Genomic DNA, 41,019 nt, shown 5'->3' with positions numbered 1-41,019 from the left:
GCGGGGCCCGGCTTGGGTGCGCCGCCCGGCTTCGGGGCAGCGGGACGGGCCGCCTGCGCCGGGGAGGGCGCGGACGGCTTCGCGGGGGCCGACTTGCGCGGCGCCGCGGGCTTGCCGGCGGCGCGGCCGTTGCCGCTGCCTGCCTGGAAAGCGTCGGTCAGCTTGCGAACAACCGGCGCCTCGATCGTCGAGGACGCCGAACGGACGAATTCACCAAGCTCTTGGAGCTTGGCCATGACGACCTTGCTCTCAACGCCGAACTCCTTGGCGAGTTCGTATACCCGGACCTTAGCCACTTCGCTCCTTCTAGGTCCGGGTTGTCCACCGGACCGTCGCTACTTCATGGGCGTACTCATCGCGTACTCATCGAGTGCTCATCGCAATCTCGACCTACTTCCGACTCGCGAGGTACCTGACCGCACGGTTTTCCGTGCGCTGTGCGTTTCTTGCTGCTGTGCCTTTAGTGCAACGGCGGCTGCTCGACGGGCGTCCGCTCGATGAACCGACGAAGCTCCGTGGTGTCGAACGGTCCCCGGGCCCGGTAGGCCCGGTTGAACGCCCGGCGGCGAACCGCCAGGTCGAGGCAGACCGGTGTCGGGTGCACGTACGCACCCCGGCCGGGCAGCGTACCGCGAGGATCGGGGGCACACTGACCCTCGATCTCCACGATGCGCAGCAAATCGCCCTTGGCCGCTCGCTCCCGGCATCCCAGACACGTGCGCTCAGGGCATGCGCGGGCATGCGTCCGGCCAGACACTGCTTAAGTCTACCTCCCCGTGCCGGCCCGACCCCGCTGGGGTAATGGCCGAACGGCTGCTCAGAATTCCCTGCGGGGCTCCGCGGCACCACCGATTTTCGGGGGCCGCGGCGCCCGCCGGCTACACCGCGTGTGCTCAGTCCTGCTCGGTGTGCTCGGTGTCGGGGCGGATGTCGATCCGCCAGCCCGTGAGGCGGGCGGCGAGCCGGGCGTTCTGCCCTTCCTTCCCGATGGCCAGCGACAGCTGGTAGTCGGGGACGGTGACCCGGGCGGAGCGCGCCGCCAGGTCCACGACCTCGACCTTGCTGACCCGGGCCGGCGACAGCGCGTTCGCCACCAGCTCGGCCGGGTCGTCCGACCAGTCCACGATGTCGATCTTCTCGCCGTGCAGCTCGGCCATCACCGCGCGCACCCGGCCGCCCATCGGGCCGATGCAGGCGCCCTTGGCGTTCAGGCCGGAGCGGGTGGACCGGACGGCGATCTTGGTGCGGTGGCCGGCCTCGCGGGCGATGGCGGAGATCTCCACCGAGCCGTCCGCGATCTCCGGCACCTCCATGGCGAACAGCTTCTTCACCAGATTGGGGTGGGTGCGCGACAGCGTCACCGAGGGGCCGCGGACGCCCTTGGCCACCCGTACGACGTACGAGCGCAGCCGGGTGCCGTGCGCGTAGTCCTCGCCGGGGACCTGCTCCTGCACCGGCAGCATGGCCTCCATCGGGCCGATGTCCACCAGCACGTTCTTGGGGTCCTTGCCCTGCTGGACGACGCCGGTGATGACGTCGCCCTCGCGCCCGGCGAACTCGCCGAAGGTGATCTCCTCCTCGGCGTCCCGCAGCCGCTGGAGGATGACCTGCTTGGCGGTGGTCGCCGCGATCCGCCCGAACCCGGAGGGGGTGTCGTCGAAGTCGCGGGGCTCGGCGCCTTCCTCCAGGTCGTCCGGGTCCTCCTTCGCCCACACCGTCACATGGCCGGTGTTGCGGTCCAGCTCCACCCGCGCCCGGCGGCGGCTGCCCTCGGTGCGGTGGTACGCGATGAGGAGGGCCGACTCGATCGCCTCGACCAGCAGGTCGAACGAGATCTCCTTCTCCCGCACCAGACCCCGCAGGGCACTCATGTCGATATCCACGGCTACGCCTCCTCCTTGTTCTCGTCGTTCACGTCGTTCACATCGTTGTCAGCGGCCTCGTCGATCTCGTCGATCGCTTCGGCCTCGTCGGCCTTCTCGCCGCGCTTGGCGGACTTGCGGTTGAACTCCAGCTCGACGCGCGCCTTGGCGATCTCGTCGAAGGAGAGCCGGCGGGCGGTCGGCTTGCGGCCCTTGACGCCCGGCACTTCGAGGTCCAGCCCGGACTCGTCGAGAGCGGTGATCCGGGCCACCAGCTCGCCGCCCCCTGCCGCTTCGGTCAGTTGGGCCTTGATGAGGCGGCCGACGGCGCGGCGGTAGTGCCGCAGCTCGGTCAGCGGCCGGTCGGCGCCCGGGGAGGTCACCTCAAGGGTGTACGGGGCGCCGCCCATCGCGTCGGAGTCGTCCAGGACCTGGGAGGCCTCGCGGCTGAGCTCGGCGCACTCGTCCAGCTGCACGCCCTCGTCGGAATCGACCACGATCCTCAGCACCCGCCGTTTTCCCGCCGGTGTCACCTCGATCTCTTCCAGATCCAGGTCTCGCGCGGCGACGAGCGGTTCAAGCAGTCCGCGCAGCCTCTCGCTCTGGGTGGTGCTCATCCGGGTGACTCCTCGGCCGCGTGTGCTGTTGTGGGTGGGTCGTGTGTCGGATCAAAGCCTATCGGTTCCGGCGGGGTACTGACGATTCGGTGGGTGGTCACGGATACTCTCGCCTGCGGTGATCACGACGAAAGACCCCGGGAAGTGCAACATGCCGAATGCGGCGCTCACACGCAGAAGGACCCTGCTGGCCGGCGCCGCCCTCGGGGGCGCGGCGCTGCTCACCGGCTGCTCCGAGGACGACGGCCCCGGCGGGCCCGAGCATTCCTCCGCCGCCGACCGGCTGCGCAGGAACTCCGCCCGCGACAGCACCGCCCTGCTGGCGCGCTATGACGCGACGCTGCGCGCGCACCCCTCGCTGGAGCCGCGGCTGCGTCCGCTGCGCGCCGAAGTCGCCCGGCACGCCGAGGCGTTCGGCGAGGAGCGCACCGCGCCCGACGGGCCCGCGCACGAGGCCGGCGCGTCCCCGTCCGGGCCGTCGCCGCGCGGCGCCCGGCCGTCCGCTCCCCCGGTCCCCCAGGACGAGCGGGCCGGCCGCAGCGCGCTCGCCGACGCCGAGCGCCGCCTCGCCGGCACCCGCACCGAGGCGCTGGCCGCGGCGCCCCCGGAGCTGGCCCGGCTGCTCGCCTCGGTCGCGGCGGCCGGGGCGGCACACGCGTATCTGCTGGCGGAGCCGGCCCGGTGAAGGGCACCGGGCGAAGCGGCGGAGCCAGGATCGGCGAAGGGACGTGCGGATGAGGGCCACGGCGGTGGACGGCAGAAGCGGACGGCGCGACGACGACGGGCGTGCCGAGCTGACGGCGGTGCAGGCGGCGCTGGCCGCCGAGCACGCGGCGGTGTACGGCTACGGCGTGGTCGGCGGGCGGATCGCCGGTGACCGGCGCAAGGAAGCGCAGGAGGCGTACGACGGACATCGCGCGCGCCGCGATTCGCTGCGCCGGGTGGTGCGCGACCTGGGTGGTACCCCGCAGGCCTCGGCCGCCGCCTATGAGCTGCCCTTCCCGGTCCCGGACGCGGCCGCCGCGGTCCGGCTGGCGGCGGAGCTGGAGGACCGGCTGGCCGCCGTCTACGCCGATCTCGTACGGGCCGGCGGCGGCGTCCGGCGCAAGGAGGCGGCGGCCGCCCTGCGGGAGGCGGCAGTGCGGGCGGTGCGCTGGCGCGGCAGCGGCGTAGCCTTCCCTGGGCTTGCCGAGCGGGCCGCGGCAGCCGCTCCGTCCGGCTCCGCGAGCGCCGCCGCGGGCGCGCTCTGAACGACGGCCGCCGCGCGGTCTTGCCCAGGAAAGGGACAGCTCCAGCATGACAACGGCACCCATCGAACCGCCGCAGCGGTTGGTGAGTTCGCTGAGCGGCGATCCCAGCGGTCCGGCGGGCGAGTGGCTCGCGGCGCTCCCGACGCTGGTTCAGCAGCGGCTGGACGCCTGGCAGCTGACGCTGGAACGGGTGCAGACCCCCGGGGGCCGCAGCAGCCTGCTCGCCCTCGTGCGGCAGCCGGACGGGACGCCCGCGGCGCTGAAGCTGCCCGTGCCGGGGCGGGTCCCGGCGCAGGAGGGCGCGGCGCTGGAGGCGTGGGACGGCTTCGGCGCGGCCCGGCTGCTGCGCACCGACGAGGCGAGCGGTGCGCTGCTGCTGGAGCGGTTGCAGGGCGCGGTGTCGCTGCGGTCGCTGCCGGAGGCGAAGGCGCTGCTGGAGGCGGCCGGTACGGTGCGGCGGCTGTGGGTGCCGGCCGCGGCGGGGCACCCCTTCGAGACGCTGGCCGGGCGCACCGACGAGGCCGTGCGGGCGCTGCGCGCCGCCGGGACCCTGACCCGGTCCGCCGACCCGCTGGTGGAGCAGGCCGCGGAGCTGCGGCGCGCGCTGCCGGACGGGTGCGACGAGCAGTTCCTGCTGCACGGCGCCTTCCGGCAGGGCAAAGTGCTGGCCGGCGAGCGGACGCCCTGGCTGGCGGTGGGCCCGGCGCCGGTGGTCGGCGAGCGGGCGTTCGACCTCGCGGCACTGGTGCTGGACCGGTTCGAGGACCTGATGGCCGGCTCGGGCGCGGGCGCGGCGGCCCGCCGCCGGGTGGCCCGGCTGGCCGACTCCCTGGAGGTGGACCGCGACCGGCTGCGCGACTGGACGCTGTACCGGGCGGTGGACACCGGCGTGCGGGAGGTGGCCGCGGGCGCCCGCCAGCAGGGCGAGCTGCTGCTGGAGTTCGCGGCCTGGCTGTAGCGGACGCACGAGCGGGCCGGCCGGGGATTCGGCCCCGGCCGGCCCGCTGCCGTGCGGTCCTTACGCGCCGAGGCGGGCGACGGCCTCCTCGACCGTCAGCTCCTCGCGCTCGCCGGTGCGGCGGTCCTTGACCTCGACGACGCCCTCGGCAGCGCGGCGGCCAGCGACCACGATGACCGGCACGCCCAGCAGCTCGGCGTCGGTGAACTTCACGCCCGGCGAGACCCCGGCCCGGTCGTCGACCAGGACCCGCAGGCCCGCGGCGCCGAGCTGCTCGCCGACCTCCAGCGCCAGCTCGGTCTGCTTGGCCTTGCCGGCCGCGACCACGTGCACATCGGCCGGCGCGACCTCGCGCGGCCAGCACAGGCCCTTCTCGTCGTGCGTCTGCTCGGCGAGCGCGGCCACCGCACGGGAGACGCCGATGCCGTACGAGCCCATGGTGACCCGGGCGGGCTTGCCGTTCTGGCCGAGCACGTCGAGCTCGAAGGCGTCCGCGTACTTGCGGCCGAGCTGGAAGATGTGGCCGATCTCGATGGCGCGGTCGATCTTCAGGCCGGCGCCGCACTTCGGGCAGGGGTCGCCGGGCTCGACGACGACCACGTCGAGGTACTCGTCGACCTCGAAGTCCCGGCCGGCGACGACGTTGCGGGCGTGCTTGCCGTCCTTGTTGGCGCCGGTGACCCAGGCCGTGCCGGGGGCCACGCGCGGGTCGGCGAGGTAGCGGAACGCCTTGCCGGCCAGGCCCTGCGGGCCGACGTAGCCGCGGACCAGGTCGGGCCGGTCGGTGAAGTCCTCGGCGGTGACCAGCTCGACGGTGGCCGGCGCGAGGTGCTCGCCGAGCTTGCCGAGGTCCACCTCGCGGTTGCCCGGGACGCCGACCGCGACGATCTCGCCGTCGACCTTGACCAGCAGATTCTTCAGGGTCGCGGCCGCCGGTACGCCGAGGAACTCAGCCAGGGTCTCGATGGTCGGGGTGTCGGGGGTGTCCAGCTCCTCGACCGGGCCGTGCGCGGCGCCGTCGACCGGGGCGACCTTGACGGTGACGGCCTCGGTGTTGGCGGCGTAGTCGCACGAGGGGCAGTCCACGAAGGTGTCCTCGCCGGCCGCGGCCGGGGCCAGGAACTCCTCGGAGGCGGAGCCGCCCATCGCGCCGGAGACGGCGGAGACGATGCGGTAGTCCAGGCCCAGCCGCTCGAAGATCTTCTGGTAGGCCGCGCGGTGCAGGGCGTAGGACTGCTCCAGGCCCTCGTCGGTGGTGTCGAAGCTGTACGAGTCCTTCATCTGGAACTCGCGGCCGCGCAGCACACCGGAACGGGGACGGGCCTCGTCGCGGTACTTGGTCTGGATCTGGTAGAGGATCACCGGCAGGTCCTTGTAGGACGTGCACTGGTCCTTGACCGTGAGGGTGAAGATCTCCTCGTGGGTGGGGCCGAGGAGGTAGTCGGCCCCCTTGCGGTCCTGGAGGCGGAAGAGCAGGTCGCCGTACTCCTCCCAGCGGCCGCTGGTCTGGTACGGCTCCTTGGGCAGCAGCGCCGGCAGCAGGACCTCCTGGCCGCCGATGGCGTCCATCTCCTCGCGCACGATGCGGGAGACGTTCTCCAGGACCTTCTTGCCCAGCGGCAGCCACGTCCAGATGCCGGCGGAGGAGCGGCGGACGTACCCGGCGCGGACGAGCAGCTTGTGGCTGGCGGTCTCGGCGTCGGCCGGGTCGTCGCGCAGTGTCTTGACCATCAAGCGGGACATGCGCTGGACCTGTGCGGCGTGGGCCATGGGAGATTCTCCTGCGTAAGAAAGATGACTCCCTGGAGATTAGCCTTTGGGGTCACTGGGGCGAAAATGCGTTGTCGCTGCGCTTGGTTTTTCTTCCCACGTTGTCGGCTGGCCCGCCGTGGTGGTTTCTCGCCGTTGCGCTGCGCGCGGCGGCCTGCACGTTGTCGGCTCCCCCGCCGTTCCGGCTTTTCGCCGTAGCGCCTGCGGCGGGCGTGGGTGGTCGGGTGCGGTGCCGCTCCTCCGGACTCCGTCCTGCGGCGCGGCCCCTCCCGTGAGTGGGTGGGAAAGGCCGGTGGGGGCGGGCCGTTCACGTCCAGTTGCCGTGCCTGCGGTGATCGGACCCACCCACGTGCACCCGACCACTCACGGACACCCCCACGGGTCTCCCCCACCCCCAACGGAAGGGGCCGGACCGCAGGACGGAGTCCGGAGGGGCGGCACCGCAGCCGAACCGCCAGCGCAGCGGCAACAAGCCCGCCGCAGGCGCAACGGCGAGAAACCACCACGGCGGGACAGCCGAAAACGTGGGAAGAAAGGCGACCGCCTAACGCCGACGCAGGGGAAGGGGCGCGCCCATGACCGCGTACGGGGTGGGGGCGCTGGGGAAGAGGACGCGGCGGGCCAGGTCCTGGTAGCCGAGGGAGCGGTAGAGGTGGCGGGCGGGGCTCTCGGTGTCGATGGCGGAGAGGATGGAGCGGGGTTCGCCGGTCTCGTCGGTGATGCGGGTGATCAGGGCGCGGCCGATGCCGCGGTGCTGGTGGGCGGGGTGGACGTGCAGCTCGGTGATGGTGAAGGAGTCGTCGAGCCAGTGGTCGAGGGCCGCGCTGCGGAGGTAGGGCTCGACGACCGTGGACCACCAGTGGGCGCGGTCGTTGGGCATGCCGTAGACGAAGCCGAGCAGCCGGCCGTCGGGGGCGGTGGCGCCGAGGGCGCGGGCGCCGGTGCAGCCGAGGTGGCGCAGCACGATGTGCCGGCGGACGGCGATCTCCTCATCGCTCAGGCCGAAGGCGAGCGCCTGGACGGCCAGCGCGTCATCGACGCGGGCAGCAAGATCGAGCGGGCCGACCGCGACGTCATTCATGCCCGGAGCGTACAAGGCGGCGGGCCCGAACAATACGCCGCGATCAGAAGAGGACACTCATGAAGGCACCGACCTCTTCGAAGCCCACCCGGCGGTAGGAGGCGCGGGCGGCGGTGTTGAAGTCGTTGACGTAGAGGCTGACGACGGGGGCGACATCGCGCAGGGCGTAGCGCAGCACGGCGGCCATGCCGGTCTCGGACAGGCCCTGGCCGCGGTGGGCGGGGTCGACCCAGACGCCCTGGATCTGGCAGGCCCGCTGGGTGGCGGCGCCGATCTCGGCCTTGAAGATGACCTTGCCGTCCTCGATGCGGGCGAACGAGCGCCCGGCGCCGACGAGTTCGGCGACCCGGGCCTGGTAGAGGAGGCCGCCGTCGCCGGCCATCGGGGAGATGCCGACCTCTTCGGTGAACATAGCCACGCAGGCGGGCATGATCAGGTCCATCTCGTTCTTGCGGATCCGCCGGACGTCCGGGTCGGGTGCGATCTCGGCGGAGGGTGCGGTGGTGACCATCAGCGGCTGGCGGGTGCGGATCTCGCGGGCCGGTCCCCAGTACGGCTCCAGGAGCGACCAGAGTTCGGTCGTGGCGGCCGCGGGGCCGACGATGGACGAGCAGCGGCGGCCCTGGCGGCGGGCGCGTTCGGCGAAGCCGCGGACGGCCTCGGAGGTGGCGCAGACCGGGACGAGGTTGGCGCCGGCGTAGCAGAGCGACTCCAGGCGGCCGCCGACATACCAGCCCCACATCTCGCCGCCGAGCCGCCAGGGGTCGAGGCCGGCGATCTGCACCCGGGCGGCGACAAAGGCATTGGCGACCGGATCACGGTCCAGGACCGCGAGGGCGTCGTCGAGCTCCCCGGGCTCGAGGACCTTGATGGCAGTGGTCGTCAGCACGTGTCGGACAGCCTCACCGTTACGGGCCTGGGAGGCCAGGCGATAGCAGGTCCTGGCACTTTACCTCGCGGTCGCGGGGAGCACCCGGCCCCGGCGGGACGGAGCGCCCCGGGCGGCCGGGAGCCCCGCGGCCCGGTGCGGGCGGCGGGGCTCGGCGGCTGCGGGAGGGCGGGGCTCAGCCCGCGGCGGAGACGACCGGGGCGCCGGAGGCGACGCCGTCGGCCTCCATCTGCGCGGCGATCTTCAGCGCCTCTTCGATCAAGGTCTCGACGATCTTCGACTCGGGGACGGTCTTGATGACCTCGCCCTTGACGAAGATCTGGCCCTTGCCGTTGCCGGAGGCGACGCCGAGGTCGGCCTCGCGGGCCTCGCCGGGGCCGTTGACGACGCAGCCCATGACGGCGACGCGCAGCGGCACCTCCATGCCCTCCAGGCCCGCGGTGACCTCGTCGGCGAGCTTGTAGACGTCGACCTGGGCGCGGCCGCAGGACGGGCAGGAGACGATCTCCAGCCGGCGCTGGCGGAGGTTGAGCGACTCCAGGATGGAGATGCCGACCTTGACCTCTTCGGCGGGCGGCGCGGACAGCGAGACGCGGATGGTGTCGCCGATGCCCTCGCTGAGCAGTGCGCCGAAGGCGACGGCCGACTTGATGGTGCCCTGGAAGGCGGGGCCGGCCTCGGTGACGCCGAGGTGGAGGGGGTAGTCGCTCTGGGCGGCGAGCTGGCGGTAGGCGTTGACCATCACGACCGGGTCGTTGTGCTTGACCGAGATCTTGATGTCGCGGAAGCCGTGCTCCTCGAAGAGGGAGGCCTCCCACAGCGCGGACTCGACGAGCGCCTCGGGGGTGGCCTTGCCGTACTTCTGGAGCAGGCGGCGGTCCAGGGAGCCGGCGTTGACGCCGATCCGGATCGGGGTGCCGGCGTCGGAGGCCGCCTTGGCGATCTCCTTGACCTTGTCGTCGAACTGCTTGATGTTGCCGGGGTTGACGCGGACCGCGGCGCAGCCGGCGTCGATGGCGGCGAAGACGTACTTCGGCTGGAAATGAATGTCCGCGATGACCGGGATCTGGGACTTCCGGGCGATCACCGGCAGCGCGTCGGCGTCGTCCTGCGTCGGGCAGGCGACGCGGACGATCTGGCAGCCGGAGGCCGTCAGCTCGGCGATCTGCTGCAGCGTCGCGCCGATGTCGGACGTGCGTGTGGTCGTCATCGACTGCACCGAGACCGGTGCGTCTCCGCCCACGGCGACCGTACCGACCTGGATCTTGCGGCTGACCCGGCGGTCGGCGAGCTTGGTCGGTACGTCCGGCATTCCCAGTGAAATGGCAGTCATCTGGCGAGCAACCCCAAGGTGTGGATCTAGGCCCCGCGTCGGCGGGCTCCGGCCTTCGAGGTTACGGCACCGGGCTCAAAGGAGGCACATCCGCTCCCCGGGGCACCACGAAAGGGGACGGCCGGGCACCTCCAAACGCCGCAGAGGTGCCCGGCCGTCCCGCCCGCCGGCGCCGTCAGGTCAGCTTCACCGGATTCACCACGTCGGCGACGAGCACCAGCAGGGTGAAGCAGATGAAGATCCCGGCGACGACGTAGGCGATCGGCATCAGCTTGGCGACGTCGAAGGGGCCGGGGTCGGGCCGCCGGACGATCTTGGCGAAGGCCCGCCGGATCGACTCCCACAGGGCCCCGGCGATGTGCCCGCCGTCCAGCGGCAGCAGCGGCAGCATGTTGAACAGGAACAGCGAGAGGTTGAAGCCGGCGACCAGGAAGAGCATGGTCGCCACCCGCTGCTCCGGCGGGATGTGCAGCGAGAAGACCTCGCCGCCGACCCGGGCCGCGCCGACCACGCCCATCGGGGAGTCCTGCTTGCGCTCGCCGCCGTTGAAGGCCGCGTTCCACAGGTCGGGGACCTTGGCGGGGAGGTTCACCAGCGAGGAGACGCCCTGCTCGACCATGTTGCCCATGCGGTCGACGGACTGGCCGAAGGTCTGCGGGACCACGCCGCTGGCCGGGGTGAAACCGAGGAATCCGGCGCTGACGAACTGGCCGGGCACATAGCCGCCGTGGCCGTCGGTCTTGGCGACCTTGTTCTCGATCAGGTCGGCGTGCAGGGTCGTCCGGGCGCCGTGCCGCTCGACAACCAGGGTGGCGGGCCCGGTGGTGTCGCGGATCTGCCGCTGGAGGGCGTCCCAGTCGGGGACGGCGCGGCCGTTGAACGACACGATCTTGTCGCCGGCCCGCAGGCCCGCGGCCTTGGCCGGGGAGTCCTTGGCGCCGGCCGGACACTTGTCGGTCTTGGCGGCCGCCGAGATGACGCAGTCCGAGACGGAGCCGACCGAGGTCGTCTGGGTGTTGATGCCGAAGCCCATCAGCACGCTCATGAAGATCACGACCGCCAGGATCAGATTCATGAACGGCCCGGCGAACATCACGATGACGCGCTTCCAGGGCTTGCGGGTGTAGAAGAGCCGCTTCTCGTCGCCGGGCTGCATCTCCTCGAAGGCCGCCGAGCGGGCGTCCTCGATCATGCCGCGGAACGGCGAGGTGGAGCGGGCCTGGAGCTTTCCGTCGTCCCCGGGCGGGAACATCCCGATCATGCGGATGTAGCCGCCGAGCGGGACGGCCTTGATGCCGTACTCGGTGTCGCCCTTCTTGCGGGAGAAGAGCGTCGGCCCGAAGCCCACCATGTACTGCGGCACGCGGATGCCGAACAGCTTGGCCGTGGAGAGGTGGCCGAGCTCGTGCCAGGCGATGGAGAACAGCAGGCCGACGACGAAGACGACTATGCCGAGGATGGTCATCCAGGTCGTCATGCGCGAGCCTCCGAAGGTGTCCGTGCCGCACGGGCGGCCAGTTCGCGGGCGCGGGCGCGCGCCCAGGTCTCCGCTTCCAGGACGTCCGCGACCGTCAGGGAAGTTCCCCGGGCGGGCGTGCCGTGTGCGGCGACCACATCGGCGACGGTATCCACAATCCCTGTGAACGGCAGCCCGCCCCGGAGGAATGCCTCCACGCATTCCTCGTTCGCCGCGTTGAAGACGGCCGGTGCGGTGCCGCCCAGCTCGCCCACGTGGCAGGCCAGCGGGACGGACGGGAAGGCCGACCCGTCGAGCGGGAAGAACTCCCACTTCTGGGCGTTCGTCCAGTCCACGCCCGGTGCGGCGTCGGGGACCCGCTCGGGCCAGCCGATGCCCAGCGCGATCGGCATGCGCATGTCGGGCGGGCTGGCCTGGGCGAGCGTGGAGCCGTCGGTGAACTCCACCATCGAGTGGATGTAGGACTGCGGATGGACGACGACCTCGATGCGCTCGAAGGGCACGTCGAACAGCAGATGCGCCTCGATGACCTCCAGCCCCTTGTTGACGAGGGTCGCGGAGTTGATCGTGACGACCGGGCCCATCGACCAGGTGGGGTGGGCCAGCGCCTGCTCGGGGGTGACCCCGGCCAGCTCCCGCTTCGTCCGGCCGCGGAACGGGCCGCCGGAGGCGGTGACCACGAGCTTGCGGACCTCGGCGCGGGCGCCGCCGGCCAGCGCCTGGAAGAGCGCGGAGTGCTCGGAGTCGACGGGGATGATCTGGCCGGGCGCGGCGACGGCCTTGACCAGCGGGCCGCCGACGATCAGCGACTCCTTGTTGGCGAGGGCCAGCACATGGCCGGCCTTCAGGGCCGCCAGCGTCGGGGCGAGGCCGATGGAGCCGGTGATGCCGTTGAGGACGGTGTGGCAGGGCGAGGCGGCCAGGTCGGTGGCCGCGTCGGGGCCGGCCAGGATCTCGGGCAGCGGCTCGCCCGCGCCGTAGCGGTCCGCCAGTGCCGCGCGCAGCGCCGGCACGGCGTCCTCGCGGGCCACGGCGACGGCGGTCACCCGCAGCTGGTGCGCCTGCTCGGCGAGCAGCTCGACCCGGCCGCCGGCCGCGGAGAGCGCGGTGACGTGGAAGCGGTCGGGGTTGCGCAGCACGATGTCGATCGCCTGGGTGCCGATCGAACCGGTCGAGCCGAGGATCACCAGGGAACGGGGCCCGTGCGGGCCGTCCGGATCGCCGGCGGCGGGCTCGAAGCGCAGGTGCGGATGGGCGAGGGAGTCCGTCATGGGGTCCATTGTGGCCGGTCGCCGGGGCGCCGCGGACACCAAGGGCGCATCCCGGCGATCATCGGGGCCCCGGCGCCCGGCACGCCTCGGGGCCGCTGCGGCGGCGGACTGCCGCAGCGGCCCCGGGGCGCGCACCGCGCGTGGGTCAGCTGATGGGCCGCCGCACGTTGTCCGTCCTGCTCGGGCCCGGGGTGGCGTCGGCGATCCAGGGGCCGTCGCCGCTGGGGTCGACGATGCCGTCCTCCAGCCAGGTGTAGCTGCCGCCGAGGACCCCGGAGACGACCTTGCGGTCGAGGTCGTCGGTGTTGGTCCACAGCCGGCCGAACAGCTCCTCGATCCGGATCCGCGCCTGCCGGCAGAAGACGTCGGCCAGCTGCTGGGCCTCGCGGCCGTGGTCGTCGGTCTCCCGGAGGTACTCGGCGCGGACGCAGGCGGCGCTCATCGCGAACAGCTCCGCGCCGATGTCGACGATCCGGCCGAGGAAGCCCTGCTTGGTCTCCATCCGGCCCTGCCAGCGCGACATCGCGTAGAAGGTGGACCGGGCGAGCTTGCGGGAGGTCCGCTCGACGTACCGCAGATGCCCGGCGAGCATCCCGAACTCCTGGTAGGTGCGCGGGAGCTGGCCCGGCCCCGCGACGAGCTTGGGCAGCCAGCGGGCGTAGAAGCCGCCGGCCTTGGCCGCCGCCCGGCCCTTGTCGGCGAGGGTCTTGTCGGGGTCGATGAGGTCGCCGGCGACGGACAGATGGGCGTCCACCGCCTCGCGGGCGATCAGCAGGTGCATGATCTCCGTGGAGCCCTCGAAGATCCGGTTGATGCGCATGTCGCGCAGCAGCTGCTCGGCGGGGACGGCGCGTTCGCCGCGGGCGGCGAGCGAGTCGGCGGTCTCGAAGCCGCGTCCGCCGCGGATCTGGACGAGTTCGTCGGCGATCAGCCAGCCCATCTCGGAGCCGTAGAGCTTGGCGAGGGCGGCCTCGATGCGGATGTCGTTGCGGTTCTCGTCAGCCATCTGCGAGGAGAGGTCGACGACCGCCTCCAGGGCGAAGGTGGTGGCGGCGATGAAGGAGATCTTGGCGCCGACGGCCTCGTGCTCGGCGACCGGGCGGCCCCACTGCTCGCGGGCCCCGGACCACTCGCGGGCGATCTTCAGGCACCACTTGCCGGAGCCGACGCACATCGCGGGCAGCGACAGCCGCCCGGTGTTGAGGGTGGTCAGCGCGATCTTCAGGCCGGCGCCCTCGGGGCCGATACGGTGGGCGGCGGGGACCCGCACCCGGTGGAAGCGGGTGACGCCGTTCTCCAGGCCGCGCAGGCCCATGAAGGCGTTGCGGTGCTCGACGGTGACGCCGGGCGAATCGGCCTCGACGACGAAGGCCGTGATGCCGCCCTTGTGGCCCTCGGAGGCGGGCACCCGCGCCATGACCACCAGCAGGTCGGCGACCACGCCGTTGGTGGTCCACAGCTTCACGCCGTCGAGGACGTAGTCGTCGCCGTCCGGGACGGCCGTGGTCGCCAGCCGGGCCGGGTCGGAGCCGACGTCGGGCTCGGTCAGCAGGAACGCGGAGATGTCCGTGCGCGCCAGGCGCGGCAGGAAGGTCTCCTTCTGCTCCTTGGTGCCGAACAGCTTCAGCGGCTGCGGTACGCCGATCGACTGATGCGCGGAGAGCAGCGCGCCGATGGCGGGGCTGGCGGTGCCGACCAGGGACAGCGCCCGGTTGTAGTAGACCTGGGTCAGTCCGAGGCCGCCGTACTTGGCGTCGATCTTCATGCCGAGCGCGCCGAGTTCCTTGAGCCCGTTGACGGTCTCGTCCGGAATCTTTCCCTCGCGCTCGATCCGGGCGCTGTCGATCTTCGTCTCGCAGAACTCGCGCAGCGTGGCGAGGAATTTCTCGCCCCGGCGCACGTCGTCGACCGCAGGGGTGGGATGCGGATGGATGAGGTCGAGCCTAAAGCGCCCCAGGAACAGTTCCTTGGCGAAGCTGGGCTTGCGCCAGTCCTGCTCACGGGCCGCCTCGGCGACCTGGCGTGCTTCGCGCTCGGAAACGTTGCGGATGGATGGAGCGGTCATCAGGAGCTCACCTCGCCGCGGGTTCGGGAGTTCAGCGCCGGCGGGCCGGTCGGCCGCTGGACAGCGCTACTTGTGAGAGTTACCCGATCCGCACGGGTTGCACCACTGGAGGTACGAGGAGAAGACGGGCGCAAGGGCGCCCGCGCGCCATGGGGGGCCTGCGCCGCGCCGCCGGTCCGGCGCGGCGCGGGGCTCTCGGCCCTTCGGGGGGTGCGGGACGCCGCCGCGGACCCCGGAAAACGGAGCGGCGCGCTCCGGGCACGAGGTGCCGGGAGCGCGCCGCGCGCCGGGTACTACAGCGCGAGTCCGGTGAGGACCAGGACCCGCTCGTAGGTGTAGTCGTCCATCGCGAAGCGCACGCCCTCGCGGCCCACGCCGGACTGCTTGACGCCGCCGTAGGGCATCTGGTCGGCGCGGTAGGACGGCACATCGCCGATGATCACGCCGCCGACCTCCAGCGCCCGGTGGGCGCGGAACGCGGTCTGCACGTCGTGCGTGAACACGCCCGCCTGGAGGCCGAACTTGGAGTCGTTGACGGCCGCGAAGGCCTCCGCCTCCCCGTCGACCTTCTTGAGGGTGAGCACCGGGCCGAAGACCTCTTCGCAGGCGAGCGTGGCGCCGGCGGGCACCTCCGCCAGCACCGTCGGCGCGTAGGAGGCGCCGTCGCGCTTGCCGCCCGCGAGCAGCTTCGCGCCGCGCTCCACGGCCTCGTCCACCCAGGACTCGACGCGCTTGGCGGCGTTCTCGTCGACCAGCGGGCCGACCTCGGTCGCGTCGTCGGAGGGGTCGCCGGTGACCTGCGCCTCGACGGCCGCCACGATCTTGGGCACCAGCCGGTCGTAGACGGAGGCGTCGGCGATCACCCGCTGCACGGAGATGCAGGACTGGCCGCCCTGGTAGTTGGAGAAGGTGGCGATGCGCTGCGCCGCCCAGTCCAGGTCCGCCTCGGAGGAGAAGTCCGGCAGGACGACGGCGGCGCCGTTGCCGCCGAGTTCCAGGGTGCAGTGCTTGCGCGGCACCGAGTCGAGGATCGCGTAGCCGACCTTCTCGGAGCCGGTGAAGGAGACGACCGGCAGCCGCTCGTCCTGCACCAGCGCCGGCATCCGGTCGTTGGGCACCGGGAGGATCGACCAGGAACCGGCCGGCAGCTCGGTCTCGGACAGCAGCTCGCCGAGGATCAGGCCGGAGAGCGGGGTGGCGGGGGCCGGCTTGAGGATGATCGGGGCGCCGGCGGCGATGGCCGGGGCGATCTTGTGGGCGCAGAGGTTCAGCGGGAAGTTGAACGGGGCGATGCCCAGGACCGTGCCGCGCGGGAAGCGGCGGGTCAGCGCGAGCCGGCCGGCGCCGCCCGCGTCGGTGTCCAGCCGCTGCGCCTCGCCGCCGTTGAAGCGGCGGGCCTCCTCGGCCGCGAAGCGGAACACCGAGACGGCCCGGCCGACCTCGCCGCGCGCCCACTTCATGGGCTTGCCGTTCTCCGCGGAGATCAGCCGGGCGATCTCCTCCGTACGCTCCACCAGCCGGCGGTGCACGTGGTCCAGGGCCGCGGCGCGCACGTGCGCGGGGGTCGCGGCCAGCTCGTCCTGCACGGCGACGGAGGCGGCGACCGCCTCCTCGACCTGCTCCTCGGTGGGGACGCTCACGGTGCCGACGAGACGCCCGTCCCAGGGGGAGGTGACATCGAAGGTGGCCTCGCCGGTGGCCTCGCGGCCGGCGAGCCAGAAGGCGGTGGGGGCTGCATCAGTGGGGATCGGCACAGTGGAACCCGGCCCTTCAGACGTGGTGGGTGGTGCGCATGGCTCAGCGAGCGCCTCTGCGGTTTTGGCTCTGCACCCACGGTAGGGGGACGGCGGCGCCGTGGCGTTTGTCCGTAGCGTAGTAATCGACGGGCCGGTCCCTCCGCGGTGGAGGGGGCGTACGGGGCGGGTGCGGGGGCGTGGCCGAGGTGCTCACCCCGGGGACGGCCGGACCCGTCACGGGGCGGGCGGCGGGCCGGATCCGGTCTCCGGTGACGAGGTCGCCTTCAGCGCCAGCCAGAGCTCCATCCGCACGTCCGCGTCGTCCAGCGAGCGCCCCAGGATCTCCTCCACGCGCCGCATCCGGTAGCGCAGGGTGTGGCGGTGGACGCCCAGGTCGGCGGCGGCCGCGTCCCACTGGCCGTGCCGGGCGAGCCAGGCCCGCAGCGAGGCCACCAGATCGCCGCGGCCGGTCGCGTCGTGCTCGCGCAGCGCCCGCAGCAGCCCGTCCGCGAAGGCGCGGACCGCGTCGTCGGCGAGCAGCGGCAGCACGGAGCCGGCCGCCACGTCCTCGTGCTCGACCAGCGTCCGGCCGCGGCGGCGGGCCACCGACAGCGCCTGTTCGGCCTGGCGGTAGGCGTGGGCGGCGGCCATCGGCCCGGTCGGCGCGGACAGCCCGACGGCCACCGTCCCGCCGTGGCCGCCCGCCCCCCGCCCGGAGCGCCCGCGCGCACGCGGCCGGGCGCCGGCGCGGGAACCGGCCTCGGCGGCATGGGCGGCGGCCACGGCCGCGGCCGCGCCGCCGTCCGCGACCAGCACGACCAGCCGGCCGGCGTCCGGCACGGCGAGCAGCGCCTCACCGGTCCGGGCGGCCGCGGAGTCCATCGCGTCGGCCAGCGCGTCCAGGCCACCCGGGACGGCGGCGCCCCCGGCCGCCCCCGGCGCCTGCTCCTCGGCGGGCACCGGCTCGGCGACCACCACCCGGAACGGCGCGTCCAGCAGCCCGCCGTAGAGCCGCCCGGCCACCGCCCGGGCATGGTCCGGCTCCCCCGCGAGCAGCATCTTCAGCACCGCGGCGCCCAGCCGCGCCTCGGCGTCCTGCAGCGCCCTGGAGCGCTCGGTGGTCAGGGTGAGCAGCGCGACCGCGGAGTGCACGGCGAAGCGTTCGGCGGTGCCGAGCGGCGCGGCGGTGCCGACCGCGAGCACCCCGCGGGCCCGCCGCCCGGTGCCCAGCGACTGCAGCTCTACCCGGTCGTCGCCGTCGGTGTCGCTGACCACCGAGCTGGCGGGCGCGGGGCGCCCGCGCAGGCGTCCGACGTCCTCGGTGAGCCGGGCCGCGCGCCGGGCCGCCCAGTCGGGGGCGGCGGCCACCACCGCGCCCGAGGCGTCGTAGAGCGCGGCCCAGCCGTCCAGATGGGCCGCGAGCCGGGCCAGGAGTTCGGCCGGGCCCTCGGCGCCGAGCGCCGCCCGGGTCAGCTCCCGCTGCGCCTCGAACCCCGCGGTCACCGCGCGGTACTGGTCGGCGGCGACGGCGGCCGAGACCGCCTTGCTGATCGCGATGAACGGGGTCCGGCGGGGCACCCCGAGCAGCGGCAGCCCCTCCTCCGCGGCCGCCTCGACCAGCGCCTGCGGCACCCCCTCGTAGTTCACCCCGACCGCGAAGCCCAGCCCGACCACCCCGGCCCGGGCGATGCGCCGCACATAGCTGCGGGTCGCCTCGGTGTCCTCGGCGTCCAGCTTCAGCGCGGTGATCAGCAGCAGCTCGCCGCCCTCCATGTAGGGCACCGGGTCGATCAGCTCGCTCGCGTGCGCCCAGCGCACCGGCACGTCCAGCTGCTCCTCGCCGGCGAGGACGGTCAGCTTGAGCGCGGTGTGGTTGACGAGAGAGGCGAGCGTGTGCGGCATGGGACCTTCGAGACCTCGACGACTGCGGGGACGACCGGCCGGCAGCCGGCCACCGGCCGACCCGCGAGGACCGGCCACCGCCCCTTCCTTTTCGCCGCCCTGTATGAACGACTGCTGTCGATTCTGCCTCAGCGGAGGAATCGGGGGCACCCACGCTCCGGCCAATCCCGCCACCGCTCGGAGGCCGGCGCTCAGCTGCGGCCATTCCCGCCGGTCACGGAGCCCGGCCCCACGCCCCGGCCATTCCCTCCGGTCCCGGGGCCCGACCTACGCTCCGGCCATTCCCTCCGGTCACGGAGCCCGTACGCTCCGGCCATTCCTGCCGGTCCTGGAGCCCGGCCCCGCACCCCGGGCCGCCGGGCAGGCGCCCCCGGCCCGGCGCCCGCCCTCCGCCAGCCCCCTACGCCCGCAGATCCACCAGCACCGGCGGGGCGTGCTCCCCCGCCACCGATGTCACGGACAGCACGGCGTGCCCGGGCGGCAGGGAATTGGCGAGGTCGGAGGCGGACCAGCGCTCCCGCTCGACGGTGCGGACGGTGACGGCCTTGGCGGTGGGCGCCTTGCCGGTGACCAGGTGGCGGAAGAGGTGCAGCGCCTTCATCGCGGCACCCTCCGCAATGATCTGACGGTCCGTCACATCACGGGTCTCCACCCACTCCTTGCCCCACACCTCGGCGAACCGTGCCCCGTCCCAGGTCGTCACCCCCGCGAACGCCATCCGGCAGCCCACCGACCCGAGCAGCGCGCCGCGCAGCGCGTCCGGCACCTCGTCCAGCGAACGCAACGTCAGCACCGCCCCGGCATTCGCCGACCGCAGCCGCTGCAGCCCGCGCAGCGCCTCGGCGGTGACGGTGTGCGCGGCCTCGTCCAGCACCAGACACGCGAACACCGAACGATCCGCCCGCGCCACCGCACACTCCGTGAACTGCGCCAGCACCAGCCGGGCGAGGATCCGGGAGGCCTCCGCGTGGCCGCGTTCGGGCAGCTCGACACGGACCCGCAGCGGATGGTCGAGGGCGCGCAGCGAGACCTGCCGGGTGGCGCCGGTCGGGTCGAAGAACCCGGCGAAGGCGGGCCGGTCCAGCAGGGCGATGCGGTCGGCGAGGAGCACGCCGAGGTCGCCGTGGCGCTCCGACTGGCGTGCCCGGGCATCGAGTTCGCGCAGCAGGGTGTGGGCGCCCGCGTCCTCCAGGGCGGTGCGCAGCGCGGCCATCGCGCCGGGCGCGCCGTCCAGCAGTTCGCGCAGCTCGGGGACGGCGGGGAAGCGGTCATGGGCGGCCGCGAAGGGGCCGAGCAGCTGGGCCAGCACGGTCGCGGCGCGCCGGCTGTCGCCGCCGGGCAGCTGCTCGGCGAGGTCGCCGACCAGGGCCTCGGCGAGGATGCCTGCCGCCTCGTCGGGGTCCGTGGTCCCGCCGTACAGGTCGAGATCGCACTCCGGGTCGGGGCGGCCGATGCGGACCACCACGTCGAACGCGTCGTCCCCGCCGAGGTCCGAGCCGGCCGGTCCGACCGCGACCACCGCGCACTGCCCGGCCAGCGCCTGCAGGCACATCGACTCCACGACGGGTTTGACGACCCGGGTGGTCTTGCCGCTGCCGGCCGGTCCGACGGCCAGCAGCGAGGTCCCCAGCAGGGCGGGCTCCAGGGCACTTCCGGCGAGCCGGTGCTGGTAGGGGTTGCGGGGGTGGTCGGCAGCGGTGCCGATGCGGACCTGGCGGGCGAGCAGGTCGTGGTGGGCGATCCGGCGGGGCAGGTCGCGCCGGCCCGAGGGGTGCGCGCAGGCCGCCGCGCCGTACCGGAGCACGGTGTCGGTGAAGGAGGCCAGGGAGTTCTTGCCGGACCGCACCGACTGCCAGGCGCGCTCGATCCGGGCCACGTCCACATCGTTCATCCGCCCGGCGCACGCCTCGGCGACAAGCTTGTCGGCCGCGTCCACGGCGCCGTGCGCCCGCAGTTCGGGCCACTGGGCCCGGTCGGCGGCAGGCTGCTGCTTGGGCGCGGGGGCGGCCTTGCGCAGCCGGCCGAGGAGCGGGCGCAGGAAGCGGCGGGCGAGTTCGGGCCAGCGACCGAGGCGGCCGAAGACGACGGCCAGAATCGCCAGCACCAGGCCGTAGTAGGCGTAGGAGGCCACCACGAAGACCATCTTTTCGCCGCCGGCCGTACGCCAGGAGTCCGGCGTCAGCAGCAGCAGCGGCCAAAGCCAGTAGCCGCCGAGGTACTGGTTCCACAGCAGCGACCACAGCAGCCATCCGCACAGGAACGAGATCACCGCCCCGCCGATCAGCTGCCGCGCGGGGATCCGGTCGGGATCCGCCGCGGCCCGGGGCCGGTGCCCGAAGGTCCACACGCCGGGCGCGGCGGCCGGGCGCGGGGTGCGCAGCCAGCCGAGCAGCGGCGGGTCGGCGGCCGGGCCGCCGGACGCGGGGCCCGGCGGGGCGGCCGGCACGGCGGGCGGCGGGACGAAGGGTGGCGGCGTGGTCGGGCGGGGTGGCACGTCCGGGCGTGGTGCCGGCCGCGGGACCTGGTCGGAGCGGGTGTCCTGTGCGTCGTGCGTGCCCTCGGTGTCCATCCGGTGCCTTTGTCCCCCTTGAGCCGTGGCCTGCTGCGTCCTGGTGCCCGCGGCCGCGTCGCCGGGCCGCGCTGCCATTGTCATGCCCGCGCCGGTGCCTGCCGCCGCCGGGCGCGCCGCCGCTCAATCTACTGGCCGGGGGCCGCCGCTATGTCCGGTGCGGACAACGCAACACGCGCACTTCTCCCGAACGGAACATGCCGGAGCCGCCCGGCCGCCCCTAGCCTGCGAGAACAAGACCTTTGTACGTCCCCGTTCCACCCCCAGGAGACTGCCATGACCGAACTGTCCGGAGGCCCCGCCCTCCCCCAGGAGCGTCGCGTCGTCACCGCGATCCCCGGCCCGAAGTCGCAGGAGCTGTGGGCACGCAAGCAGGCCACGGTGGCGGGCGGGGTCGGCGCCGTGCTGCCCGTGTTCGTGAAGCGCGCGGGCGGCGGTGTCCTGGAGGACGTGGACGGGAACTCCCTGATCGACTTCGGCTCCGGCATCGCGGTGACCTCGGTCGGCAACAGCGCGGAGGCGGTCGTCCGCCGGGCCACCGCGCAGCTCCAGGCCTTCACCCACACCTGCGCCATGGTGGCGCCGTACGAGCCGTACATCGAGGTCTGTGAGCAGCTGGCCGAGCTGACGCCGGGCGACCACGCGAAGAAGTCGGCGCTGTTCAACTCCGGTGCGGAGGCCGTCGAGAACGCCGTCAAGATCGCCCGGGTGCACACCAAGCGCCAGGCGGTCGTCGTCTTCGACCACGGCTACCACGGGCGCACGAACCTCACCATGGCGCTCACGTCCAAGAACATGCCGTACAAGCAGGGCTTCGGCCCGTTCGCGCCCGAGGTCTACCGCGTCCCGGTGGCCTACCCCTACCGCTGGCTGACCGGCGCGGAGAACTGCGCGCAGGAGGCCGCGGACCAGGCCATCTCGCAGATCACCAAGCAGATCGGCGCGGAGAACGTCGCGGCGATCATCATCGAGCCGGTGCTCGGTGAGGGCGGCTTCATCGAGCCGGCCAAGGGCTTCCTGCCCGCGATCGCCGCCTTCGCGAAGGAGAACGGCATCGTCTTCGTCGCGGACGAGATCCAGTCCGGCTTCTGCCGTACCGGCCAGTGGTTCGCGTGCGAGGACGAGGACATCGTCCCGGACCTGATCACCACCGCCAAGGGCATCGCGGGCGGTCTGCCGCTGGCCGCGGTGACCGGCCGCGCCGAGATCATGGACGCCGCGCACGCCGGCGGCCTGGGCGGCACCTACGGCGGCAACCCGGTGGCCTGCGCCGCGGCACTGGGCTCGATCGAGACCATGCGCGAGCAGGACCTCAACGCCAAGGCCCGCCGGATCGGCGAGATCATGAAGCCGCGGCTGAACGCCATCGCGGAGAAGTACGACATCGTCGGCGAGGTCCGCGGCCGCGGCGCGATGATCGCGATCGAACTGGTCAAGTCCGGTTCCAAGGAGCCGAACCCGGAGGCCACCGCCGCGCTGGCCAAGGCCTGCCACCAGGAGGGCCTGCTGGTGCTGACCACCGGCACCTACGGCAATGTGCTGCGCTTCCTGCCGCCGCTGGTCATCGGCGAGGACCTGCTGGGCGAGGGCCTGGACATCCTGGAGAGCGCGTTCGCCACGATCTGAGCGGTCCGGGCGTAAGCGGCGGTCCGCACGCGGATCGTTCCGCTCGCGCGGCAGCAACACCCGGCGCGGCCCGGGGCACGGCAGACGATGCCGGGCCCCGGGCCGCGGCGCGTTGTCCGCCCGAATGAATGCTCGAATACCCGTCGGCCGGGGCGTTTGCCCCCGAGCATTCGGGCCGCCCGGGGCTCGGGCCGCCCGCTGCCGTCGCGCCGCTCCCCGCTCCCGTCCCCCGCCCCGTCCGCGCCCCCCATTCGTGACCACTTCTGTGCTGATTTCTGTGCTCATTTCTGCGCGAAAGTGCGGAGGTGGAGGCACGGCGTGAAGAAGATGTGCGGGGGCCATGGCGGGCGGGTGATGCGGCTGTCCGGGGCGGTCCCGGTGCCGTACGGTTTCTGCAGATGAGAGAAACACCCCGCTCGCAGGGGACTGCGGGCGACGCCCGGTCGGCGCTTCCCCAGCTCCGGCCAGGCCGTGCCCTCGCGCACGACACCGGAACCCCTGGCACAGGGAACTCCGGGAATCCTCACCGATCGGATGTCCGCCCGCCCCATACCCCCCGGGGCGCGCGGGACACCGGTCACCCCGGCCGCCTCGGAACCACCCCCCCTGTTCCGAGGCGGCCGACTTCTTTTCTTCTGCGGCGATCGGATTCGCCGACGTCTCCGGATGCGCCCACGTCTCCGGGTTCGTCGACGTCATCAGGCTCTCCGGGATCGTCCGGCCGCCCCGGCCCCGCGCCCCCGTCCGGCCGCGCCTCCCGCCGTCCGTCCCCGCTGTTCCTCTGCCTGTGCGGCGCGCTGCTGTTCGCGGTCCTCACCTGGCAGGTGGCGGGCCACGGTCCGCTGCGCGCGCTCGACGAGCGGCTCGGCCGCGCCGTGGCATCCGGCGGCCTGCCCGCCGGGCCCGCGGAGTTCCTCGCCGACCTCGGCAACACTGCGGTGGCGCTGCCGGTGCTGGCGGCGGCCGTGGTGTGGTCCCTGTGGCGGGGCCGGCGCGATGCCCGGCAGCGGGCGGACGACGGCGCCGCTCCCCCGCGCTGGTGGCTGCCCCCGCTCGCGGCCGCACTCATCGCCGCCGCGGTACCCGCACTCGTGGTCCCGCTCAAACTGTGGCTCGCCCGACCGGGCCCGGCGGCGATGGCGGGCGCGCCCGACGGCTTCTACCCGTCGGGGCACGCCGCCACGGCGGCGGTGCTCTACGGCCTGGCGGCGCTGCTGCTGTACCGCGGCAGGCGGCCGGCGCCGGGCCGCCGCCGGGTCGGGCCGGCGGTCGCCGCCGGGTTGGTGCTGCTCGACGCGGGTGTCGGCACCGGCCTGGTCCGCCGGGGCTACCACTGGCCGCTGGACGTGCTCGGCAGCTGGTGTCTGGCCGGGGTGCTGCTCGCGCTGTGGTGGGCGGTGTGCGACCGGTGGGCGGCGGGCGGACTCCGCTCGGCGGCGGCCGGCGGAGCTCCCGTGGACACCACGAGCCCGTAGACACCACAAGGGAGCGGACGGCGCGCGGCCGGCCGCTCCCTGATAAGGCGTCAGCTGTCGAAGCCGAGCCCCACCTTGTCCATGGCCTTCAGCCACAGGTTGCGGCGTCCGGCACGGGTGTCGGCGCGGGTCATCGACCACTGGGTGATGCCGATGCCGGCCCAGCGCAGCGGCTCGGGCGGGAACGGCAGCGGCTTGCTGCGCACCATCTCCAGCTCCGTGCGCTCGGTGCGCTCGCCCGCGAGCAGGTCGAGCATCACCTCGGCGCCGAAGCGGGTGGCGCCCACGCCGAGGCCGGTGTACCCGGTGGCGTAGGCGACCCGGCCGGCGTGCGCGGTGCCGAAGAAGGCGGAGAAGCGCGAACAGGTGTCGATGGCGCCGCCCCAGGAGTGGGTGAAGCGCAGCCCCTCCAGCTGCGGGAAGCAGCGGAAGAAGTGCCGGGCGAGCTTCTCGTAGGTGGCCGGGTGGTGGTCGTACTCGGCGCGTACGCCGCCGCCGTAGCGGTAGACGATGTCGTAACCGCCCCACAGGATGCGGTGGTCGGCGGTGAGGCGGAAGTAGTGGAAGTGGTTGTTGGAGTCCGAGAGGCCCTGGCGGTTCTTCCAGCCGATGGCGGCGAGCTGCTCCTCCGAGAGCGGCTCGGTCATCAGGGCGTGGTCGTAGACCGGGACGACGTACGGGCGGACCCGCTTGACCAGGGACGGGAAGGCGTTGGTGCCCAGCGCGACATGGCGGGCGAAGACCCGGCCGTAGGGAGTGCGGACGGCCATGCCCGTGCCGTCGCCGGCGAGCGCGGTGGCGCGGGTGCGCTCGTAGATGCGGACGCCGAGGTCGAGGCAGGCCTGCTTCAGGCCCCAGGCGAGGCGGGCCGGGTGGAGCATGGCGACGCCGTCGCGGTCCCACAGCCCGGCGCGGAAGGTCGGTGAGTCGACCTCGGCGCGCAGGGCGTCCTCGTCGAGGAAGGTGTGCCGGTCCAGGCCCAGTTCGGCGGCGTCCTCGGCGGCCTCCTGGAGTTCGGCGACCTGGTGCGGCTCGGTGGCGATGTCGATCTCGCCGGTGCGCTCGAAGTCGCAGTCGATGCCGTAGCGGGCGACGGCATCCCCGATGGCGTCGAGGTTGCGGATGCCGAGCTTTTCGAGCGTGGCGAGTTCGCCGGGCCAGCGGGCCAGGCCGTTGCCCAGGCCGTGGGTGAGGGAGGCGGCGCAGAAGCCGCCGTTGCGCCCGGAGGCGGCCCAGCCGATCTCGGCGCCCTCGACGAGGACGACATCGCGCTCGGGGTCGCGTTCCTTGGCGATCAGCGCGGTCCACAGCCCCGAGTAGCCGCCGCCGACAACCAGCAGGTCGCAGGTCTCGTCGCCGACGAGGGCCGGCAGGGCGGCGGGGCGGGCGGGGTCGTCGAGCCAGAAGGGGGTGGGGGCGGCGTCCGCGAGCGCGTGGACGGCGGACGCCCCGGACGGATGCGGCATGGCAGCTCGTGCCATGGTTCTCAGCTCCTCTTGCTCCTCTTGCGGCGGTTCCCGGCCAGTTGGCCGGCGAGTACGCACAACACGGCGACCAGGAACATCGCCGTGCCGATGACGTTGATCTGTACGGGCGTGCCCCGCTGCGCCGATCCCCAGACGAACATCGGGAAGGTCACGGTGGAGCCGGCGTTGAAGTTGGTGATGATGAAGTCGTCGAAGGACAGGGCGAAGGACAGCAGCGCGCCGGCGGCGATGCCGGGGGCGGCGATCGGCAGCGTCACCCGCAGGAAGGTCTGGACGGGTGAGGCGTAGAGGTCCTGGGCGGCCTGTTCCAGGCGCGGGTCCATGCTCATCACCCGGGCCTTGACGGCGGTGACCACGAAGCTCAGGCAGAACATGATGTGGGCGATCAGGATCGTCCAGAAGCCGAACTGGATGCCCATGTTGAGGAAGAGGGTGGCCAGCGAGGCGGCCATGACGACCTCGGGCATCGCCATCGGCAGGAAGATCAGGGTGTTGACGCCGGCCCGGGCGCGGAAGCGGTAGCGGGCCAGCGCGAACGCGATCATGGTGCCGAGGACGGTCGCGCCGATGGTGGCCCACAGCGCCAGCTGCAGGCTCAGGCCGAGCGAGCCGCACAGGTCGGCGACGCCGCACGGGTCGCTCCAGGCGTCCGTGGAGAAGCGCTGCCACTGGTAGTTGAAGCGGCCGTTGGGCTTGTTGAAGGAGAAGACCATCACCACGATGTTGGGCAGGATCAGATAGCCCAGCGTGGCGAGGCCCGCCATCGCGACGATGTTGCGGCGCAGCCAGCGCAGGCCCCGGTTCGGGGTGCGGGCGGCGCCGGTCCCGGGTGCGTTCGTGGTCTCGTGGACGGCCATCAGACCAGGTCCTCCGTCCCGGACTTGCGGATGTAGAACGTGACCATGGCGAGGATGGCCGCCATGAGGATGAAGGAGAGCGCGGCCGCGGTCGGGTAGTCCAGGACCCGCAGGAACTGGGACTGGATGACGTTGCCGATCATCTTCTGGTCGGTGGAGCCCAGCAGTTCGGCGTTGATGTAGTCGCCGGCGGCCGGGATGAAGGTCAGCAGGGTGCCGGCCACGACACCGGGCATCGACAGCGGGAAGGTCACCCGGCGGAAGGTGGTCGAGGGGCGGGCGTAGAGGTCGCCGGCGGCCTCGTGCAGGCGCGGGTCGATGCGCTCCAGCGAGGTGTAGAGCGGCAGGACCATGAACGGCAGGAAGTTGTAGGTCAGCCCGCAGACCACCGCGAGCGGGGTGGCCAGCACCCGGTGCCCCTCGGTGACGCCCAGCCAGCTGGTGACGTCCAGGACGTGCAGCGAGTTCAGCAGCCCGACGACGGGTCCGCCGTCGGCCAGGATCGTCTTCCAGGCGAGGGTGCGGATCAGGAAGCTGGTGAAGAACGGGGCGATGACCAGGATCATCACGACGTTGCGCCAGCGGCCCGCCTTGAAGGCGATGAGGTAGGCCAGCGGGTAGCCCAGGACCAGGCACAGGACGGTGGCGACGGCGGCGTAGCCCATCGAGCGGATGAACTGCGGCCAGTATTCGCCGAGCGCGTCCCAGTAGGTGGCGACGTGCCAGGTGACCTTGAAGCCCTCTTCGAGGGAGCCGGTCTGGATCGAGGTCGACGCCTGGTAGACGAGCGGTGCGGCGAAGAAGACGATCAGCCACAGGATGCCGGGCAGCAGCAGCCAGTAGGGGACCAGGCGCTTGCGGGCCGGGGTCTTGCGGAGGACCGGCGGCGCGGCCTCGCTTCGCCCGTCCGGCGGCGCGGGGGTGGCGGTGGTGGTCACGCGGCCTCCTCGTCGAGGTCCGCGCCGGCCTGGATGTCCTGGGTGGCGTCCAGACCGAAGGTGTGCGCCCGGCTCCAGTGCAGCACGATGCCGGCGCCGGGCACGAGGCGGCCGTCGCGCTCGATGTTCTGCTCGTAGACGGCGAGTTCGCCCAGGCCGGGCACCTCGACGACGTACTGGGTGGAGACCCCGATGAAGCTGGCGTCCTTGATGCGGCCGGGGAGCCGGTTGTGCTCGGCGGCGATGCCGTCGGCGTCGTCGGCGTGGGTCAGGGCGACCTTCTCGGGCCGCACGCCGGCCAGTACCTTCTCGCCCTTGCGGGCCGAGGCGCTGCACCGGGCGGCGGGCAGGTGCAGGGTGGTGTCCGCGGCCCGCAGGAGCAGCTCCTCGCCGCCGGCCTCGACGACCTCGGCCTCGATCAGGTTGGAGGTGCCCAGGAAGTTGGCGACGAAGGTGGTGCCGGGGTTCTCGTAGAGGTCGGCGGGGGCGCCGAGCTGCTCGACCCGGCCGCCGTTCATCACGGCCACGGTGTCGGCCATCGTCATGGCCTCCTCCTGGTCGTGGGTGACGTGCACGAAGGTGATGCCGACCTCGGTCTGGATGCGCTTGAGCTCCAGCTGCATCTGGCGGCGCAGCTTGAGGTCGAGGGCGCCCAGCGGCTCGTCGAGGAGCAGCACCTGCGGGTGGTTGATCAGTGCGCGGGCGACCGCGACCCGCTGCTGCTGGCCGCCGGAGAGCTGCTGCGGCTTGCGGCGGGCCATCGGGCCGAGCTGGACGAGGTCGAGCATCTCCTCGACCTGCTTCTTGACGGACTTGATGCCGCGGCGGCGCAGGCCGAAGGCGACGTTCTCGTAGATGTCCAGGTGCGGGAAGAGGGCGTAGTTCTGGAAGACGGTGTTGACCTGGCGCTTGTAGGGCGGCAGGGCGGTGACGTCGCGGCCCGACAGCTCGACGGTCCCGGTGGTCGGCTCCTCCAGCCCGGCGATCATGCGCAGGGTGGTGGTCTTGCCGCAGCCCGAGGCGCCCAGCAGCGCGAAGAAGGAGCCCGCGGGGACGGTCAGGTCGAGCGGTTGGACGGCGGTGAAGGAGCCGTAGGTCTTGCTGATCCCGTGGAGGCGGACATCGCCTCCGCTGCTCTGGGGGGTCTCGGTCTTCGTCATGTCGGTCGTCCCGTGGGTCGGAGGGCGAGGGGGCTCGGGCGGGCCCGGAGGCGGGGGTGTCAGGCGCCGGTGAGGTCGGAGAACTTCTGGGCGAACTCCTTGTTCTCCTTGGCGGACAGCGCCCGGAAGGAGTGCGAGCGGGCGGCCATCTCCTTGTCCGGCAGGATCAGCGGGTTGGCCGCCGCCTTCTTGTCGATCTTGGCGAGTTCCTCGCGCACCCCGTCGACGGGGCAGGCGTAGTTGATGTACGCCGCGAGCCGGGCCGCCGCCTTCGGCTCGTAGAAGTAGTCGATGAGCCGTTCGGCGTTCTGCTTGTGGCGGGCCTTGTTCGGCACCATGAGGTTGTCGGTGGACACCATGTAGCCGGACTTGGGGACGGCGTAGGCGATGTCGGGGTTGTCGTTCTGGAGCTGGACGACGTCGCCGGCCCAGGCCACACAGGCGGCGAGGTCGCCTTTGTCCAGGTCGTTGGTGTAGTCGTTGCCGGTGAAGCGGCGGATCTGCTTGGTGTCGACGCCCTTCTGGAGCCGGGCGAGGGCCGCGTCGTAGTCGTCGGCGGTGACGTCCTCGGGCCGCTTGCCCATGTCCAGCAGGGTCAGCCCGACACTGTCGCGCATCTCGGAGAGGAAGCCGACGCGTCCCTTGAGCTGCGGGTCCTCCAGCAGCTGGCTGATCGAGTCGACCTTCTTCCCGCCGGTGGCCTTCTTGTTGTACGCGATGATCGCCGGGATGCCCTGCCAGACGTAGGAGTGCGCGCGGCCCGGGTCCCAGGCCGGGTCGCGGTACTGCGCCGAGAGGTTGGCGTAGGCGTGCGGCAGGTTGCCCGGGTCCAGCTGCTGGATCCAGCCCAGGGAGATCATCCGGGCGCACATCCAGTCGGTGAGCACGATCAGGTCGCGGCCGGTGTCCTGGCCGGCCGCCAGCTGCGCCTGGATCTTGCCGAAGAACTCGTCGTTGTCGTTGATGTCCTCGGTGTAGTTGACGGCGATGCCGGTGCGCCGGGTGAAGCGGTCGAGCGTCGGATGGCGCTTGCCGTCCTTGCTGACGTCCATGTACTCGGTCCAGTTGGAGAAGTTGAGGCGCTTCTCCGCCGCCGAGTGGTCCGTGCTTTTGCCGGCGTCCGTGCGGCCCGCGGGCGGGATACCGCACGCCGACAGGGCACCGAGCCCGCCGGCCGCGGCCGCCAGGGCGCCGCCGGCCCGCAGCAGGGAGCGCCGGGTCATGGCCATCCGGCCGTCGGTCATGCTGCGGCGCACGGCGGTGAGTTCGGCCGGGGACAGGGGTGCGGGCTGCTCGTGGTGCTCCATGCGCGGTGCCCTTTCAGGGGTGGACCCGGCGCTCGGCCGGTGGTGACGGTGCCGCGCGGCGCTGGCCGCAGGAGGGGCCCGGGGGCCCGGGGAAGGGAGGTCCCTTACGGGCGGTCCCCGAAGACCGTGCGGTGCCAGTCCTTGCGGGCCACCGCGGTGTTGTCGTACATCACGTGCTTGACCTGGGTGTACTCCTCGAAGGAGTAGGCCGACATGTCCTTGCCGAAGCCGGATGCCTTGGCACCGCCGTGCGGCATCTCGCTGATGATCGGGATGTGGTCGTTGACCCAGACGCAGCCCGCGTTGATCTCACGGGTGGCGCGGCCGGTGCGGTAGACGTCCCGGCTCCAGGCGGAGGCGGCCAGCCCGTAGGGGGTGTCGTTGGCCAGGGCGATGCCCTCGTCGTCGCTGTCGAAGGGCAGCACGACCAGCACCGGGCCGAAGAGCTCGGACTGCACGATCTCGCTGTCCTGCGCGGCACCGGCGACCAGCGTGGGCCGGTAGTAGGCGCCCTTGGCCAGCTCCCCGCCGGGGGCCTCGCCGCCGGTGACGACGGTGGCGTAGGCGCGGGCCCGGTCGACGAAGCCGGCCACCCGGTCGCGCTGGGCGTGCGAGATCAGCGGGCCCAGGTCGGTGGACGGGTCGAAGGGGTCGCCGAGCCGCACGGTCGCCATCAGGTCGGCGACGCCCCGCACGAAGGCGTCGTAGAGGGGGCGCTGGACATAGGCGCGGGTGGCGGCGGTGCAGTCCTGGCCGGTGTTGATCAGTGCCCCGGCGACCGCGCCGTGCACGGCGGCCTCCAGGTCGGCGTCGTCGAAGACGACGAAGGGGGCCTTGCCGCCGAGTTCGAGGTGCAGCCGCTTGACGGTGCCGGTGGCGATCTCGGCGACCCGCTTGCCGACGGCGGTCGAGCCGGTGAAGGAGGTCATGGCGACGGAGGGGTGGCCCACCAGCCGCTCACCGGCGTCCCGCCCGGCGCCGGAGACGATGTTGAGCACCCCGTCGGGCAGCCCGGCGCGCTGGGCGGCCTGCGCGAACAGCAGCGAGGTGAAGGGGGTGATCTCGGCCGGCTTGAGGACGATGGTGTTGCCCGCGGCGATGGCCGGCAGCACCTTCCAGGCGGCCATCTGGAGCGGGTAGTTCCACGGGGCGATGGAGCCGACGACGCCGATCGGCTCGCGGCGGATCACGGAGGTGTGGTCGGGGCTGTACTCCCCGGCCGCCTTGCCCTCCAGGTGGCGGGCGGCGCCCGCGAAGAACGCGGCGTTGTCGATCGAGCCCGGTACGTCGAACTCCTCGCTGAGCTTGATCGGCTTTCCGCAGTTCAGCGACTCGGCGCGGGCCAGGTCGCCGGCGTCCTCGGCGAGGGCCGCGGCGAAGCGGTGCAGGGTGTCGGAGCGCTCGCCGGGCGTGGCACCGCCCCATTCGGCGAACGCCTGCCGGGCGGCGTCGACGGCCGCGTCCACCTCCGCCGCACCGGCGAGTTCGTAGGAGTACACCGTCTCGCCGGTCGCCGGGTCCACGACGTCCTGGGTGCGGCCGGAACTGCCGCTCCGGAGGCGTCCCGCGATGAATTGCGCGCCTTCCGCGAAGCGCTCGGTGGCATCGAATCGCTGATCCATGGTGCTCTCCTCCGCCGGGCGCCGGGGCCGCTCAGCGGCACTGCCTGGCGTAGCTATTTCCGGAATCGATGGCCGATCCTGACAGAGGAACGCGACCTCAACAAGTGATTCCGTTGTTGCCTTTTGGTTACACGACGAATTCTGTTCTTTACCCGGTAGCGACCCCGACACGTTGTCAGTGCCCGCCGACAGAATCCCGGCATGATGCACGACCGCACGGGGAGCACCACGGGGGCGGGGGCGGCCGGACGCGTCGCGGGCGGGCCGGGCGGGCCGTCGCGGCACCGGCCGGTCCCGGGGCCGGGCGCGCAACCCCGGCACCATGCCAGTCGCACCCCGCATAGCATGGCCGGGCCGTTCCGCGCACCGCGGCGCACCCTTTGACCAGGAGGAACCGTTGTCCGATCTCGATGCCTTCATCACGGGCCTGCCCAAGGCGGAGCTGCACGTCCACCACGTCGGATCGGCGTCCCCGCGGATCGTCTCCGAGCTGGCGGCCCGCCACCCCGACTCCGCCGTCCCCACCGACCCGGACGCGCTGGCCGACTACTTCACCTTCCGCGACTTCGCGCACTTCATCGAGGTCTACCTCTCCGTCGTGGACCTGATCCGCGACGCCGAGGACGTCCGGCTGCTGACGTACGAGGTCGCCCGGGACATGGCCCGCCAGCAGATCCGCTACGCCGAGCTGACCGTCACGCCCTTCAGCTCGACCCGGCGCGGCATCCCCGACGCCGCGTTCGTCGAGGCGATCGAGGACGCCCGCAAGGCGGCGGAGTCGGAGCTCGGCGTGGTGCTGCGCTGGTGCTTCGACATCCCGGGCGAGGCGGGCCTGGAGTCCGCGGAGGAGACCGCCCGGATCGCCTGCGACCTGCAGCCCGAGGGCCTGGTCTCGTTCGGTCTCGGCGGCCCGGAGATCGGGGTGCCGCGCCCGCAGTTCAAGCCGTACTTCGACCGTGCCCGCGCGGTCGGGCTGCACTCCGTGCCGCACGCCGGCGAGACCACCGGCCCCGGCACGATCTGGGACGCGCTGCGCGAGCTGGGCGCCGAGCGCATCGGCCACGGCACCAGCGCCCCCCAGGACCCCGCGCTGCTGGCGCATCTCGCCGAGCACCGCATCCCGCTGGAGGTCTGCCCCACCTCCAACATCGCCACCCGCGCGGTGCGCACCCTGGAGGAGCACCCGCTCCAGGAGATGGTCGACGCGGGCGTGCTGGTCACCATCAACAGCGACGACCCCCCGATGTTCGGCACCGACCTCAACACCGAGTACGGCGTCGCCGCCCGGCTGCTGGGGCTGGACGCGGCCGGTGTCGCGGGCCTGGCCAAGAACGCCGTCGAGGCCTCCTTCATGGACACCGCGGCGAAGTCCCGCCTGTCGGCCGAGATCGACGCGTACACGGCGTCCTGGCGCGCCTAGGCCCGATCCGGGGCTTTCCCTTCCGCCGCCGGCGTCCCGCGGGCCGCACCCGGGCCTGCGGGACGGGCCTGCGGGACGAGCCCGCGGGACGGCCCCCGGGGCCCCGCGCGACGAAGCCCCCGCACCCGCGGCTACAGCCCCACGATCCCGTTCCACTCCTTGGCGAACTCGGTGCGCTCGGCGGAGGTGATGTCGCGGGCGATGGCCAGCCGCTCGCGCATCGAGTCGTCGGGGAAGATCAGCGGATCCTCGGCGAGGTCGGCCCGGTCCTTGTCCTTCGAGGACGCGAGGACCTCGCGCGCGGCCGGTACGGGGCAGACGTAGTTGACCCAGGCGGCCAGCTCCGCGGCCACCGCCGGCTCGTAGTAGTAGTCGATCAGCCGCTCGGCGGACCGCTTGTGGGCCGCGAGGTTGGGGATCAGCAGGCTCTCCGCCCAGAGTTCGGCGCCCTCCTGCGGCACCACGAACTCGATGTCCGGGTTGTCGGCCCGCAGCTGGATCACATCGCCCGAGTAGGCCTGGGCGGCGAGCACATCGCCGGAGTCGAGGTCCTTGATGTAGTCGTTGCCGGTGAACCGCCGGATGTGGCCGCGGCGCACCAGGCGGCGGATCCGGTCGGCCATGCGGTGGAAGTCGGCGGCCGTCCAGCGGGTGATGTCCACGCCGTCGCCCTGCATCAGCATCGCGAACGACTCGTCGAGCCCGGACAGCAGCGTGACCCGGCCGCGCAGGTCGTCCTTCCACAGGTCCGAGGTGTGCCGGATCTCCCGGCCGAGCTTGCGGCGGTTGTAGGCGATGCCGGTGATCCCGGACTGCCAGGGCACCGAGTGCCGGCGGCCGGGGTCGAAGTGCGGGGTGCGCAGCAGCGGATCGAGGTGCTTGGCCACCCGCGGCTGGGCGGCGCGGTCCATCTCCTGCACCCAGCCCAGCCGGACCAGGCGGGCGCACATCCAGTCGCTCATGACGATCAGATCGCGGCCGGTGCTCTGGTGGTTCATCAGCGCCGGGCCGATCTTGCCGAAGAACTCGTCGTTGTCGTTGATCTCCTCGGTGTACGTCACGGAGATCCCGGTGCGGCGCTGGAACGCGTCCAGGGTGGGGCGGCGCTGCTTGTCGTGGTCGTCGACGTCGATGTAGAGCGGCCAGTTCGCGAAGACCAGCCGGCGGTCCGCGGCCGAGCGGTCCGGGCCGGTGCGGTCCGCCGCCTTGACGTAGGCGGGCGGCACCCCGCATCCGGTCACGGCGGCCAGCGCCCCGGTCATCCCGATTCCGCCCACACCCCGGAGCAGCGCACGCCGCGAAAGATCAGCCATGGCGAGCACTCTCACGCGCCGCGGGCGGAGGCGGCAACAGACAGAGCGTCCACTGCCGGGCCTCCGCCCGCGACGGTGTGTCGAGCGTTGCGGGCCGTCCGGCGGCGCGAACGGCCCGGATGCGCCCGCCGGTTCAGCCGTCCAGCGAGGTCATCACGTGCTTGATGCGGGTGTAGTCGTCGAAGCCGTAGGACGAGAGGTCCTTGCCGTAGCCGGACTTCTTGAATCCGCCGTGCGGCATCTCGGCGACCAGCGGGATGTGGGTGTTGATCCACACGCAGCCGAAGTCGAGGCTCTTGGACATCCGCATGGCGCGGGCGTGGTCCTTGGTCCACACCGAGGAGGCCAGGGCGTACTCGACGCCGTTGGCCCACTGGACCGCCTGCTTCTCGTCGGAGAAGGACTGGACGGTGATGACCGGGCCGAAGACCTCGTGCTGGACGATCTCGTCGTCCTGCTTGAGGCCCGAGACGACGGTCGGGGCGAAGAAGTAGCCCTTGTCGCCGACCTGTTCGCCGCCCGCCTCGATCTTCGCGTGCGCGGGCAGCCGCTCGATGAAGCCCTTGACCTGCCCCAGCTGGTTGGCGTTGTTCAGCGGCCCGTAGAGCACGTCCTCGTCGTCGACCGCGCCGGTCTTGGTCTCCGAGGCGGCCTTGGCCAGCGCGGCGACGAACTCGTCGTGGATGGACTCGTGGACCAGGACGCGGGTGGCGGCCGTGCAGTCCTGGCCGGCGTTGAAGTAGCCGGCGACGGAGATGTCCTCGACGGCCTTGGCGATGTCGGTGTCCTCGAAGACGACGACCGGCGCCTTGCCGCCCAGCTCCAGGTGGACCCGCTTGAGGTCCTTGGCGGCGGACTCGGCGACCTGCATGCCGGCGCGCACCGAGCCGGTGATCGAGGCCATCGCCGGGACCTTGTGCTCGACCATCAGCCGGCCGGTCTCGCGGTCACCGCAGATGACGTTGAACACGCCGCGGGAGTGGCCGAGTTCGTCCAGCACGCTGCCGATGATGTCGGCGATCAGCACCGTGGAGGCGGGGGTGGTGTCGGACGGCTTGATGACGACGGTGTTGCCCGCGGCCAGCGCCGGGGCGAACTTCCACACGGCCATCATCATCGGGTAGTTCCACGGCGCGACCTGGGCGCAGACGCCGATCGGCTCGCGGCGGATGATGGAGGTGAAGCCGTCCATGTACTCGCCGGCGGAGCGGCCCTCCAGCATCCGGGCGGCACCCGCGAAGAAGCGGATCTGGTCCACCATCGGCGGGATTTCCTCGGAGCGGACCAGCGCGATCGGCTTGCCGCAGTTCTCGGACTCGGCGGCGATCAGCTCCTCGGCGCGCTCCTCGAAGCGGTCGGCGATCTTGAGCAGGACCTTCTGGCGCTCGGCGGGGATCAGGTCGCGCCACGCGGGGAAGGCGGCCTCGGCGGCGGCCATCGCCGCGTCCACGTCGGCGGCGCCCGAGAGCGGGGCGGTGGCGTACGCCTCGCCCGTGGCGGGGTTGACCACCTCCGTGGTCCGCCCGTCGGCGGCGTCCCGGAACTCCCCGTCGATGTAGTTGCGCAGACGACGCAGTGCGGTGGTCACTGTGCGCCCCCTTCAGTCAGATATCCGGTGATGTGGCTCCAGCCTAGTCATGGAACCCACGTTTTCGACACACCCGCCACTCATGAACAACGGAATCAGTGAAATTTCGATCGCGACACGACTAATTTCATCGGTTGAGGGTTGCAAGACAGACGAGGCTCGTGCACAGTGAAAGTCGTGGCGCCTACTCGTAACAGTCCTGACAGAACCGGCACTCCGTCGATCGACTCCGTCTCCCTGGCGATCATCGAGCAGCTCCAGGAGGACGGGCGCCGTCCGTACGCCGCGATCGGCAAGGCCGTGGGCCTGTCCGAGGCGGCGGTACGCCAGCGCGTGCAGAAGCTGCTCGACCAAGGCGTGATGCAGATCGTCGCGGTCACCGACCCCCTCACGGTCGGTTTCCGCCGGCAGGCAATGGTCGGCATCAACGTCGAGGGCGACCTCGACCCCGTGGCGGACGCGCTGACGGCCATGGAAGAGGTCGAGTACGTCGTCATGACCGCGGGCTCCTTCGATCTCCTCATCGAGATCGTCTGCGAGGACGACGACCACCTGCTGGAAATGATCAACAAGCGGATCCGCACGCTTCCCGGCGTCCGGACCACCGAGAGCTTCGTGTACCTCAAGCTCCGGAAGCAGACCTACACCTGGGGAACGAGATAACGATGAGCGGCGACCTCTCCAAGACGGCCTACGACCACCTGTGGATGCACTTCACCCGCATGTCGTCGTACGAGAACGCCCCCGTGCCCACGATCGTGCGCGGCGAGGGCACCAACATCTACGACGACAAGGGCAAGCGCTACATCGACGGCCTCGCCGGCCTCTTCGTGGTCAACGCCGGCCACGGCCGGGTCGAGCTCGCCGAGACCGCCTACAAGCAGGCGCAGGAGCTGGCCTTCTTCCCCGTGTGGTCCTACGCCCACCCCAAGGCCGTGGAGCTGGCCGAGCGCCTCGCCCACGAGGCCCCCGGCGACCTCAACAAGGTCTTCTTCACCACCGGCGGCGGCGAGGCGGTCGAGACCGCCTGGAAGCTGGCCAAGCAGTACTTCAAGCTCGTCGGCCAGCCGATGAAGCACAAGGTCATATCCCGCGCGGTCGCCTACCACGGCACCCCGCAGGGCGCCCTGTCGATCACCGGTCTGCCCGCCCTGAAGGCCCCCTTCGAGCCGCTGGTACCCGGCGCGCACAAGGTCCCCAACACCAACATCTACCGCGCCCCGATCCACGGCGACGACCCCGAGGCCTTCGGTCGCTGGGCCGCCGACCAGATCGAGCAGCAGATCCTCTTCGAGGGCCCCGAGACCGTCGCCGCGGTCTTCCTGGAGCCGGTGCAGAACGCCGGCGGCTGCTTCCCGCCGCCGCCCGGCTACTTCCAGCGGGTCCGCGAGATCTGCGACCAGTACGACGTGCTGCTCGTCTCCGACGAGGTCATCTGCGCCTTCGGCCGCCTGGGCACCACGTTCGCCTGTGACAAGTTCGGCTACGTCCCGGACATGATCACCTGCGCCAAGGGCATGACCTCGGGCTACTCCCCGATCGGCGCCTGCATCATCTCCGACCGCCTGGCCGAGCCGTTCTACAAGGGCGACAACACCTTCCTGCACGGCTACACCTTCGGCGGCCACCCGGTCTCCGCGGCCGTCGGCATCGCCAACCTCGACATCTTCCAGCGCGAGGGCCTCAACCAGCACGTCCTCGACAACGAGGCCAACTTCCTCAACACCCTGGAGAAGCTGCACGACCTGCCGATCGTCGGCGACGTCCGCGGCAACGGCTTCTTCTACGGCATCGAGCTGGTCAAGGACAAGGTCACCAAGGAGTCCTTCAACGAGGAGGAGACCGAGCGCGTCCTGTACGGCTTCCTCTCCAAGGCGCTCTACGACAACGGCCTCTACTGCCGCGCCGACGACCGCGGCGACCCGGTCATCCAGCTCGCCCCGCCGCTCGTCGCCGACCAGCCGGTGTTCGACGAGATCGAGCAGATCCTGCGCACGGTCCTCACCGAGGCCTGGACCAAGCTCTGATGCGCTGACCCCCGCGGCACCGCGCATCGCGCGCGCGGACAACTGAACACCCAAGAACGGCCCGGATTCGCTCACTTCAAGCCATACGAGTGAATCTGGGCCGTTGTGCTGCCAAGCGACGAATACCGGGGGTCACCAGTACTTACCGTGCTAGGGACCGATACCCTCCATGGTCGTTCACCCGGTCGGGGGAACGATTCGACGCCTACAACAAGAGGTGCGCAGATGGTGGCCCCGCCTGACAACGACGTTCTCTGGGCCCGCGGCCTGCACCACACACACGGCGGCACCTCCGCCCTCGCCGGGGTCTCCGTCGGCGTCCGCGAAGGCGAGATCCTCGCCGTCACCGGCCCGCGCGGCAGTGGCAAGACCACCCTCCTGAAATGTCTCTCCGGCCAGCTCGTCCCGACCGAGGGCGAGGTCTGGTTCAACAGCTCCCCCGTGCACACCCTGTCCTCCCCCAGCCGTGAGCGGCTGCGCCTGGACCGGTTCGGCTGGATCGACACCGAACCGCACCTCGTGCACGAGCTGACCGCCTGGGAGAACGCCGCCCTCCCCCTCCTGCTCCGCGGCACCGGCACCCGCTCGGCCAAGCACACCGCCCTCGAATGGCTCGACCGCCTCGACGTCGGCATGTGCGCCGGGCACCGCCCCGCCAAGCTCGACCAGTCCCAGCGCCAGCGCGTGGCCATCGCCCGCGCCCTCGCGACCACCCCCCAGGTGCTGTTCGCCGACGAGCCGACCGCCCCGCTGCACCGCACCGACGGCACCCAGGTGCTGCGCACCCTGACCACCGCGGCCCGCTCGCACCAGATCACCGTGGTCCTGGCCACCCACGACCCGGACGTGGCCACGCTCGCCGACCGGACCGTGGCGCTGCTCGACGGCCGCCGGTCGAACGCCGCCCCGGACACCTCCGGCTCCTCCGATGAGGAAAGCAGGGCAGCGTGCTCGCTCTCCGTCTAGCCCGCGGCTCGCACCCCCTCGTCCAGCTGCGCCGCCTGTCCGTCGCCGCCGCCGCGGCCGGCACCGGGTTCCTGCTGCTGTCCACCGTCGGCCACGCCGCCGGCCACCCGTCCGCCGCCGAGGAATCGCTGGTGCGGCTGCTGTGGTGCGCGGCGCCGCTGGCGGCCACCGCCCAGTTCGCGGTCTCCACCGCCCGCACGGACCCCGCCGCCCGGCTCCAGCGCGGGATGGCCGCGGCCGGCCTGGGCCCGCTGCGCCTGACCCTGCTCGCCACCGCCTCCACCGCGCTGACCTGCCTGCTCGGTGTCCTCCTCGCGCTGCTGGCCTTCCTGCGGCTGCGCGGCGACCTGGGCGGCCCGGGCGGCGCCGCCTCGCTCGGCATCGACTCCGATCTGCTCGGCGCCGGCCACCCGGTGCCGCTCGGCGGCGCCCTGCTGCTGCTCGCCACGGTGCCCCTGACCGCCGCGGTCGCCACCGCAGTCGCCCTGCGGCCGCGCGACGAGAACGGCTCCCGCGAGCGCGCGACCCGCCTGCGGACCGCGCCGCCCTCGGGCCTGCCCTGGGGCATCGCGCTGGCCGCGGCGGGCCTGGCGGTCGAGGCGTACGCCGGCGGCGGCCGGCACGCCACCGGCGGGCTGCTGCCGCTGCCCGGCCGGCTGATCGGCAGCCCGCCGGCCGTGCTCGCCGGCTGGGCGCTGTCCGCCTTCGGCCTGGTGCTGGCCGGTCCCGGGCTGGTGCATCTGTGCGGCCGGCTGCTGTGCGCCGGGCGGCCGGGCGCGCTGCGCCTGCTGTCCGGGCGGGTGCTCCAGGAGGAGTCGCACCGCCTGGGCCGCCCGCTGGGTGTCCTGTGCGCGGTCGCCTCCGCCGCGTTCGCCGCCGTGAAGGTCTACGAGGCCTCGCCCACCCGGCCGTTCGGCCCGCTCACCGCGGTCGGCGCGGCGGTGGTCCTCGCCTGTGTGACCGCCAGCGCGCTCACCGCCGCGCTCGAATCCCGCACGGCTCGCGCCCACACCACGGCCGCCCTGCGCCGGCTGGGGGCCTCCGCCTCCGTCCTGCACCGCGCGGCGGCCCTGCGCGGCGTGGCCCTGGTGGTCGTGCTGGCACCGCTGACCTGGACGGTCGCGGAGATGGCCACGCTTCCCCTGGTGCACTGAGGGACCGGCCGACGGGGGCGGGCCGGAAGAGGGTCGTCCGGCGGCGCGGGCGCACACATGCCGCGCCCCGGACCCGCCCCTGGGCCCCAGGGGCGTGGCACCGCGGTCCTACGATGACGCACGTGCAGTCGAATTCACCGGCCTCCGCCGCCCGCCGTTCCCCCGCCCCCGACGACCAGCGCGACCGCAGCGACCGCAGCGACCGCGAGATCGAGTCCCTGGAGGAGTTCGACCGGGTCCTCGCCTCGGGCAGCCTCGCCGGACACCGCGTTCAGTCCGTCGATCTGACGGACCGTACGTTCGCGCTGCTCAGCACGGACACCGCGGACTCCGTGTTCCTCGGCTGCGCCATGGAGGCGGCTGCCGACGCCAAGATACGGGCCGGGGGCGCGCTGGTCTTCCCGCCCGTGCCGGACCTGCCGTTCGACCCCTACCGGGGCGCGCTGTACGGCCCGGACGAGCTCTTCGCGGGGCTCACCGACGACGGTTACGACGCCACCCCGGACGCCCGCACCTACGACTGGTTCCAGCGGACCAAGGCGGACGGCGACATCTTCGCCTCGATGCTGCGCGGCATCCACGACGACGCCGTCTCCGACGCCCTGGACGAAGACCTCGCCGGTGCCCGGGTGGTGGGCATCATGGGCGGCCATGCACTGGAGCGCGGCTCGGCGGCCTACGCGGGCGCGGCCCGGCTCGGCCGCCGGCTGGCCCGCGGCGGCCTGACCGTGGCGACCGGCGGCGGGCCGGGCGCGATGGAGGCGGCGAACCTCGGCGCGTACGCCGCGCCGTTCGAGGACGGCATGCTCGACTCGGCGCTGGAACTCCTCGCCAAGACGCCGCACTTCGCCCCGTCGGTCACCGACTGGGCGCGGGCCGCCTTCGAGATACGGCGCGGCTGGCCGGACGGTGGCGCCTCGGTCGGCATCCCGACCTGGTTCTACGGGCACGAGCCGCCGAACGCCTTCGCCTCCCGCATCGCGAAGTACTTCGTCAACGCGGTGCGCGAGGACGGCCTGCTGGCGCGTTCGCGGGCCGGCGTGGTGTTCCTGCCGGGCGCGGCCGGGACCGTCCAGGAGGTCTTCGACAACGCGACCCCCAACTACTACGGCTCACGGGGCGAGCCGGCCCCCATGGTGCTGGTGGACCGCGCGCACTGGACCGAGCACCTCCCCGCCTGGCCGCTGCTGCGGGCGCTGGCGGCCGAGCGTCCGATGGCGGCCCGGATCGCGCTGGTCGACTCGGTGGACGAGGTCCCGGACACGCTGGCCCGGCTCACCGCCGGGGAGCCGGCCTGAC

The 41,019-nt window shown here is 72.6% G+C and carries 33 protein-coding genes; 11 read left to right on the top strand and 22 right to left on the bottom strand.

The window, feature by feature from the left end; all coding sequences use genetic code 11:
• From IEY78_RS19670 to rimP, 4 genes are all read right to left on the bottom strand, one after another.
• Window positions 1-296: translation initiation factor IF-2 N-terminal domain-containing protein (locus IEY78_RS19670; protein ID WP_189100041.1), on the bottom strand; the 296-nt coding region annotated here is incomplete at its 3' end.
• A gap of 164 nt (window positions 297-460) precedes the next feature.
• Entirely contained in the window at window positions 461-757 is a 297-nt protein-coding gene (locus IEY78_RS19665; RefSeq protein ID WP_189100039.1) for a YlxR family protein, read from the bottom strand.
• Between the two features lie 136 nt (window positions 758-893).
• Window positions 894-1,883 carry a transcription termination factor NusA gene (gene nusA, locus IEY78_RS19660; RefSeq protein ID WP_189100037.1) on the bottom strand — a complete coding sequence of 330 codons (990 nt, stop codon included), beginning with the start codon at window positions 1,881-1,883 and terminating at the stop codon, window positions 894-896.
• A 2-nt stretch (window positions 1,884-1,885) separates the two neighbouring features.
• Window positions 1,886-2,479: a ribosome maturation factor RimP gene (rimP, locus tag IEY78_RS19655; RefSeq protein ID WP_189100035.1), complete on the bottom strand. Its 594-nt coding sequence runs from the start codon at window positions 2,477-2,479 to the stop codon at window positions 1,886-1,888.
• 151 nt (window positions 2,480-2,630) lie between these two features.
• On the opposite strand from rimP, the gene IEY78_RS19650 reads away from it, so the two are divergent.
• The 3 genes from IEY78_RS19650 to IEY78_RS19640 are packed head-to-tail and all read left to right on the top strand — an operon-like array spanning window position 2,631 to window position 4,687.
• Complete coding sequence (locus tag IEY78_RS19650; RefSeq protein WP_189100077.1) at window positions 2,631-3,164, top strand: hypothetical protein; 534 nt, start codon at window positions 2,631-2,633, stop codon at window positions 3,162-3,164.
• A 49-nt stretch (window positions 3,165-3,213) separates the two neighbouring features.
• The gene (locus tag IEY78_RS19645) at window positions 3,214-3,729 is read left to right on the top strand and encodes a ferritin-like domain-containing protein (RefSeq protein WP_189100033.1); all 516 of its coding nucleotides are present in this window, start codon (window positions 3,214-3,216) and stop codon (window positions 3,727-3,729) included.
• 46 nt (window positions 3,730-3,775) lie between these two features.
• A complete protein-coding gene (locus IEY78_RS19640) occupies window positions 3,776-4,687 on the top strand; it encodes an aminoglycoside phosphotransferase family protein (RefSeq protein ID WP_189100032.1) in 912 nt (303 codons plus the stop codon).
• Between the two features lie 60 nt (window positions 4,688-4,747).
• On the opposite strand, the gene IEY78_RS19635 is transcribed toward IEY78_RS19640, so the two are convergent.
• From IEY78_RS19635 to IEY78_RS19590, 10 genes are all read right to left on the bottom strand, one after another.
• Window positions 4,748-6,457, bottom strand: coding sequence for a proline--tRNA ligase (locus IEY78_RS19635; protein WP_189100030.1), 1,710 nt, complete (start codon window positions 6,455-6,457; stop codon window positions 4,748-4,750).
• Window positions 6,458-7,001: 544 nt separating this feature from the next.
• Window positions 7,002-7,538 carry a GNAT family N-acetyltransferase gene (locus IEY78_RS19630; protein ID WP_189100028.1) on the bottom strand — a complete coding sequence of 179 codons (537 nt, stop codon included), beginning with the start codon at window positions 7,536-7,538 and terminating at the stop codon, window positions 7,002-7,004.
• 43 nt (window positions 7,539-7,581) lie between these two features.
• Entirely contained in the window at window positions 7,582-8,427 is an 846-nt protein-coding gene (locus tag IEY78_RS19625) for a GNAT family N-acetyltransferase (protein WP_189100026.1), read from the bottom strand.
• A 175-nt stretch (window positions 8,428-8,602) separates the two neighbouring features.
• Window positions 8,603-9,760, bottom strand: coding sequence for a flavodoxin-dependent (E)-4-hydroxy-3-methylbut-2-enyl-diphosphate synthase (gene ispG / locus IEY78_RS19620; protein WP_129249747.1), 1,158 nt, complete (start codon window positions 9,758-9,760; stop codon window positions 8,603-8,605).
• A gap of 175 nt (window positions 9,761-9,935) precedes the next feature.
• Complete coding sequence (locus tag IEY78_RS19615) at window positions 9,936-11,237, bottom strand: M50 family metallopeptidase (protein WP_189100024.1); 1,302 nt, start codon at window positions 11,235-11,237, stop codon at window positions 9,936-9,938.
• Window positions 11,234-12,508, bottom strand: a complete 1,275-nt coding sequence (gene dxr / locus IEY78_RS19610; protein WP_189100023.1) for a 1-deoxy-D-xylulose-5-phosphate reductoisomerase — start codon at window positions 12,506-12,508, stop codon at window positions 11,234-11,236. Before dxr ends, IEY78_RS19615 begins: the two co-directional genes overlap by 4 nt.
• A 145-nt stretch (window positions 12,509-12,653) precedes the next feature.
• Window positions 12,654-14,573, bottom strand: coding sequence for an acyl-CoA dehydrogenase family protein (locus tag IEY78_RS19605; protein WP_189100021.1), 1,920 nt, complete (start codon window positions 14,571-14,573; stop codon window positions 12,654-12,656).
• Window positions 14,574-14,866: 293 nt separating this feature from the next.
• A complete protein-coding gene (locus IEY78_RS19600; RefSeq protein ID WP_229700054.1) occupies window positions 14,867-16,327 on the bottom strand; it encodes an aldehyde dehydrogenase family protein in 1,461 nt (486 codons plus the stop codon).
• A 216-nt stretch (window positions 16,328-16,543) separates the two neighbouring features.
• The gene (locus IEY78_RS19595) at window positions 16,544-18,211 is read right to left on the bottom strand and encodes a PucR family transcriptional regulator (RefSeq protein WP_189100019.1); all 1,668 of its coding nucleotides are present in this window, start codon (window positions 18,209-18,211) and stop codon (window positions 16,544-16,546) included.
• Window positions 18,212-18,611: 400 nt separating this feature from the next.
• Window positions 18,612-20,780 carry a type IV secretory system conjugative DNA transfer family protein gene (locus IEY78_RS19590; protein ID WP_189100073.1) on the bottom strand — a complete coding sequence of 723 codons (2,169 nt, stop codon included), beginning with the start codon at window positions 20,778-20,780 and terminating at the stop codon, window positions 18,612-18,614.
• Between the two features lie 276 nt (window positions 20,781-21,056).
• Between IEY78_RS19590 and gabT the strand changes: the two genes are divergently transcribed.
• Both gabT and IEY78_RS35270 read left to right on the top strand, forming a co-directional pair.
• Window positions 21,057-22,406: a 4-aminobutyrate--2-oxoglutarate transaminase gene (gene gabT, locus IEY78_RS19585; RefSeq protein WP_189100017.1), complete on the top strand. Its 1,350-nt coding sequence runs from the start codon at window positions 21,057-21,059 to the stop codon at window positions 22,404-22,406.
• Window positions 22,407-23,230: 824 nt separating this feature from the next.
• The gene (locus tag IEY78_RS35270) at window positions 23,231-23,881 is read left to right on the top strand and encodes a phosphatase PAP2 family protein (protein WP_308426927.1); all 651 of its coding nucleotides are present in this window, start codon (window positions 23,231-23,233) and stop codon (window positions 23,879-23,881) included.
• A gap of 50 nt (window positions 23,882-23,931) precedes the next feature.
• Here IEY78_RS35270 and IEY78_RS19575 read toward each other — a convergent pair whose 3' ends face one another.
• From IEY78_RS19575 to IEY78_RS19550, 6 genes are all read right to left on the bottom strand, one after another.
• Window positions 23,932-25,347: an NAD(P)/FAD-dependent oxidoreductase gene (locus IEY78_RS19575; RefSeq protein WP_189100069.1), complete on the bottom strand. Its 1,416-nt coding sequence runs from the start codon at window positions 25,345-25,347 to the stop codon at window positions 23,932-23,934.
• Between the two features lie 20 nt (window positions 25,348-25,367).
• Window positions 25,368-26,225 (bottom strand): ABC transporter permease, encoded by an 858-nt coding sequence (locus IEY78_RS19570; protein WP_373294194.1) that lies wholly within the window; start codon window positions 26,223-26,225, stop codon window positions 25,368-25,370.
• Window positions 26,225-27,163 (bottom strand): ABC transporter permease, encoded by a 939-nt coding sequence (locus IEY78_RS19565; protein ID WP_189100015.1) that lies wholly within the window; start codon window positions 27,161-27,163, stop codon window positions 26,225-26,227. The genes IEY78_RS19570 and IEY78_RS19565 overlap by 1 nt, the downstream gene beginning before the upstream one ends.
• Entirely contained in the window at window positions 27,160-28,323 is a 1,164-nt protein-coding gene (locus tag IEY78_RS19560) for an ABC transporter ATP-binding protein (RefSeq protein WP_189100013.1), read from the bottom strand. Before IEY78_RS19560 ends, IEY78_RS19565 begins: the two co-directional genes overlap by 4 nt.
• Before the next feature lie 59 nt (window positions 28,324-28,382).
• On the bottom strand, window positions 28,383-29,630 hold the full coding sequence (locus tag IEY78_RS19555; RefSeq protein ID WP_189100011.1) for a polyamine ABC transporter substrate-binding protein: 1,248 nt from the start codon (window positions 29,628-29,630) through the stop codon (window positions 28,383-28,385).
• Between the two features lie 104 nt (window positions 29,631-29,734).
• Window positions 29,735-31,252, bottom strand: a complete 1,518-nt coding sequence (locus tag IEY78_RS19550; protein WP_189100009.1) for a gamma-aminobutyraldehyde dehydrogenase — start codon at window positions 31,250-31,252, stop codon at window positions 29,735-29,737.
• Window positions 31,253-31,649: 397 nt separating this feature from the next.
• On the opposite strand from IEY78_RS19550, the gene IEY78_RS19545 reads away from it, so the two are divergent.
• Window positions 31,650-32,672, top strand: a complete 1,023-nt coding sequence (locus IEY78_RS19545; RefSeq protein WP_189100007.1) for an adenosine deaminase — start codon at window positions 31,650-31,652, stop codon at window positions 32,670-32,672.
• Between the two features lie 131 nt (window positions 32,673-32,803).
• On the opposite strand, the gene IEY78_RS19540 is transcribed toward IEY78_RS19545, so the two are convergent.
• Together IEY78_RS19540 and IEY78_RS19535 are read right to left on the bottom strand one after the other, a co-directional pair.
• Window positions 32,804-33,985 (bottom strand): polyamine ABC transporter substrate-binding protein, encoded by a 1,182-nt coding sequence (locus IEY78_RS19540; protein WP_189100005.1) that lies wholly within the window; start codon window positions 33,983-33,985, stop codon window positions 32,804-32,806.
• 133 nt (window positions 33,986-34,118) lie between these two features.
• Window positions 34,119-35,573: a gamma-aminobutyraldehyde dehydrogenase gene (locus IEY78_RS19535; RefSeq protein WP_189100003.1), complete on the bottom strand. Its 1,455-nt coding sequence runs from the start codon at window positions 35,571-35,573 to the stop codon at window positions 34,119-34,121.
• Window positions 35,574-35,750: 177 nt separating this feature from the next.
• On the opposite strand from IEY78_RS19535, the gene IEY78_RS19530 reads away from it, so the two are divergent.
• From IEY78_RS19530 to IEY78_RS19510, 5 genes are all read left to right on the top strand, one after another.
• Window positions 35,751-36,236 (top strand): Lrp/AsnC family transcriptional regulator, encoded by a 486-nt coding sequence (locus IEY78_RS19530; RefSeq protein WP_372509135.1) that lies wholly within the window; start codon window positions 35,751-35,753, stop codon window positions 36,234-36,236.
• A 2-nt stretch (window positions 36,237-36,238) separates the two neighbouring features.
• Window positions 36,239-37,600, top strand: coding sequence for an aspartate aminotransferase family protein (locus IEY78_RS19525; RefSeq protein WP_229700051.1), 1,362 nt, complete (start codon window positions 36,239-36,241; stop codon window positions 37,598-37,600).
• A 225-nt stretch (window positions 37,601-37,825) separates the two neighbouring features.
• Entirely contained in the window at window positions 37,826-38,566 is a 741-nt protein-coding gene (locus tag IEY78_RS19520; protein WP_189099999.1) for an ABC transporter ATP-binding protein, read from the top strand.
• Complete coding sequence (locus IEY78_RS19515; protein ID WP_189099997.1) at window positions 38,548-39,720, top strand: hypothetical protein; 1,173 nt, start codon at window positions 38,548-38,550, stop codon at window positions 39,718-39,720. The genes IEY78_RS19520 and IEY78_RS19515 overlap by 19 nt, the downstream gene beginning before the upstream one ends.
• A gap of 122 nt (window positions 39,721-39,842) precedes the next feature.
• Window positions 39,843-41,018 carry an LOG family protein gene (locus IEY78_RS19510; RefSeq protein WP_189099995.1) on the top strand — a complete coding sequence of 392 codons (1,176 nt, stop codon included), beginning with the start codon at window positions 39,843-39,845 and terminating at the stop codon, window positions 41,016-41,018.
• Window position 41,019 lies beyond the last annotated feature (1 nt).

The sequence above is a fragment of the Streptomyces kronopolitis genome (assembly GCF_014646275.1).
GTDB lineage: Bacteria > Actinomycetota > Actinomycetes > Streptomycetales > Streptomycetaceae > Streptomyces > Streptomyces kronopolitis.
This window is presented reverse-complemented; position numbering and strand designations above follow the sequence as displayed.

Excerpts from the sequence above, each read along its gene's own strand:
- rimP (WP_189100035.1), bottom strand. The coding sequence starts at position 2,479 with ATGAGCACCACCCAGAGCGAGAGGCTGCGCGGACTGCTTGAACCGCTC.
- IEY78_RS19650 (WP_189100077.1), top strand. The coding sequence starts at position 2,631 with ATGCCGAATGCGGCGCTCACACGCAGAAGGACCCTGCTGGCCGGCGCC.
- IEY78_RS19645 (WP_189100033.1), top strand. The coding sequence starts at position 3,214 with ATGAGGGCCACGGCGGTGGACGGCAGAAGCGGACGGCGCGACGACGAC.
- IEY78_RS19640 (WP_189100032.1), top strand. The coding sequence starts at position 3,776 with ATGACAACGGCACCCATCGAACCGCCGCAGCGGTTGGTGAGTTCGCTG.
- IEY78_RS19635 (WP_189100030.1), bottom strand. The coding sequence starts at position 6,457 with ATGGCCCACGCCGCACAGGTCCAGCGCATGTCCCGCTTGATGGTCAAG.
- IEY78_RS19630 (WP_189100028.1), bottom strand. The coding sequence starts at position 7,538 with ATGAATGACGTCGCGGTCGGCCCGCTCGATCTTGCTGCCCGCGTCGAT.
- ispG (WP_129249747.1), bottom strand. The coding sequence starts at position 9,760 with ATGACTGCCATTTCACTGGGAATGCCGGACGTACCGACCAAGCTCGCC.
- IEY78_RS19615 (WP_189100024.1), bottom strand. The coding sequence starts at position 11,237 with ATGACGACCTGGATGACCATCCTCGGCATAGTCGTCTTCGTCGTCGGC.
- dxr (WP_189100023.1), bottom strand. The coding sequence starts at position 12,508 with ATGACGGACTCCCTCGCCCATCCGCACCTGCGCTTCGAGCCCGCCGCC.
- IEY78_RS19605 (WP_189100021.1), bottom strand. The coding sequence starts at position 14,573 with ATGACCGCTCCATCCATCCGCAACGTTTCCGAGCGCGAAGCACGCCAG.
- IEY78_RS19595 (WP_189100019.1), bottom strand. The coding sequence starts at position 18,211 with ATGCCGCACACGCTCGCCTCTCTCGTCAACCACACCGCGCTCAAGCTG.
- IEY78_RS19590 (WP_189100073.1), bottom strand. The coding sequence starts at position 20,780 with ATGGACACCGAGGGCACGCACGACGCACAGGACACCCGCTCCGACCAG.
- gabT (WP_189100017.1), top strand. The coding sequence starts at position 21,057 with ATGACCGAACTGTCCGGAGGCCCCGCCCTCCCCCAGGAGCGTCGCGTC.
- IEY78_RS19575 (WP_189100069.1), bottom strand. The coding sequence starts at position 25,347 with ATGCCGCATCCGTCCGGGGCGTCCGCCGTCCACGCGCTCGCGGACGCC.
- IEY78_RS19570 (WP_373294194.1), bottom strand. The coding sequence starts at position 26,225 with ATGGCCGTCCACGAGACCACGAACGCACCCGGGACCGGCGCCGCCCGC.
- IEY78_RS19560 (WP_189100013.1), bottom strand. The coding sequence starts at position 28,323 with ATGACGAAGACCGAGACCCCCCAGAGCAGCGGAGGCGATGTCCGCCTC.
- IEY78_RS19555 (WP_189100011.1), bottom strand. The coding sequence starts at position 29,630 with ATGGAGCACCACGAGCAGCCCGCACCCCTGTCCCCGGCCGAACTCACC.
- IEY78_RS19550 (WP_189100009.1), bottom strand. The coding sequence starts at position 31,252 with ATGGATCAGCGATTCGATGCCACCGAGCGCTTCGCGGAAGGCGCGCAA.
- IEY78_RS19540 (WP_189100005.1), bottom strand. The coding sequence starts at position 33,985 with ATGGCTGATCTTTCGCGGCGTGCGCTGCTCCGGGGTGTGGGCGGAATC.
- IEY78_RS19525 (WP_229700051.1), top strand. The coding sequence starts at position 36,239 with ATGAGCGGCGACCTCTCCAAGACGGCCTACGACCACCTGTGGATGCAC.
- IEY78_RS19520 (WP_189099999.1), top strand. The coding sequence starts at position 37,826 with ATGGTGGCCCCGCCTGACAACGACGTTCTCTGGGCCCGCGGCCTGCAC.